Below are 54,513 nucleotides of genomic sequence, written 5' to 3'. Positions count from 1 at the left end.
TTTTCTAACAGCCGACCGTATCTGCTCAACGGACCGAGGGCCGATCCCCGAGAGTTTGAGAAGTTCGGCGTTCTTCATGTCTGCCAATTGGCTCATTCGGTGAATTCCGCTTCTGGCGAGCGAACGGGCAATCCATCCTGGGAGACAGGTGGTCAACAAGAGATCTTTGGTATCTCCCCGTCCAATCCTCGTCCGCTTTTGAGATACCTGCGGCATGTTCAGCTATAGCCGGCTTCGTCAGATTGTGATCGAACCCCCTTGATGGTTTTCGGTTCCCGCTGAAGAAGAAAAATCCGACGATCGTGCGCGAGTTTCTCGATGTCTCAGCCGACACGAAACGACTGGGAGCCAACACACTCAAGGAGAAGGGTTTGTTCTCTATTGACGGAGGGGGAGCGGCGTTTTCACCTGAAATCGCGACGGCGCCAAGAACTGCGTGCCGAACATAGGGCGGAAGCTCTGGCCTTTATCGTTGCGCGCCCACCACGAGCCAGCGGGTCGGCTTGCCGTCATAGCCGCCGCCGTCGCTTTCGCTGATGGCGATATTCCGCCAGCCGCCCTTCGTCAAAAGCTCCGACAGCCATTCGGCTGAGGGGTAGTTGTAATAACGACCGAAGCCGTCATGGCCTTCCGCATCGCCTGCCTTGAATGTCGCGTGAATGATGCCGCCAGTCCTCAGGGCACGCCGGATGCGGGCGAAGACGGCGGGCAGCTCGGGCCTCGGGACGTGGAGAAGGCTTGCCTGTGCCCAGACTCCGTCGAAGGCGCTATCGGCGTCGAGCTCTTGGAACAACATGACCCTGATCGGCCTGCCGATCAGCACTTCGGCCTTTCTTGCAAGCTCGGCCGAGCCATCCGTCGGCGTCACGTCGAAACCGTGCGCCAGCATGTAGGCGCTGTCCTGCCCGCCGCCGCAGCCGAGTTCGAGGATGGCCGCACCCGGCGCAAGCCCAGCGAGAAAGGCATCGAGCTGCTGCTTTGGCAGGCCGCGCGCCCGGTTGGCGTAGGTCTCGGCATTTTCCTCATAGAAGTAAAAGGTGCGCTCAAGAGGCATGCTGTTCGGCCGATCGCGGGCGTTGGTTGGATTGAAGATGTCTTTCGGGAAGCCGGTCCGCGTCGATGATGTCAATGACGACCATCCCTGCCGATGTCACCCGGTAGAAGGCGACGTGGCGCATGTGGAGGAGGCGGCGAAGGCCGACGCCGAGTTCGTCGCACTCTTCTCCCATGGAGGGAGCATGGGAAAGAAGCACGAAAATCCTGTCCCAGTCGAGAAGATAGGCGTCTGCCTGCGCCTCGCCGAAGTTGAGGCAAGCATATTCGTCGATGCCTGATAGCACCGCGTCCGCCTTTCGGGTCAGCCTATAGGCTATTGTCACGCAGCTTCGCCTTCGTTTCCGACAGGATGTCGGGAATGCGTCGATCGCTCGGGCCGCTTTCCTCAGCCTGTCTCAGGATGTTGCGCAGTTCGTCGTCGTCAAGCTTGTGATGGAGCTGGTCCTTCAGAATGAGCTCTGTCAGGAATGCGTCAGCACTGCTGTATCTGCCGCTTGCGACACGGTTTTCGACGTATTCCGCCAGATTATCCGGAAGCGAGATCGTCATTTTCGCCATTGGATTCGGTGCCGCCTGCACATGCCGGTTTTCAGCCATTCCAGATGCCAGATTATCATTTCCCGGTTTGTGATAGAAGCGTTGTGCCCAGCCGTCGAGGGCTTGGGTCACATGCGGATCAGTCTTTTTTATCGATATAGATGACGCGTTCGAGATCCTTGAAATGGGCATCGCAGGTCAGGATATCGGCATCGTGGCGCTCCGAGGTTGCATAAATGATCGCATCGGCGGTGGCGAGTTTATGGGCTGCCGATATTTCGGCAGCACGGCGAGCAAGCGTCGTGTCGAGAGAAACAACCATGCATGTTGCGGTATAAGCGATGAAGCTGTCGACGGCTTCCTCGTCCTTTTCGCGTGCCAGCCATTTGGAAAGCTCGAGCTGCACGATCGTCGGAACGATGCATTGATCGCGTTCCGGGATTTCGGCCTGCAGCTGGATTCCAGCAGCACTTTTCGTCAGCCATTCTATCCATGCGGAGCTGTCGATCACGCGCATCAGAAACGGTCGTTCCGGTCGCGGTAGTTTGTCTTGTCTGCACCTTCGGCGATGCCGCGAAGATCGGCAAGCGTCGGGACCGGCATTAGCAATACGCCTTTGCCTTTGGGAATGAACACGAATTCCTGTCCCGCCGACCAGTGTTGTTGTTCGCGCACTTCCTTGGGAATGGAGATCTGGAATTTTGTAGAGAGGGTTGCGGTTGCCATTCTTACCTTTCCTCTATCGATTAATAGATAGTAAGAAATCACTTGGCGTCGGTCAATGGCGAACCGTTTTGGCGTCGGTACTATTTCTGTCGCCAAATGGGAAGTTGACGATGGTTTTTCCCGGCTGACTTGGCCCCAAAAAACCGGGCGGCGTCCGTTTCGAAAGCGATCCGCGGATTGCTTAATGGCTGTCGGCTCGAAGAACATACGTAATGTATCGTGCAGATCGAAACGAACTCCGACGAGGGCGGAATAGATCGCCAGCCCGACGGCTTTTCCGGGCGAGGCGGAAAGCGGCGTCCACCATGTCGGTGCTGACGCCGCCGTTGGTGTGGAACGTCCGGATTTCAGGCCGGGATGAGGCGCGTCCAGCCGTGCTCATCGTTCGTTACGCCCTTCTGCAGACTGACGAGCTGCTGGCGCAGTTCGCTGGTCAACTTGCCGGTGTGTCCGTCTCCGACTGGAAATTCGCCGCCGGCATGTCGAACCAGGCCGATGCCCGCCAGGACCGCGGCAGTGCCGCAAGCGAAGGCTTCGGCGAGCCTGCCACTGGCAGCGTCGTCTTGCCATTCCGCGAACGAGTAGGGGCGCTGCTCGACGCGCAAGCCCCTTTCTTCGGCGAGTACGATCACGGAGGCCCGGGTGATGCCCGGCAGAATCGTGCCGCCAAGGGGCGGGGTCACTACTGATCCATCGTTCATCACGAAGAAGATGTTCATGCCGCCGAGTTCTTCGACCCAGCGGTGCTCTGCGGCGTCCAGGAAGACGACCTGATCGCAACCCTTCTTCGACGCCTCGGCTTGCGCCACGAGGCTGGCTGCGTAGTTTCCGCCGCATTTTGCCGCACCCGTGCCGCCGCTGGCTGCACGGGTGTATTCGGTCTCGACCCAAAGGGAGACGGCCTTCGCGCCGCCCTTGAAGTAGGCGCCGACCGGAGAGGCGATGATGCAGAAGATATATTCCTGAGCCGGACGAACGCCGAGAAACGCCTCGTTGGCGAACATGAAGGGGCGAATGTACAGGCTGGCGTCGCCGGACGGAATCCAGGCCTTGTCGACGCGGACCAGTTCTTCGACCGCCTTCAGGAAGAGTTCTTCCGGCACGGGAGGCATCGCCATGCGGTTTGCCGACTGCATGAAGCGGCGGGCGTTCTCTTCAGGCCGAAAGAGCAGGATCCGGCCATCATCTGCCTTGTAGGCTTTCATGCCTTCAAAAATTTCCTGAGCATAGTGCAGCACGGCGCTTGCAGGATCGAGCTCCAGAGGACGCCTCGGCGTAACCTTCGCATCATGCCAGCCCTTGTCGGCAGTCCATCGTGCCAGGACCATATGATCCGTGAAGACCTTGCCGAAGCCGGGCGTCGCCAGTGCCTTTATGCGGTCGGCGTCGGAGACGGGAGACTTGTGGAGTTCGATTTTGATTTCAGGAGGGGTCGTCGCGGTCATTGCTGGCACCTTGATAGTACATTGAATAGTGGCGGCGACACTACTGCCGCCGGGCTGGTCTTGGAAAGGTCTGAATCGGCCGGTTTCGGCTTTGATCAGCGGAATAATCGCTTGATGGGGCTGACATCGAGCAGCAAATTCTGGATCGAGCGCCTTGATATCGGATGGCGTCTACACTTGTCACCGTGACAAGAAAATAGGTCAGTATTATTGACATAATTTCCGCGGCATGATTTGTCGGCGGTATAGAAAATACGAGGAAACTCCATGCTGAACTGGGACACCATGTTTGCGTCGCGCTCGTCGCGCATGCGCGCATCCGAAATCCGCGAGCTCTTAAAGCTTCTCGACCGGCCCGACATCATCTCCTTTGCCGGCGGCATTCCTGATCCGGCGCTGTTTCCGGATCGGGAATTCAAGCAGGCCTATGCCGATATCTTCGACGGCGCCGCCGTCAATTCGGCGCTGCAATATTCGGTCAGCGAGGGCTACAAGCCGCTGCGCGAATGGCTGGTCGGGCAGATGGCGGCTCTCGGCATCCCTTGCGAGCTCGACAATGTCTTCATCGTGTCCGGTTCGCAGCAGGGTCTCGATTATCTCGGCAAGCTCTTCCTGTCGCCTGATGACACCGCACTCGTGACATGGCCGACCTATCTCGGCGCGCTGCAGGCCTTCAACGCCTATGAACCAGCCTACGACCAGCTGACGCCGAACGGTAATCGGACGCCCGAGTCCTACCGCGCGGCCGCTTCCGCTGCCGGCGGCAAGGTGAAGTTCGCCTATCTTTCCGCCGACTTCTCCAACCCGACCGGCGAGACCGTCGATCTCGACGGCCGCAAAAAGGTCTTGGCACTGGCAGAAGATCTCGACATCGCCCTCATCGAGGATGCGGCCTACCAGTCGCTGCGTTACGACGGCGATCCGATCCCGCCGATCCTGGCGCTCGAGATCGCCGAGAAGGGCCATATCAACGATACGCGCACGATCTATTGCGGCAGCTTCTCGAAGACGCTGGCACCCGGTCTTCGCGTCGGCTTCATCGTCGCAAACGCGCCCGTCATCCGCAAGCTGGTGCTGATGAAGCAGGCGGCCGACCTGCATTCTTCGACGATCAACCAGATGGCGATATCAGATGTCGCCGAGCGCGGCTTCGATGCGCAGGTCGCCAAGATCAAGGCCGCCTACAGCAAGCGCCGCGACTGCATGCTGGCCGCACTTGACAAATACATGCCGGAAGGCACCAGTTGGACGAAGCCGGAGGGCGGCATGTTCATCTGGATCACGCTGCCCGAGGGCATGGACGGCGCCAAGCTGCTGGCGAAATCACTCGAAACCGCCAAGGTCGCCTTCGTGCCCGGCAAGGCGTTCTTCGCCGATGGTTCAGGCGCCAACACCTTCCGAGTCAGCTTCTCCTGCGCCAACGAGCAGATGATCGAAGACGGCATCGGCCGCCTGAGCGCGCTGATCTCGGCCGAAATCGGCGGCTGACGTGAGAGGTTGAGGAGAGGGCGTGCCGTGCGGCCCCCTTCCGACCCTTCGGGCCCCCTTCTCCGCTGGGGAGAAGAGGAAGCAAGCCGTAAGCTTTCGCTTCCATAACGAACGCTTTCGAGGAGGCGAGGCGTTGCCGCGAATCTCTTCTCCCCAGCGGGGAGAAGGTGGCGGCAGCCGGTTGAGGGGGTGAGCGGCAGAGAGCCGCGAATGCACTGAGCGCAGGCGAAGAGCAACATGTGGCACAAGCCATACAGCTCCATAGGCTCCCCGTTTTGCAAACCAGGCAGCCAGGGCGCCGATCAGAAGATCGTCGTCCAACCTTCGTTCGCCGTCTCGCTCTTGCCGTAGCCGACCCGGTCGGCCACGGCGCCGTCGGCATTGCGCAGGATGATGTCGCCGCCCCTGTTGGCAAGCTGCGGGCCGCCGGCTGCGGCATCGAGCGCTATGGTGCGCAACTCGCCGGCGCTAAGCGATCCCGACAGCGTCTGGCTCCTGCCGTTTTCGTCCTCCAGCTTCCAGCCGTCGAGCGATGCCTCCATGTCGGAGCGGTTGATGATCGTTACCGTTTCGGCCTCGGTGCCGCCTTCGCCGTTCACCGGGTTGATCAGCGCGGCGGCGATGCGCAGCGACGAGGCGACGATCGGCTGCGGCCGGCGTGTGCCTTCGCCGCGGCCCTGGCCGCCGCGGCTGTCGGAAAGCGGATGACCGGTCATCGCATCGGTGTTCCAGTTCTGCGACTGGAAGCAGAGGAAGATCGCCGCCCATTCGTCGGTATCGTTGAAATGGACGAGCAGGGCGCCATCCTGGTTCGGCCCGTTGGTGGCCTTGAAGCTGCCGCCGTCGCCCTGGTTCATGTGGATGTCGTGGATGCCGTTGCCCGGTTCGAAGTCGAAATATTGGTCCGGCTTGTTGTTCTCAGGCCCCCAGGCCTCGCCGAAGGCGTAGAAGTGTACGTCGGAATCGACAATGCCCTCCTGGACGATCGGCTCGATGAAGTCACGCAGGTCGTTCTTCGGGCCGGTGAGCTGAAAGGGCGCGACATTCATGTCCTCGCGCTCGATCAGCCCGCCGCGGACATAGTCGATGGCAAGCTCCGGACGGTCCTTGCGGATGTCGGTCAGGCCCATCGGCAGGGCTTCGAGCGCCTCGGTCAGCGCCGGGTGCTTGAAATCGACGATATTGGCGTAGAGCAAGTCGTGTGGCGATTCCTTGGAGCGGACGTTGAGCGCGATGCGGTAGCTGACGCCGTTCGCCTCAATGCGGATCTCGATGTGCGGATCGTTGTCGTCGTCAAGAGCGAGTGCGCTCGCCGTACCCTTCAGGACGTTGTAATTCTTCAGCATGGAGAACCTCGCGGGAGTGGCGGGGTCTTACGATAACACGGCGAAAGCGCATCTTTTGTGACGGCTAAAGTATGGCGCGATCTTTCAGATTCGCCTGCCACACTTTAGGTCTTTGATTGAGCATGTCGCGGTCGCAAAACCGCTGCATACTTTTGCGCGACATGCTTTGTCTTCCGCCGTGCAACGCCGGATCCGCTATCGCCTGTTACTGGAGATGCGGGCCGAAAAGCTCCAGGTCGGCTTCACCAAGCCTGTCGCTAACCGTGTTCAGCTGATGCCAATAGGGATAGATCACCGGCGGCAAGCTGACCGCGTCGAGGCGCTTGCGTTCGTCGTCCGTGAGTTTCAGCTCGGCAGCGGCGATGTTGTCGCGGAACTGGGCTTCGGTGCGGCCGCCCATGATGACCGAGGTCACGGCCTTGCGGCCGATCAGCCAGGCGAGCGCCACCTGTGCCGCCGAAACGCCGCGCTCTTCGCCGATCGCGACCAACGTCTCGACGATATTCCAGAGCCGGTTCTCGTCGCGGATCGGCGGTTCGGTCCAGCCGGCGAACTGGCGCGTGCCTTCGGGCGCTGCCTGGTTGCGGCGATGCTTGCCGGAGAGCAGGCCGCCGGCGAGCGGGCTCCAGACCAGCACGCCGAGTCCCTGATCGATCGAGATCGGCAGCAGCTCGTATTCGGCGTCGCGCGCCTCCAGCGTATAGTGGATCTGCTGGCTGACGAAGCGCTGGTACCGGTGCTCGTTGGCGATGCCGAGCGCCTTCATGATGTGCCAGCCGGAATAATTCGAGCAACCGACGTAACGCACCTTGCCCTGCCTGATCAGGGTGTCGAGCGCTTCCATCGTCTCTTCCAGCGGCGTCTGGCCGTCCCATTCATGCACTTGGTAAAGGTCGATGACATCGGTTTTCAGGCGCTTGAGGCTCGCCTCGCATTCGCGGATCAGGTGGTAGCGCGACAGGCCCTGGTCGTTCGGGCCGTCGCCCATGCTGAAGCGGGCCTTGGTGGCGAGCAACACGCCCTGCGGTCGCTTGCCGCCGAGCACATCGCCGATGATGTTTTCGCATTCGCCCGATGAATAGGCATTGGCAGTGTCGATCAGGTTGATGCCGGCATCGATGCATATGTCGATCATCTTGCGCGCCTCGGCGACGCCGAGGTCGCCGACGGTCTTTGCCCAGCCGACGCCACCGAAGGTCATCGTGCCCATGGTCAAAGTCGAGATCTTCAGGCCGGAACGGCCGAGCAGACGATATTCCATTGAAATTCCTCCCTCATCGAAATGTGAGTGACGTAGCGCAAAGCACGGCAATGGCAAATTGCCGCGCGTTCACGCCTGCGTGAACTCTCACACGCGGGTTCACTGGCGGGCGAGGATGATCAGGCGATCGGCCTCGGCAAAGGCCAGAAGATCCGATTTCCCGGGATTGACGACGACGCCGGAAAGATTGCGGGCGTCGGCTTCTCCCTGCCGCTGCCGTTGATAGCCGATCGCGACCTCGCCGCGGCGTAGCGCCGCAAGGCAGATCGTATAGAAGGTCAGCGGCTTGTCGATCGAAACGTAGTCGGTGACCGGGCGCATGTAGATTTCCGAGCCGTCCTCGTCGAGCAGTTCGTCGAAGATCGCCGCCATCTGGCCGTTCTCGGAGGCCTGCGCCAGCATCAGGCTGACGAGCTTGTTGCTGACGACGAAATCGTCGGCGCGGGTTACGGCGGCAAGCTCACGGTTGCGCACGTCGATCATCTCGCTGACGATGCCGATGTGGCGGCCGGTCTTCTCGGCGATCCGGCGTAGCTGCAAAAGGGTGACGAGCGTGCGGGTGTCGGCGGGTTGTGCGGCCATGTGGTCGGAGTAGCCAAGCACAAGCACGTGGTCGTAGCCGGGAATATCGAGGTCGTCGAGTTCGGCGCGGCTGCTGGTGTCGGTGACGCGGCAGGTGACCGCCATGTTGTCGCTTGCAAACGTCAGGCCACGAACCTCCTCCTCGATATCGGGCGTATCGGCGGCGATGGTGAGTTGCGAACCCGGGGCGACATAACGCGACAGCTCGCGGGCGATGATCGGGCCGCGGCGGTTCCAGCCGAGCATCAGCGTGCGCTCCGCCTTTGCCTCGCGTGTCACTGGAGCCCGGATCGCCTCCTTGTCGACACGCATCTCGGCGGCGGCGCTTTTGATCGCGGCATCGTCTTCGGCGATGATGATGGCGCGCTCGCCGGGCAGGAAGTTGCGGTTTGCCGGCGGGTTGAGATGGACCGCGCCCTCGTTGTCGCAGAAGCCGATCGGCGTCGAGGTCTCGTACATCATCACCGCGGCGCCGAAGCTTTTACCGGAGAGTTCGGGCTGCTCGAGCGTATAGATCTCACAGCCTTCGAAATCGAGCAGTTCGGAATAGACGCCTGACAGGCCCGACTGGCGGCTGGAATGGGCGACAATGCGCGAGATCAGGTCGTCGGCAAGCACCAGTTGCAATTCCTTGCCGCCGACGATGCGCGCCACCTCGGCATTCCTGGTGTCGCGGATTTCGGCGGCGATCTGGTAGGGCTCCTTGCGGCGGCCGGGATCGTTGACGAGGGCGAGCACCGTCTTGATGACTTCGGAATCGGCATGGTCGCCTTCCGGCGACAGCACGATGATCGAGCGCGAGGTGTGCGGATTGACGATGCTGATGTCGTAAAGATCAGTCGGATCGCCGCTGCGGCAGATGATACGGGTGTTCCTGAGATTTTCGATCTTGTCGGCAAGCTCGTCCTCCATCTCCACCTTGTCCTTGGCGGCCATGATGACAATGCGCGGGCGGCGCCGGCTGGTGTTGGCAATGACGAGTTCGGAGATGACGTCGAAGATTGAGGGCGACCAGTTGAAGATGATCGTATGGTCGTTTTCGAGCACCTGCGAGCGGCCCTTGCGCAGGTCATCCAGCTTTTCCTCGATGCCGGAACTCAGCACGCCGATCAGGGCCGAGAAGACGAAGATGCCCGATATGGTGACGACAAGGGAGACGCCGCGGAAGGGCCAGCCGATATCACCGCCCATCGTGCCGGCGTCCATAGTGCGCATCAGCGATTCCCAGGCACCCTCGACGAAGCTCATATGCTCGCCGCCGTCGGGCGCAATACCGGTCAGCGCAAGCAGCAGACCTGCAGCGATGATGACAACCAGCGATATCACCGCCAGCCAGCCGATCAGGGCGATCGGGCCGGCGGCCATGCTCTTGTCGAACTGGTAGCGCAGGCGCGCGCGCCAGGGTGTCCGTCTCATTCTTGCCATCCCCTCGAATCGGCCCGGATCGGGCCGCGTCCATAGGCGATTCCAGAAATCGAGGGGGCGATCAACTGTATTGTCGGCAGGGCAGGCGAACCACCAAGGAAGGTTGTGGGAATGGGCCGCGTCGGCTGCGGCGCGCTGTCACATGTCTGTCAACGACCCCTAATAAGGGAGGGGTATCGAAATCGAGGATCTTCCCCATGAAAACCATCGTTTCCGCCGCAGCGCTTCTCGCCGCGAGCCTGTTTGCCATTCCGGCGTCCGCCGCAAACCTCGTTCTCTATACCAGCCAGCCGAACGAAGACGCACAGGCGACGGTCGACGGCTTCATGGCTGCCAATCCCGATATCAAGGTCGACTGGGTTCGCGACGGCACGCCGAAGATCATGGCCAAGCTGCAGGCCGAGATCCAGGCCGGCAACCCGGTTGCCGATGTTCTGCTGATTGCCGACGTGGTGACGCTGGAGCGCCTCAAGCAAGATGGAAAGCTCATGGCCTACAAGTCGCCGGAAGCCGCAGGGTACGACGCCGCCCTCTACGACGCCGACGGTTACTACTACTCGACCAAGCTGATCACGACAGGCATCATCTACAATACCTCGGCCGCGATGAAGCCGGCGAGCTGGAAGGACTTGACCAAGCCGGAAGCCAAGGGCCTCGTCACCATGCCGAGCCCGCTTGCCTCGGGTGCGGCCCTCATCCACGCCCAGACGCTCGCCGCCGTTCCCGGCCTTGGCTGGGACTTCTACAAGTCGCTCGCGGAAAACGGCGCAATCGCGGCCGGCGGCAACGGCGCCGTGCTGAAGTCCGTCGCCTCGGGTGAGAAGGCTTACGGCATGGTCGTCGATTACCTGCCGATCCGCGAGAAGGCCAAGGGCGCTCCGGTCGAGTTCGTCTTCCCGAGCGAAGGCGTTTCGGCCGTCACCGAGCCGGTCGGCATCCTTGCCAGCACCAAGAACGCCGATGCCGCCAAGACGTTCGTCGATTACGTGCTCTCCGAAAAGGGCCAGGAAGGCTTCCTGAAGCTCGGCTACATCCCGGCCCGCAACGGCATGAAGCTGCCGGAAGGCTTTCCGGCGCGAGACACCATCAAGATCCTGCCGATCAAGGCGCCCGAAGCGTTGAAGAATACCGATCAGGATCTCAAGACCTTCTCGGGCATCTACCGCTCGAACTGATCCTTTCATGCACGGATACATCAAAACCGGAAACAGCCAGCCCGCCTGGCTGTTTCCTTTTGTCGTCATCATCGTCCTGATGCTCAGCGTGCTGCCGCTCGCCCGTCTTGCCATGGTCGGGATCGCGGCTTTCGCCAATGGCGGCGTGATGACGGTTCTGAGCGAAGCCTCGCTCTGGTCGGCAACCTATTACACGATCGTCACTGCCATTTTGGGCACGATCATCTCGCTTGTCATCGGCTGCCTCTTTGCTTTCCTGCTGACGCTGACCGATATCCGCGGCAAGGGGCTGCTCAGCTTCTTCTTCGTGCTGCCGATGATGATCCCGCCGCAGGTGACGGCGCTGGCCTGGGTGCAGATGTCAGGCCCCTCCAGCCCGCTGTTGAAGGCGCTGCACATCGCTCCGCCGCTCGGCTCGCCGCAGCCGCTCTATTCGGTGGGCGGCATCGCGCTGCTTTATGGCGTGCAGCATGCGCCGCTGGTCTATCTGGCGCTCCGAGCCGGGCTGATGACGCTGCCGCGCGACGGGGTCGAAGCCGCGCGGCTTTCCGGCGCTTCCAGCCTGCGGGTGTTCCGCGACATCATTCTGCCCCTGTCGCTGCCCGGCATCATCGCGGGTGCGGCGATCTCCTTCGTCTCCTGCACCGGCAATTTCGGCATTCCCGCCATTCTCGGCATTCCGGCCTCGATCTTCACGCTGCCGACGTTGATCTTCACCAAGTTTTCCGCCTTCACCAGCCGTACCTTCGGCGACGTCGCCGTGCTCTCGGCAATCATCGCCAGCATCTCGGCCGTCGGGTTGATGATCCAGGACCGGGCGCTGCGCGACCGCGACTACCGCGTCATCGGGTTATCCGGGGCGAGTGCGGCCTTCGAACTCGGCGCCTGGCGCCTTGTTTTCACACCGCTCGTATGGGCGATCCTGTTCTTCATGCTGGCAGCACCCTTCTTCGCGCTTGTCGCCGGCGCGCTGGTGCCGGCCTATGGCGTGCCGCTCACCTTTAAAACCATGTCGCTGCATGCTTTTGAGGAGATCCTGTTTCGGCAGGCGGTGACGCGCACCGCCTTCATCAACTCGCTGTCACTTGCCGGCGCGACCGCGCTTTGTCTCCTCGTGGTGACGATGCTTGCGGCCTATGCGCTGGCACGACGCAGGGATCTGGCTTCCCGCATCGTCTCGAGCCTGATCGAGATACCTTATTCATTGCCCGGTATCGTCATCGCGGTCTGCTTCATCCTGGTGTTCGCAGCACCGATTCCAATCCTGCACGTCTCGCTCTACGGCACGATCTGGATCATCCTGATCGCCTATTTCTCCTCCTTCTTTGCCGTCAGCCTGAAGCCGGTGGTCAGCGCCTTCCACCAGCTCGATCCGGCGCTGGAAGAGGCGGCGCGGCTTTCCGGGGCCGGCTTCTTCCGCCGGCTTTTCCATATCATCGTGCCGCTGATTGCGCCCGCCGCCGGCGCATCGGTCATCCTCGTCTTCCTGATCGCCTGCAACGAGCTGACGATCTCGGCGCTGCTCTGGTCTGCCGGCACCCAGACGCTCGGCGTCGCCATCTACAATCTCGACGACAGCGGCAGTTCCGATCTCGCCTCGGCGCTTTCGGTGCTCGTCGTCCTCATGGTCGTCGTGCTGATGTTGCTGCTCGAACTTCTGGCGAAACGGCTGCCGAAAGGAGTGGTCCCATGGCGAGGCTGACCCTCAACCAGCTCGGCAAGGATTTTGGTACAGGCCGGGCCGCCGTCAGCGGTTTTTCGCTCGAGGTGCGCGATGGCGGCTTCCTGGCGCTGCTCGGGCCTTCCGGCTGCGGCAAGACGACGGTACTGCGCATGATCGCCGGTTTCGAGACGCCGAGCGACGGCTCCATCCATCTCGGCGAGCGATTGCTTGCCGATGCCGCGCGGTCGCTGCCGCCGGAAAAGCGCAACATGGCGATGGTCTTCCAGTCTTATGCGCTTTGGCCGCACATGAGTGTCGCCGACAATGTCGGCTATCCCCTCAAGGTGCGCGGCATTTCGGGCGAGGCCTACCGGACGAAGGTGCGCGACGCGCTCGGCACCGTGCGGCTTGCCGATTATGCCGAACGGCCTCCAGCCGATCTCTCCGGCGGCCAGCGCCAGCGCGTGGCGCTCGCCCGCTGCCTGGTGACATCACCCGACGTGGTGCTGCTCGACGAGCCGCTCGCCAATCTCGACCGGCATCTGAAACAGGAGATGGAGGAGACTTTTCGCGAGTTCCACCAGCGCTCGGGCGCAACGATGATCTACGTCACCCATGACCAGAGCGAGGCGATGGCGCTCGCGACCGACGTCGCCGTCATGTCGGAAGGGCGGCTGCTGCAGGTGGCGGCTCCCGTCGAGATCTACGCGCGGCCGGAAGGACGCATCGTCGGCGGGCTGATCGGGCGAGGCGCGATCGTGTCGCTGCCGCGTGCTGCTGGTGACAACAGGGCGCTGGATTGGCAGGCGCTGGAGCCGATGTTTGCTGGCACTGTTACCAGGGCAGCCAACGGCGACAGGGTCGATGTCCTCGTCCGGCCGGAAGATGTTATGGTCTCCGGCGAGAATACCGCCGGCGAGGGGATCGCGGCGATGGTCGAGTCCGTGCTCTTCGAGGGCGAGCGTTATGCGCTGAAGCTCGTCCTCACCGACAATCAGGTGCTGCGGGCCTATGCCCGTTTTCCCGTCCGGACGGGTGACAGCCTCAGGCTATCGGTACGCGCGGCGTGGCGGCTTTGAGACGCCGTGCCCCGCCAAAATCATTCGCTGCCGGAACATTGCCAGCGGATGACGCGGCAGCCGCCGGTTTGCCGGTTGCAGCTGCCGATCGCCTGGCGCTGGGCCTCGCGGCCATCATAACCCCAGCCGGAGCCCCAGCCGCCGCGACGGCCGACGGCTACCGCGCCGCAGCCGTTTCGGAACCAGATAGCGATGCGACAATCGTTGGCGCTGCTGTCGCAATTGCGTCGGGCAACGGTTTCTGCGTCGCCGCGAGTGTCATAAGCATAGGACCAGCCGGTGGCGCTCGTCGAGGGCGAGTAGGCGATGGCGCCGTAGGTATCGGCAAGGGCCGCGCCGGCGAGGGACGTCAGAACCGCAAACGATGCAAGAACCCGCCTCATGAAATGCCCCGCGCCGGAATGATGATTGCCCTCTGCAGAGACTATGTCAGCAGCCTAAGTCACAGGCAATCGCCTTCGGGGCTGTAAGCGGGGTGGTTGTCCGCATATTTCTTGGCTCCGCCATCTTTTCCTGCGGCTTCTGCTGGTTAAGTTACTCCCCGCAACCGGATCCTTCCCATGTCGCTTCGCCTGGCCACCTTCAATGTCGAAAATCTGCTGACCCGTTTCGATTTCACCGGCTTCCGCAACCAGCTGCGCCAACCGTGTCATCAAGCTTTTCCAGGTGTCGAGCGAGGGCGTCTATCAGCAGCTCGAGCAGGCCCGGGTGATTGCCGCCGCCGACGATACCCGGCAGATGACGGCGCTCGCGATCGCCGATGCTGACGCCGATATCCTCTGCCTGCAGGAAATCGACAACATGGCTGCCCTTCAGGCCTTCGAATACGGCTATCTCTTCCGCATGGTCGGAAACGGCTACCGCCAAAAATACCTGGTCGAGGGCAATGACAGCCGCGGCATCGATGTTGCCGTCTTGATGCGCGAGGAAACGCGCGACGGCCAGAAGATCGAGCTCAGGGATATCAGAAGCCATGCGATGACGACCTATCGCGACTTTGATCTCTTCGACGGGGACGTGGCGCTCACCAACCGTATCGACGACAAGATCTTCAAACGCGATTGCCTGGAGCTCGATCTTCTGATCGGCGGCCGGCCGTTTTCGCTCTACGTCGTGCATTTCAAGTCGATGGGCAATCCGCGCGACGGGCTGGACGGGCGGCAATCGACCATGCCGATCCGCCGCGCCGAGGCGCGCGCCGTGCGCCGCATCATCGAGGATCGCTTCGGTGCGGAGCAAGCCGGCACGAAGAGCTTCGCCATCTGCGGAGACATGAATGACTATCAGGAGCGTGTCGACGTCATCGGCCGCCGGGGCACGGGCTATCGCTTCCAACATCAGAACGAGACCGAAAGCGCGCTCGACATCTTCAGCCGCGACGGCTTTGCCGAAAATGTCGTGCGCCGCCGCGAACCTCTCGACCGCTGGACGCTCTATCACGCTCGCGGGCCACAGGAGCAGTGGCTTTGCCAACTCGACTATCTCTGGCTTTCGCCAGCACTTGCCGCCCATAATGCCGGCCGCCTGCCCGAAATCATCCGCAGCGGCCAGCCCTACCGCACCATCTTCCCGCCGGGGCAGGAGGTGGAGCGTTATCCGCGCACCGGCTGGGACAGGCCGAAGGCGTCCGATCACTGCCCTGTCGTCATGACACTGGATCTCCCATGAAAACGAATTTGAACATGAATTTTCCGAATACCGATTTTTCCGATTTCGCCGGCTGGCCCCCGGAAGCCACGGTCTTCCCGATCGCCGGCGTGGATCTGCGCATCCTGCCCGGTCCCCATCCCTTCGCCGTCGCCGAACAAGCGGCGATCCGGGAGAACTGGGCCAGGGAGACGGCCGCCAATCCGGCGCTGTTCGATGGGCGCATGGTGTTTCAGCAGCGGCTCTCGCTCAGTGAAAACGGGATTGCGGGCGAGGGCCACGTCATTCCCTTTTCCGCCTTCATGTGGTGGCGCCGGCAGCCGCAGCGTCAGGGCGGCATTCACATCTTCGCCTATCCGGTGCTGGAAACCTCGGACGGTGCGCTTGTGGCGATCCGTATGGGCGCCCATACAGCCAATCCCGGCCAGGTCTATTTCGCCGCCGGCTCGCTGGAGCCCGAGGATATCGTCGACGGGCGCTGCGACATCGAGGCAAACATGCGCCGCGAGGTCCATGAAGAAACCGGATTGGATCTTAGCCGTTCGGTGGCGGGGCAGGGGCTCTTCGCTAGCCATTCCAACCGGACGGTGACGCTGTTGCGGCTCTTCCGCTTCGATATGACGGCGGACGAGATGATCGAACGGATCGAGAGTCACATGCTCGTGGCCGAGGACAAGGAGATCGCGGGTGTGGCGGCGATCCGCTCGGCCGATCACTCGGCGCACCCCTATAATATCGCCATGCTGCCCGTGATCGACTGGTATTTCGGCAAGGCCGAGCGGAGTTGATGTATCCGCCCAAAGCCATGTAGCGTTTCGGGATAACGACATGCATCACCTAAAGATCGAAAGCGCGTCATGTGATTCCGGTTGGCGTGACGCGTTTTAGCGCCTTGCACTCGTTCGCCCGGTCGGGCAGGTTGGCGGCGCGATGACGATTCAAGGAGGCCGATGTGGCGCGAAGCTACAGCGTCTATGACGTGTTCACCGATCGAAAGCTTGCGGGCAACCCGCTGGCGGTGATCTTCGACGGAGACAATCTCAGCGACGAGGCGATGCAGGCAATCACCCGGGAGATCAATCTCTCGGAGACGGTCTTCGTTCAGCCTTCGACCAACCCCGCCTATGCGGCGCGTCTGAGGATATTCACGCCTGGGCGCGAGCTGCCCTTTGCCGGCCATCCGACGGTCGGCACGGCGGTCGCGCTGGCCGAACGGGTGCACGGTGCTGCGACGCGCGATCTCGTCACGGTGCTTGAGGAAAATGTCGGGCCGGTGCGTTGCGCGGTGCGGCTGAGAGAGGGTGAGGCGAGCTTTGCCGAATTCGACCTGCCGCGGAAATCGCAGCCCGCCATCATGCCGCTCGACAAGCTCGGGATCGCCGATGCGCTATCGCTGAAGGTGACTGAGATCGGCTTCGAAAATCACGTCCCGTCGGTCTGGAGCGCCGGCGTTCCCTTCCTGCTCATTCCGGTGCACGATGTCGGCGCCACGCAGCGAGTGGAATTCGATCCGCAACTCTGGGAAAAGATCGTGCCCTTCGTCGATGGCGCGCTTGCCTCGGCCTATGCCTATTGCCGCGGCGGTGTCAACCACGTGGCGAAGTTCCATGCGCGCATGTTCGCCAGCGGTATGGGTATCGTCGAAGACCCGGCCACCGGTTCGGCGGCGGCCGCACTCTCCGGCGCCATCCACCATTTCGACCGACTGACGGACGGGCATCACCCGATCATGATCGAGCAGGGCGTCGAGATGGGCCGGCCGTCCTTCATCCACCTGCATATCGATGTCGACGCGGGAGCGATCTCCAACGCGCGGATCGGCGGCCAGGCGGTACGGCTGGCCAGCGGCACGCTCGACCTTTGATTTCACTGGCGCTGAGGACGCTCTATCACTTTGAATCGGCGCATAATCCTTCCCAAAAATCGATTCCGATTTTCGGGCTTCTGCGCTGTATTTCAGCCATGCCGAAAAATCTTCGCGATTAACCAAAGAAATTTCGCCTATGCGCTGGACAAGCCTGCCGATCCTGTTTATACGCCCCGTCACACCGCGCAGCCAAGCGCGAACGGGTGATTAGCTCAGTTGGTAGAGCAGCTGACTCTTAATCAGCGGGTCGTAGGTTCGAGCCCTACATCACCCACCAAATCTCTTGAAAAGATTGATGTATTTGAAATCAGGCCGGATTTTCCGGCCTGCTGGAAGCGGGCGACATTGCTAGCCTTGCCCAAATGACTGGTCGCAGTGATCTGTGCGCGCTAGTTTCCCTCACACACTGGGAGGGTCCCATGAGAAGCGTCATTCTAGTCGTTGCCTTGTCTCTGCCGTTACCGGCCTTTGGCGCAGGCGTCATGAACGTCAAAGCGAGCGAGCATAGCTGCAGCGAGCTTGCTCAGATCATTCGCCAGAACAAAAAGGTCTTTGTTCGCATCGGTTTCGGCGGCCGCAGTTTCCGTTATCCGCCCGCCCAGTGCAGTATGGGTGACAAGCGCACCACGACCAGTTTGCGCGATGGCGAGGGAAAGCAATGCATCCTTGATTATTCCTGCGTCTTCGACCCCGCGTCGCCCTATAACTTTCCCTAGAACGGGATGATTTTAGGCCGGGTCGGCCTGAAATCCGAATCCTCTTCTAGATTAAAGAGTTAAAGCAGGATGTCGTCCGAAAACTGCTCACCCTTTTCGGCATCATGCTCTGGACGCTTCCGTTGCGAGAGGGAGCGAGCGGGAAGTGCGGGCGGCGGTCAACTTCAGACGGCGCCAACCGAGGTTACGTCAATCGCTGCCGCTCAGTTTCATGCCGGCGAGCCAGAGAGCGGCGACGATGAAAAACGACAGTACCGCCATCATTGCTATGGGCGGTGCGTATTCCTGGAAGGAATGCGAGGTGTTTAGTCTGGTGACGTAAATAATCACAACCACAAGTTTGATCGCGATCAGCAGGGCCAAGGTCGCGTTTTTGGCGTAACGCCTGATTTTCGGCCAATCGAAGCTTCTGGCGGGTGGCGCATCGACCTTCTGTGCTGGAACGGTCCTTGTCCGCTCCGGCTCTGCAAGGTGTCTACGCCCAAACGTCGGTTTCATGGCCGGCAGCATAGACCAAACATCTTGATGGATGGGGATGCGGCAACATCCTTGCGGAGTAGCGAAGGAGTGTCCCGTACACCTGGATTCGCTGTCTCAAAGAGCCCGCGCGGTTGGTCGCTCATCCGACAATTTCTGTTTCGACACACGCCGTTATCGAGCGTGCCGGGAGCCAAAGGGGCAGGGCTGCTCAGATGTATAATTCGGAAGGTTTGCGGACTGGCGGCATCGGGTGCGATGCCTTAACTTCGCTCTATCACATTCAGGAGTTTCCATGAAAAGCGTTGTTCTGGCCGTCGCACTGCTGTTTCCGTCCGTCGCTCTTGCCGTCGAGGCGGTGGAGGTCAATGCCAGGGATCACAGTTGCGAAGAGCTTGCGCAGATCATCCGCAAGGACAAGGCGGTTTTTGTGCGGATGGGCTTTGGCGGTCGCAGCTTCCGCTATCCGCCGGCCAGGTGCAATCTCGGCGACAAGTATGACACCGCAAGGGTGAGGGATGCCAATGGCAAGCTTTGCCTCCTCGACTACGAGTGCGTGTACGATCCGCAGTCTTTCTATAACAGGATTCCCAGATAATCCCGATCAGGCGTTGCCAGTACGGCTGTTCGTATGGATGACGAGGTCAAGAAAAAAGGCCGGGCGAAATTCGCACCGACCTTCCTCGATCAGTCTCGATAACGGCTGCCAGTACCTCCGTGGTCAGCGGTCAGAGACAGATTCAGCATCCCTTAAATAGGGTTCGCTTAAATATCTTCAAGCGCTCGCGGCAGAAAAGAAGCCGGCACTGGGCCGGCTTCTGCTGGCCGGGCAGCGATTACTGCTGTGCCGGGGCAGCCGGCGGCGGAGTGGCCGGTGCTGGTGCCGGCGTTGCTGGTGCCGGTGCGGGCGTTGCGCTGTTATTGGTCGGAGCGATCGGCTTGGCCGGCGCCGGCTCGGATTGGGTCGTGGAGGCTGTCGTGTCCGGCGATGTGCCGGGGGTGCCCCACTGCGAATAGGCGAATGCAGCGACAGCGATCACGGCCAATGCAGCGACCCAGACAATCCACGTATTACTGCTGCGCGCGCTCGGCGTGGTGCGCAGATCCAAATTTGGGTTCAGCGGGCGGTTCGGGTCGTTGGCATTATTGGGGTCGTACGTCATGGTACTTTCTCCTCTTTCGGTCAGAGAAGAATGCCGAAGCGGGCTTTTTGTTCCGTTCTGGGCCGAAGCGCTTGTACTGATTGGGTTTTCGTACCTTCATTCGCGCTCTTCACTGGCACTCCGTGTATTCGCGGCTTTGCCACTCACCTCTCATCTGCCCGCCGGCTTGCCTGGAGGCGACCGGCAGAGACCGGGTGGAAGACCTGCCGGCTGATCGGGTGCCGTGGCGGATGGCAGGCCGCTGCCGCGGACGGCAAGCCGCCATGGCGCAATGCGCTTGACACGATGGGGTCTGTTTGCGCATGGTTTAGACATGGGGTCGCGATCACCCCACGAGGCGTCATGCTGAAGAATCGCGTCCAGTAAAACCGATCAACGGAGGGACGCGTCATGCCGTCATTTCTAGAAATCTCACCTGAAAAGCTCAGCCGCCTCATCGGGACGCCTGGGGCTCCCGTCATTATCGACGTGCGCACGGAGGAGGACTTCGCGCTCGATCCACGCCTGGTGCCGGGCTCGATCCAGCGCGCCTATGCCGATGTCGCGTCCTGGGTTGGCGGCGTCGATGCCGAAGCCGTCGTCGTGGTATGCCAGAGAGGCGGCAAGCTCAGTCATGGTGTTGCCGCCTATCTCCGCCATGTCGGGATCGATGCGGAAAGCCTCGAAGGTGGCTTCGAGGCGTGGATCGCGGGCGGACCGGCCGTCCCCGATACAAAGCTGCCGCAACGCGACGCTGAGGGGCGCACCGTCTGGGTGACGCGGGCGCGGCCGAAGATCGATCGCATCGCCTGTCCCTGGCTGATCCGGCGCTTCATAGATCCGAATGCCGTGTTCCTGTTCGTGCCGGCGCCCGAGGTTTTGGCCGTCGGCGAGCGTTTCGCGGCGACGCCCTTCGATATCGAGGATGTGTTCTGGAGCCATCGCGGCGAATTCTGCACTTTTGACGTCATGATCGAGGAGTTCGGGCTGGCTTCGGAACCACTTCTGCGCCTGGCGCGTATCGTCAGGGCGGCGGATACCGCAAGGCTCGACCTCGCCCCAGAGGCGGCGGGACTGCTTGCGGCATCGCTCGGCCTCTCGAGGATGTATTCAGACGATCTGGAGCAACTCGAGGCCGGGATGCTTCTCTACGACGCTTTTTTCCGCTGGTGCCGCGATGCGACCGAGGAAACCCACAATTGGCCGGCGCCAAAGAAGAGGGTATGAGATGGTTGAGATGACGGATAGTGCGCCCGGCGGCAAAATGGCGGAGGACGACGCGCGAGAGGAGCATCATCACGGCGTCTCGTTTGGCGAGGCCTTCAGGGTGTGGCTGCGCGTCGCCGCCCTGAGTTTTGGCGGCCCCGCCGGCCAGATCGCCGTCATGCACCGGATCATCGTCGACGAGAAGCGATGGATCGGTGAGCACCGTTTTCTGCATGCGCTGAACTATTGCATGCTGCTTCCCGGACCCGAGGCGCAGCAGCTCGCCATCTATATCGGCTGGCTGATGCATCGGACAGTGGGCGGTCTCGTCGCCGGCCTGCTGTTCGTACTGCCTGGGTTCCTGTCGATCCTCTGTCTCAGCTATATCTACGCGGCTTACGGCAACGTCGGCATCGTCGCCGGCCTGTTCTTTGGGCTGAAGGCAGCGGTGCTCGCCGTCGTCGTGCAGGCCGTGATCCGCATCGGCGGCCGGGCGCTCAAAAATCGCGTCATGGTCGGTATCGCGGCCGCGGCCTTCATCGCCATCTTCTTTCTCCATGTCCCGTTCCCGCTGATCGTGCTCGCCGCCGGCATTGCCGGCTTCCTCGGCGGCAGGTTCGGGCTTGCCGCCTTCCGGACGGGCGGCGGCCACAAGGCGGGAAGCGGCCCGACACTGTCGGACGCGGAGTCGGCGCTTGGCGAGGGCATACCGGCGCATGCGCGCCCGAATCTTGCATGGTCGCTGCGCATCTCGGCCGTGTTGCTTGCCCTCTGGCTCGCACCGCTCGCAGCACTTTACGCAACCTTCGGCGCCGATAGCGTCTTTACCGAGATTGGCCTGTTCTTCAGCAAGATGGCGGTCGTCACCTTTGGCGGGGCCTATGCCGTGCTTGCCTATGTCGCGCAGGAGGCCGTGCAGCATTTCGGCTGGCTGAAACCCGGCGAGATGCTGGATGGTCTCGGCATGGCCGAGACGACGCCGGGGCCGTTGATCATGGTCGTCCAGTTCGTCGGTTTCATGGGCGCCTACCGCGATCCGGGAGCTTTGAATCCGATGCTTGCTGCAACGCTTGCGGCGGTCCTGACGAGCTGGGTCACCTTCGTGCCGTGTTTCCTCTGGATCTTCCTCGGCGCGCCATTCATCGAAAAACTGCGCGGCAACATCGCGCTCGCCGGCGCGATGTCGGCCATAACAGCCGCGGTGGTCGGGGTCATCCTCAACCTCGCTATCTGGTTTGCCTTGCACACGCTGTTTGCTGAGGTTGCGACCGTTCACCTTGGCGGCTTACGGCTCGATATCCCCGTACTGCAATCGGCCGTGCCAGCGGCAATGGCGCTGTCTGCCGCCGCCGCCATCGCGATCTTCCGTTTCAAGGCTTCCGTGATCGCGACGCTGCTAGCCTGCGCGGCCGCAGGGATGCTCTGGACGCTGGCGGTGAATTAGAGCGCCGTGCGTCCTTTCGGACGCACAAAGGACGCTCTAACACTTTGAATCTACGCATCGTGCTTTCCGAAAATCGATTCCGATTTTCGGGCCGATGCGCTAGGCCTCCACCCCATCCGCGGAAATGCGCGTCGCGAGCATCTTGTCGATACGCATGCCGTCCATGTCGAGAACCTCGAAGCGCCAGTTGTCGAAGACGAAGGTCTCGCCGGCTTCGGGGATGTGCTGGAGCTGATGCAGGGCGAAACCCGCCAGCGTATGGAAATCGGCGTCCGGACGATCGCGCAGGCCGAGCCGTTCGAAGGCGTCGAAGGCCGGCATCATCGCGTCGATCAAGAGCGACCCGTCTTCCCTGACGACGATGTCGGGCTCTTCGTTGGATCCCGGCAGGTCGCCGGCGATGGCTTCGAGCAGGTCGGTCTGGGTGACGATGCCTTCGAGGCTGCCATATTCGTCGATGACGATGGCGAGGCGAACGGGTGAGGCCTTGAAACTGTCGAGCACGCGGACGACCGAGGTGCCCTCATGCAGCACCAGCGGCTGCTTGATCACCTCCATTGGCCGGATCTTGCCGCCGTCGAGAACCTGGTCGAGAAGGTCCTTCTTCAACACCATGCCGATCGGCTCGTCGATCGAGCCGCGGGCGACCAGCAATTGTTCGTGACTGCATTCGCGGATGGTCTTCAGGATCTCGGCCTCGCTGTCGTCGGCGTCGAACCATTCGATATCGAGGCGCGGCGTCATGATGTCGGAGATCGGCCTGTCGCCGATGTTGAACACCCGCTCGACGAGCTGCTGCTGCACCTGGTTGAGAAGGCCGGCCTCCTGGCTCTCGGCAACCAAAAGCTTGAGCTCCTGCGGCGAATGGAACGACGATTCGCCGGTTCCGGCGCGAAGACCCACACCCCGCAGCACGAGGTTGCCCATGCCGTTCAGAACAAAGATCGCCGGCTTGAATAGCACCAGGAACAGACCGAGCGGACGCACAACGGTAAGCGAAGTGGCTTCGCTGCGTTGAAGCGCCAGGCTCTTCGGTGCGAGCTCGCCGAGCACGATATGAAGTGCTGTGATGATGACGAAGGCGACGACGACGGCAACAGTATGCGCGCCCGCCGTCGCCCATTGCCCAGGCAGCCATGATAGCAGCGGCTCGATCAGGTGGGCAAGCGCCGGTTCGCCAACCCAGCCGAGGGCAAGCGACGAGATAGTGATGCCGAGCTGGGTGGCCGCAAGATTCGAGTCGAGATTATCGACGGCGCGCTGAAGTGCCGAGGCGTTCATGCGGCCTGCCGCAGCGAGTTCGGCGACGCGGCTACGCCTGACCGACACCAGGGCGAATTCGGCGGCAACGAAGAAGCCATTGGCGGCGACGAGAAGAAACACGGCTAGTATCCCGATATAGTCGGAGAGCCCGCCGGCGGAATCGGACATGTTTTCCCTGCCTTCGAGTTGATGGGAGTCCGAAACTACACGCTCGCACACTGGTGGCAAGGCGTTCCAGCCAGCCTCGCGGCGAGAGACCGTGATCGAAATACTGCGTCGGTTTGCGGATGACCGCAAATGCGTGGCAACCCGCATGACCGGCGTCGCGCCATTCACCGCTTGGGTGGTTCGAAGAGCTCGATCGGGTTTCCGGCCGGATCATCGACCAGGATCTGCTTGCCGCCTATGCCCTGCACGATCTCGTTGCGGAAACGCGCGCCGGCCTGACGCAGCGCGGCGACTTCTGCTTCCAGGTCCTTGACCTCGATCTGGATGCGATTCCAACCGCCGGGCTCCGGCTTTCGCCCATCTGGCATTGCTTGAGATGCTCCGCCAGGTCCCGTCATGCCGCTGACGAACAGACGAAAACCGTCTCTGGTCAGGATGGCGAAACTCGGCGCGGGGCGAAGTGCGACGGAGAAGCCGAGATGTCTCGTGTAGAATTCCACCGCGGCGTCGACGTCGTCGACGATGTAGCGCATGCTGATACCAGGCATGTTTTCCTCCATTGGGGTCTTCGTTGTCTTGATCTGATCGTCCCCTCGCGGGAACATCCAGAACTCTCCTGTTCCTAGGATGCGTCGGTTCGAAACTCGATTATGCGCCCGTTTCAAGTTTTTTTATGCATCTCGTTATGCCAAATCGCCGAGCGCCTTTGGGCGAGACCAGATCGAATCGAGAGCATGCCGCCCGCCGCCAGCAGCGGGACAACCCTCCACGGCCGCGCCTTCCAGGCGATGAGCAGCAAAAGCCGAAGGGCCTCATTGGACGAAGCCAGCCTGCCGCGCCAGATCATCGTGTATAAGTCTAATCTAAAGTATAAGCTTCGACATGTAGCTACTGGATTCCATTACAAAAGTTTAATTTCTATTTCAGTTTCGGTTCATCTTCTCGGCCCTAGTTTGCCCCGGTGTCCAACACGAGGAACCCCACATGAAAAAGATTTTTGCAGCCCTTCTTTCCGCCTCCTTCCTTCTTTCCCCGATGATTGTTTCCCAGGCTAGCGCCGACGATCATCGCCGTCCCCCCGTCGCCGTGCAGAAGAAGGTAGTCGTCCGGTCGCACTGGAAAAAGGGATACCGCGTCAATACCAGCGAGCGTCGACGGTTCTCCGATGTCAACGACTATCGCCGCTACCGGCTGGCGCCACCGCCACGCGGTTATCGCTGGGTCAGGGCCGATCACGACTACCTGCTGATCGGCGTCACCAGCGGTATTATCTCCAGCGTTATTGCCAGTCGCTGATCGGCAGATGAACGGGAAGAGGGCGGCTTCGACCGCCCTTTTCCTCTGCCGGCAGGCAAATCTCTCGTCAGAAGGGCTTCCTGAAGGGAACGATGTGCTCGGCGAGGCTTCGGAACAGGCTGCCGGATCGTCGTTGCCGATCGGGCCGTTCGCCTGCTGCCTCGACGGTGTCGGGATGAAGCCCTTCGATCGGCGGTAGCGGCTCGCATTCGGTGCAGACGCAGAGAGTGCGTTTGATTGCCTTCGCCTTCATGTCGCCTGCCTGTTCCAGTTGGCGAAAGGATCGGGCAGGTCGCGCCAGCGCTCGGGCACGAAGGCATCTGTCCTGATAAGACAGGCGTCGAGTTCCTTCCTGATCCAGGCTTCGTCCATGGGATCGGCACCGATGAAGACGATTTCCTGGCGGCGGTCGCCCCAGACGGGGTCGAGATAGGGGCCGATGGCGTTCATGAAGGTCGGCCCCTCGGGCCACTGCTCGGACGGTACGGAGGCCCACCAGAGGCCCATCTTGCCGGTGCGGACGATCGCGCCCGCCTGGCTGATCTCGCCGACGTGATGCGGGCGGGTCGCCAGCCAGAAGAAGCCTTTGGCGCGCACCACGCCCGGCCATGCCGTGTCGAGAAAGGCCTGCAGCTTGGCCGGATGGAAAGGGCGTTTTTCGCGGTAGACGAAGGAGCGGATGCCGTATTCCTCTGTCTCGGGCATATGATCCTTGAAACCGTGCAGTTCCTTGTACCAGAGCGGATGGGTTTCGGCCCTGTCGATGTCGAAGCGGCCGGTGCCGAGCACCTCCCGCAACGCCACTTGGCCGAAGTCCGCCTCGATCAGCCGCGCATCGGGATTGAGGCCGATGATGATCTTGCGGGCGGCGTCGCGCTCCTTTTCGCTTGCCGTGCCGATCTTGTTCAGCACCACGACGTCGGCGAATTCGATCTGCTCGACCAGCAGGTCGACGATGTTTCTGTTGTCGCCGTCACCGGCCGTTTCTCCGCGGTCGGCGAGGAAATCGGCCGAGGCATAATCGGCAAGCAGATTGACGGCGTCGACGACGGTCACCATGGTGTCGAGCCTTGCGACGTCGGAAAGGCTTTGGCCATTCTCGTCGCGAAATTCGAAGGTGGTGGCGACGGGCAGGGGCTCGGCGATGCCGGTCGATTCGATCAAGAGGTAATCGAAGCGGCCCTGATCGGCGAGCTGGCGCACCTCTTTCAGCAGATCGTCGCGCAGCGTGCAGCAGATGCAGCCATTGGTCATCTCGACCAGCTCTTCCTCGGTGCGGGAGAGATTGGCGCCGCCGTCGCGCACCAGGGCAGCATCGATATTCACCTCGCTCATATCGTTGACGATGACGGCGACGCGTAAGCCCTCGCGATTACTCAGCACGTGGTTGAGCAGCGTCGTCTTGCCGGCGCCGAGGAAGCCTGAAAGCACCGTGACGGGAAGTCTGTTGTCCATGAGAGCCTCACAAGGTTTGTCTTAATGTTATATCATTACATTCGATGCGTCGAAAAAGGCGGAACGGGGTTGTCCGCCTTTTCCGCCTCAGCTCTCTCCGGAGCGTCGCGTGTCCGATAGGACGCGCGGAGCGGCGCATGAAAGTTATGCGCTGGAGAGGCAGTCCTTCATGCTGTTGGCGATGCTGCGCATGAGGGTGAAGTAGAGATCGGGGCCGGCCTTCAGTGTTGCCGCTTCGGGATCGAGCACGCCTGATTTGGCGCGCGTGCCTTCGATGACGACATTGACGAGGCGCGGCTCGAACTGTGGTTCGGCAAAGACGCAGGTGGCGCCGAGTTCACCGACCTTGCGGTGGATTTCCGAAACACGCTCGGCGCCGGGAATAGTTTCCGGGCTGACGGTGATCGAGCCGGCGACGCGGATGCCATAGCGGTGCTCGAAATACTGGTAGGCGTCGTGGAAGACGATGAAGGGCTTGCCCTTGACCGGGGCGACGGTGGCGGTGATTTCCTTGTCCAGCGCCGTCAGCCTGTCGTCCAGCGCCTTGGCGTTTGCCTGATAGGTCAGCGCATTGGCGGGATCGGCGGCAACCAGCGTCGTGGTGATCTCGCTGGCCATCGCCTTGGCGTTCATCGGATCGAGCCAGAGATGCGTGTCGAATCTGCCATGCTCGTGATCGTCGTGGTCAGCGTCGGGGCTATGCGCGGCGTCGGCTTCATGATGCTCGTCACCATCATCATGCGCTTCGAAGGCGCCGCCCTCACGGAAAGGCAGCGTGACGAGGCCGGGGGCGTTGTCGAGTTCGGCGATGCTGGCATCCCGGCCCAGCGCCTGCAGCGGCTTTTCGAGAAAGCCCTCGAGGCCGGGGCCGACCCAGAAGATCACCTTGGCATCCTGCAAAGCGCGAGCATTCGACGGCTTCAGATTGTAGGTATGCGGGGAGGCGGCGCCATCGACGATCAGCTCCGGTTCGCCGACACCCTGCATGATCGCCGACACCAGCGAATGGATCGGTTTGATCGAGGTGACGACGACAGGCGCGTCTGCTGCTCGCATAGTGCCGGTGAAGAGAAGGGCGGGGATCGCCAGGACCGGGATTGCGAGGGCCGGCATTCTGAGGGCCAGGATTTTAAGGGCAGGCCTCAGGGCGCGTTTCATCAATATGCTCCGCTTGAATTGCAGTTGTTATGTTATTACATCAATTGCGTTATGCTATAACGTGTGCAATAGCAGGACGCAACAGCACTTTCGGAAAATTTGATGCTCTCTCCCGCAAAGACCCCCGCTGGTATCCGGGCCGAACCGCTGGTTTCGCTTGAAAATGTCGGCATCCTGCGTAATGGCCGCTGGCTGGTGCGTGGCGTCGATTTTTCCGTCTCGCGCGGCGAGATCGTCACGCTGATCGGGCCAAACGGCTCGGGCAAGTCGACCAGCGCCAAGGCAGCGATCGGCGTGTTGAAACCCAACGAGGGCAGGGTGGAGCGCAACGCCGGCCTCAAGGTCGGTTATGTCCCGCAGAAGCTCACGATCGACTGGACGCTGCCGCTTTCGGTGCGCCGGCTGATGACGCTGACCGGGCCGCTGCCGGAGCGCGACATTCTTTCGGCACTCGAATCCGCCGGCATCGCCCATATGCTCGATGCCGAGGTGCAGCATCTCTCCGGCGGCGAATTCCAGCGGGCGCTGATGGCGCGCGCTATTGCCCGCAAACCCGATCTGCTGGTGCTCGATGAGCCGGTGCAGGGGGTCGATTTTTCCGGCGAGATCGCTCTCTACGACCTGATCAAGTCGATCCGTAACGCCACCGACTGCGGTATCCTCTTGATCTCGCACGATCTCCACGTCGTCATGGCCGAGACCGACACCGTCATCTGTCTCAACGGCCATGTCTGCTGCCGCGGCACGCCTGAATCCGTCAGTCGCAGCCCGGAATATGTGCGCCTGTTCGGCAGCCGGGCGGCGCAGACGCTTGCCGTCTACAGCCATCACCACGATCATACGCATCTGCCTGATGGGCGCGTGCAGCATGCCGACGGCACGGTGACGGATCATTGCTTCCCCGATGACGGTCATCACCATGAACATGGCCATGCCGGTCATGAGCACGATCACGGCCATCCCGGGCATGACCATAGCCATGACCCCGGGCATGACCATAGCCATGACCCCGGGCATGCCGAACATGACCACGCCCATCCGCACACGCATGCGGAGGGAGAGCGCCATGCTTGACGATTTCTTCGTGCGCGCCATCCTTGCCGGCGTGGGCCTGGCGCTGACGACAGGGCCGCTCGGCTGCTTCATCATCTGGCGGCGTATGGCTTATTTCGGCGATACAATCGCCCATTCGGCGCTGCTCGGCGTCGCACTGTCGCTGCTCTTCGAACTCAACCTGACACTGGCCGTCTTTGCCGTTGCCGCGCTCGTGTCGGTGCTGCTGCTCTTCCTGCAGAAACGCCAGGCGCTGTCGGCCGATGCGCTGCTCGGCATTCTCTCGCATGCCACACTGGCGATCGGCCTCGTCATGGTCGCCTTCATGAGCTGGGTGCGGATCGATCTCATCGCCTTCCTGTTCGGCGATATCCTTGCCGTTTCCACCACCGACATCGCGCTGATCTGGGGCGGCGGGCTGTTTGTGCTCGTGGCAATGGCCTGGCTCTGGCGGCCACTCTTGGCGGCAACCGTCAATGCCGAGCTCGCCGAGGCCGAGGGGCTGAAGCCGGAGCGGGCTCGGCTGTTTTTCATGCTGCTGATGGCCGTCGTCATCGCCATTGCCATGAAGATCGTCGGCATCATGCTGATTACCTCGCTGCTGATCATTCCGGCGGCTGCGGCGCGGCGCTTCTCGGCGACGCCGGAGATCATGGCGGTATTCGCCTCATTGATCGGGGCCGCCGCCGTCGTCGGCGGGCTGTTCGGCTCGCTCACCTACGACACACCTTCCGGCCCCTCGATCGTGGTCGCGGCGCTGATCCTCTTCATGCTCAGCCTGCTTCCCGTCAGGCGCCACCGCGCGGTCATGCAAGGACAAGGCTCATGACGACACCGCAATTGACCAAGAACCAGTCGCTGGTCTTCGACGTGCTTGAAAAGGCCGAAGGGCCGCTCAGCGCCTACACCATCCTCGACAAGCTGCGCGACCACGGTTTTCGTGCACCCCTGCAGGTCTACCGGGCGCTGGAGAAGCTGCTCGAATACGGCGTCGTGCACCGGCTCGAAAGCATCAACTCCTTCGTTGCCTGCGCCCATCCGGGCGACGACTGCCACAGCCACGGCATAGTCGCCTTCGCCATCTGCGAAAGCTGCGGTCAGGTGATGGAGTTCCACGATCACGAGGTCGACCACCGGCTGATGGGCTGGGTGCGGGGGCAGAAGTTCAAACCAGCGAAGACGACGATCGAGATTCGCGGTTTGTGCAAGGCTTGTGCGGCGTAAGCGGCCGCTCTATCCGTCGGCGCCCTACCCTAACTCACCGACGGGACTTTGACGGGGCGCCATCATCTCCACCCTCATTGCTGTGACATCCCTCGGGTCGAAGCCCGAGGACAGGAATGAGCGAGGGCGGGGAGGCGGCGTGCCCGAAGGTGACCATCCACGCGTTGGTTTCCTCGCTTTCTTTGCTGCCGATCGATACACAAATCAATGATTCAAAAAGGTGAGGCCGCGAGAACGGCCTCACCTTTTGCATTTCTGTGCGGATAAGCTTAATCCGGCTTGGATTCAGAGCCGCTCTTGCCGGAGCCACCATTGTCGCTCTTGCCGGAGCCACCGTTGTCGCTCTTGCCGGAGCCGCCATTGTCGCTCTTGCCGGAGCCGCCGTTATCGCTCTTGCCGGAGCCGCCATTATCGCTCTTGCCGGAGCCGCCGTTGTCGCTCTTTCCGGAGCCGCCATTATCGCTCTTGCCGGAGCCGCCATTGTCGCTCTTGCCGGAGCTATCATTATCGCTTTTGCCGGAGCCGCCGTTGTCGCTCTTGCCGGAGCCGCCGTTATCGCCCTTGCCGGAGCCGCCGTTATCGCTCTTGCCGGAGCCGCCATTATCGCTCTTTCCGGAGCTATCATTATCGCTTTTGCCGGAGCCGCCGTTGTCGCTCGTTCCGGAGCCGCCATTGTCGCTCTTGCCGGAGCCGTCGTTGTCGCTCTTGCCGGAGCCGCCATTGTCGCCCTTGCCGGAGCCGCCATTGTCGCCCTTGCCGGAGCCGCCGTTGTCGCTCTTGCCAGCGCCGTCAGTGTCGCCCTTGCCGGGGCCGTCATTGCCGCCCTTGCCGGGACCGTCGTTGCCACCCTTGCCCGGGCCGTCATTGCCACCCTTGCCATGACCGTGATCTTTTCCGCCCCCGTCGTGGCCGTGATGATCGCGGTCCTTGCCGTCGTGATCGTCTTTCCCACTGTGGCCATGGCCGTCCTTGCCGTGCCCGTGATCTTTCCCGCCCTTGCCGCCGCCGTGATGATCATGGCCCTTGCCGTGATCGTCCTTTCCGCCATTGTCGCCGCTGCCGCTGCCGCTGCCGCTGCCGCTGCCGCTGCCGCTGCCGCTGCCGCTGCCGCTGCCGCTGCCGCTGCCGCTGCCGCTGCCGCTGCCGTCGCCATTGCCGCTGCCGCTGCCGTCGCCATTGCCGCTGCCGTCGCCATTGCCGCTGCCGTCGCCATTGCCGCTGCCGGCATCGTCGCCGTTCCCGTTCCCGTTGCCGTTGCCATCGCCATTGTCATTATCGCCAGCATTCCCATTGCTGGCGAGTGAACCGCTGCTGGATGTCTTCTTGCCGCCGCCAATGTTTTGGTTGCCGCGATCGTTATCGTTCGGATTGAACCTGCTATCGGACCGAATTGCACTGGTCGGCATGCACAGCCTGTATTCGAGTGTACCGCGAACTGCGGCCTTGCAATTAACGACTGCCGGGGCTGCCGTTGCCAAGCTGCTGCTTGCCAGAAGGGAAGCAACGGCGATGCTGAATTTCGCTGCTCTGCTGATCATTTCAATCCATCTCCGAAGGTTAACCGAATGTTAATGGGGAGAACTCCTACACTAACAATCAATTAACACGAAGAATAGATGATGGTTAATCTGTCTCAATCGTTTAATACAGTTAAATTTGCAAGTATAAAATTTTACTAAATTTTTATTCTGCCTATGTTATCGTCTCACGACAAATAAAAGGAATCGGCTATGAAGCGCCTCTTTTCGCTCGCTGGCTTTTTATTCATTCTTCTGCATTTTCAAGCTGTTGCGGGATCATCGCTTCCTGTAACGCGAAGCATCGGCGCACCCGTGGGATTCGCCGCAGCCTGCGCCAAGTACAAGTGGCTGTGCGGCAGGATGGCGACGCAACAGCTGAACGATCAGGCAGGCATGGCGCTTCTGCAAAAGGTCAATCGCGCCGTAAATGGACGTATCATTCCCGCGGAAGATCGCCCGTCTTCCCGAAATAGGGATGTCTGGTCTCTGCCGGTTGCCGGCCATGGCGATTGTGAGGACTACGCTCTCCAGAAGATGAAGGACCTGATCGAAGCTGGTTTTCCATCGAACAGGTTGGCGCTTTCCGTGGTGATTGGACCGCAGGATCAAAACCATGTCGTTCTCATTGCCCGGACGGACGGCGGCGATTATGTGCTCGACAATCTGACCGGCGCCGTGAGGCTCTGGCGCACGACAGGCTATACGTTTCTGGCCACTCAGGATTTCCAATCGCGAACGGGCTGGCGCGTGACGCTTGCTGGTCCCCGTGCAGGCGAGTTCTCTTGAACTGAAAGTCTCGAGGCGACGCGTTCGCCGCTGGCCGGCGCAGATCCCGGCGCTATCTTTGCCGGAGTAACCAAGCCAGGGACGACCGCGTGACGAAGACCGAACTCGCGGAGATATACCGCGGCTACATCGCCTGCCTGAACAGGCAGGACTGGCCCAATCTCGGGCAGTTCGTCGGCGACGATGCAGTTCATAACGGCCTGCGCCTCGGGCTGCCGGGTTACGCCGCCATGCTCGAGCGGGACTTCGATGAGATTCCCGATCTCTATTTCAAGGTGCTGATGCTCCTTTGCGATCCGCCATACATCGCCTGCCGGCTCGGCTTCGATTGCAGGCCGAAGGCAAAATTCCTCGGCCTCGATGTAAACGGCAGGCGCCTTTCCTTCACCGAAAATGTCATCTACGAATTTCGCGGCGGCAAGATCGTCGAAGTCTGGTCGGTCATCGATAAGACGGCGATCGAGTCCCAGCTTGCGAGCTCGAATTGATCGCGCGGGCGGCTTCCGGTCTGTGTTTCGATCAGATGATGGCGACGCGTTCGCCGAAGGGCGTGTCGTCGTCGAAATTGCGGGTGCCGATCCGATCGCTTTCGCCTGACAACACCGGCTGTTCCGCCTGTTCGCCGGCCTCTTCCCTTTCGTCCGATGCCGCATGCCCGTCCCGCTTTTGCGGATGCTGCTCATAATCGACGATCAGATCCGCGTGCGGGATGAGACCGCTTGCGGCTTCCTTTTCTGTGGACTTCTTCGCTGCCAGCTGATCGGCCGTGATCTGCGACTGGCGGGCAGCGACCCAGGCATTGTCGGGTTCGGAGCCGATCGAGGTGCTGGTGCCGACCTTGGTAGGTTCGGACGGGGCGGTGGCGGAGATGGGGTTGATCGCGTCGACCATGATGCTCTCCTGCTGGAACAGGATGATTTAGGCTTGCTCGGCCCAAAAATCTGAATCCTATTCTAAATTAAATAGTTAGAGGATGATGTTGTCCGAAGATGGCTTACGCTTTTCGGCATCATGCTCCATGGCGAACCGGCGAAACAGCCAGCCGTTTCCCCGAATGAAAACGGCGCAGTCTTCGGGCCTGTCAGAGAGACATATCGGGGCCGCGCCGAAAAACACAAGGGGACATCGACGTGACTGCCATTTCGGACAATGACGAAATCGGTAGCAGAGTACGAGAAATTCGACAAAGAATTGTGCGCGCAGGGGGTGCGCGGTGCGTGGTTAATGTAAGAATCGGAAACACTTTGTGACTAAGTGTCTCCAAAAGCTGCGTTTTTTGACTTGCTGCGCGCGAAGACATGACGGATATTGTTTAAACGTTGAGGAAGCCGTCATGATTAGAATGATTGAAAACCCCGCCGAACTGGCTGGCGAAGATATCACCGGCAAATATATTCTCCGGAGGCTGAACTACCACTGGTTCGCTTACGGCAAGGCGGCTATCGTGACCGCCTGCAAGGGAACGATCCTGCAGCTCGAGCGGGAAGAGACGGTCTATTCCGAGCGTTGGGGCCGCCGCGCCTATATCGGCACCGGCAGACGTTATCCCGGCGGCATCTGTCCCATTTCTGCGGTCGCCTGCGTTTGCGATACGCCTGATGACGTCAATGCCGTCATTCAACTGGATGTCGAAGCACAGGACGAATTCTATCAACTGATCGCCAAGGCCGAAGCCAGGGTTCAGGCGCTTGCCTCTTCCTCACGAAACAGCCAGTTTCTCGAAGCTGCCGAGTAGGCGGCTCTTTACCGAAATCCGCCTTCAACCATCATTGCGGCGACGGCAGAATTTTTCCGACATCTCCGAATGCTGGATGCAAAAGCGTCGCTACGATCAAGCGCGGCTTTCGTTCGCTACGCTGCCATCGGGTGCTTTCCGTCTCCTCAATCCGGTGCGGTTGTGTTAGACTTAAGCGGCATCCGTTGGGATGCAGACAGCTCGTTCCCGGTTGAACGGAAGCGGTCATGACAGAGCAGAACACTCGGCCCAATCACGCATTTGCAGCGACGGCGCCATCGCTCGGCTCGCTCGCCATCACCATTGCCGTGATGTTTGCCGCGCTATTCTGGCCGGCCGGCACGCTCGACTGGCCGCGTGGCTGGATCTTTCTCGGTCTCTTCCTTGCACTGACATGTGTCGCGATCATCTGGATCTGGCGGACAAATCCGGAGCTGTTTGCGGCGCGCAGCCGATATCAGAAAGGCACCAAGCCCTGGGACGCGGTGGTGGCGACGCTGACAATCATTCTCTTTGTCGCCATACTTCCGGTCGGCGCGTTCGACGACGGGCGTTTCCACTGGGCGCCGCAGCCAGATTGGGTGGTCCTCATCGGCTATCTGCTGATGACAGTAGGCTATCTCGGCCTGACCTGGGCGCAATCGGTCAACCGGCATTTCGAGCCGACGGTGCGCATTCAGACCGACCGCGACCACAAGGTAATCGATACCGGACCCTATGCCGCCATCCGCCATCCCGGATACGCAACCGCTGTCGTGCTCAGCGTCGGCATCGCACTGTCGCTTGGATCGCTCTACGCGCTGATCCCCGCCGGCCTGCTCATCATTGTACTCTTCGGCCGCACGCTGGGAGAGGAGGCAGAATTGCGCAAGGGGCTCGAAGGCTATGCTGAGTACATGGAGCGTGTGCGCTGGCGGTGGATTCCGGGAATTTGGTAAGCGGCTCGCGTGTCCGGAGTACGTCCAGTTATTTGCCCTTTCGCTTGCGCTCAGTGCATTCGCGGCTTCGCCGCTCATCCCCCTCATCTGCCTGCCGGCATCTTCTCCCCGCCGGGGAGAAGCGGAATCGTGGCGGCGTCTTGCCCTTCCTGACTGCGCCGTTTGCGGAAACGAGCGAAAGCGACTTGCTCTCCCTCTTCTCCCCAGCGGGGAGAAGGTGGCCCGAAGGGTCGGATGAGGGGGATGAGCGGCAAAGCCGCGAATGCAGTGAGCGCAAGCGAGGGGCAAAATATAGGGCATACCACTCTCGTCAACCCTTGCCCGCGTCAGAGAACAAGCCACCGGTCGCGTTGCCTGGTTCACCCGATCTGCCTGAGATCCCGCGCAAACCGCTGCCAATTCGCCACGTAGTTTTCCGCCGAGCGACGGATGCTCTCGACAGCCTGCTCATCCAGCACCCGCACGACCCGGGCGGGTGCTCCGACGATCAGCGAATTGTCGGGGAATTCCTTGCCTTCGGTCACCAGCGTATTAGCGCCGACGAGGCAGTTGTTGCCGATCTTCGCACCATTCAGGATGGTTGCGCCCATGCCGATCAGCGTGTTGTTGCCGATGGTGCAGCCGTGAAGGATGGCATGGTGGCCGATGGTGCAGCCTTTGCCTATTGTCAGCGGGAAGCCCATGTCGGTATGGGCCATCACACCTTCCTGGATGTTGGTGCCTTCGCCGACGGTGATCTTCTCGTTGTCACCGCGCAGCACGGCGCCGAACCAGATGCCGACATTCTCGCCGAGCTCGATCTGGCCGATGATATTGGCATCCGGTGCGATCCAATAGAGGCCGGCAGCGGGCAGTTTCGGCGTCGATCCGCCAAGCGCATAGACGGGCATGGCTCTCTCCTCAGATGACTTCGACCGATAGGGTGGCGACGCCGTCGATGCCGCAATTGATGCGATCGCCCCTGGCCACTGCGCCGACGCCGGCGGGCGTGCCGGTCATGATGATATCGCCAGGTGCGAGAGTGAAGAGCTTCGACAGTTCGGCGATGATCTCCGGCACCTTCCAGATCATCTGGTTGAGATCGCCGTCCTGCACGCGCTTGCCGTTCTGTTCCAGCCAGATCTTACCTTCAGCGGGGTGGCCGAGACGGCCCGCCGGAACGATCGACGAGACGGGGGCGGAATGTTCGAAAGCCTTGCCGACTTCCCAGGGACGACCGAGCTTTTTTGCCTCGCCCTGTAGATCGCGGCGGGTGAAATCGATGCCGACGGCATAGCCGTAGATGCAGTCGAGCGCGTCCGCGGCCCCGATGTTCGCGCCACCCGATTTCAGCGCCAGCACGCACTCGACCTCATAATGCACGTCTGATGACAGCGGCGGATAGGGAAAAGCCTTACCCGACGGCAGCAGGTTGTCGGCATTCTTCTGGAAGAAGAAGGGCGGCTCGCGGCTGGGATCGTGGCCCATCTCAATCGCATGGTCTGCATAGTTCCGCCCGACGCAATAGACGCGGCGCACCGGAAAACACTCGGCGCTGCCCTCGACCGGCAGCAGCACCGGTTGCGGAAGCGGGATGACGGTGACGGGATCGGACATTGGCGGGCTCTTCCTGTTTACGAGTCTTTGCGCCATCTTAGACGGAAAACATCGCGCCGGGGAAGCGTCCTTGGGGTCCGACTTCGGTGCATTGACGCTGTCACTATCCAGCGGTATCGTTACTGCCATGCACAGGACTTTTGCAGTTCCGACGACGTCTACGACCACCGCGCCGCGGTGGGAGGTAGACGCGTGAACTGAAATCTGTTCATTGCTGCTGAAACCAACCCGCCGGAAAAAACGAGCGGGTTTTTTGTTCCCGCTCGTTTCCCGTATTCGAGGACGAGATCGTGGACGATATCCAGAAACATGTTCTTGCGGAGCGGGCGCTGGCCGTCGCCCGCCACTGCATCGCCAGCCGCTATCCCAGGGCCGCATTCGCCTATGTCGCCGGCTCCATCATGCGCGGCGAAGGCACCACCTTTTCGGATATCGATCTGGTCGTCGTGTTCCCGTCGCTCGAAAGAGCCTGGCGGGAATCGTTCACTGAGGACGGCTTCCCGGTTGAGGCCTTCGTTCACGATCCGCAGACGCTGGCGCATTATCTCCATCAGGATGCAGACAGCGGTTATCCCATCATGGTCAACATGGTTGTCACGGGCAGCATACTGGGCTCGGATATCGACAACGCCCGCGTCGTGCAGGCATGGGCGGCAAGGATGCTGGCGGCGGGGCCGAAGCCTCTTGCCGGGGCAGACTACGACTTGCTGCGCTATCAGGTCACCGATCTGGCCGACGATCTGCGCGGAACGCGCCCACCCGAAGAGATCGCCGCCATCGCGGCGCTGCTCTATCAGAAGCTCGCCGACCTGATGCTTCTCGGACGTGGCGCGTGGGCTGCCGGGGAAAGTGGGCGCCACGTCTGATCAGGGAGCTCGACGCGCAATTGGCGGCCGAATTCGACGCGGCGTTCAGTCTGGCGGCTGCGGGTGACGGCGCCCGATTCCTGGCTTTGGCCGACCGGGAGCTTGCCTTGCATGGCGGCCGCTATTTCGACGGATACAGGCAGGAGGCGCCGCTGGAAGCGCGCCGCCTGGAAACGAGCGGCTCATAAAGGAACATCCGTGCGCCATTATCAGGCGTGAGAAGACGTCGTCGCCGGTTATTCCTCGCCGGATTCGGTCAGCGCATCGCGGACGATCGCGTAGTAGGGGGTAAGCTCGGGGATATCGGCGGCCAGCCTGTCGAAGGTGGGGTCGGATGGCGCAAGTGTGCCGGCGTATTTCGCTTGCGTGAAGGCCCGATGGGCGGCAAGGGCTTCGGCATCGGCCTTGTGCACGACGGTATAGACAGGCGAGGGCACGGTGCGGCCCTTGACGATGATGCGGTCGAGCTCGACGACGGTATAGGTGCCGGCGACAAGTCTTGCAGTCTCCTCGCCGAGCAGCAGCGCCACGCCATAATTCTTCGAGGCGCCTTCGAGGCGGGAGGCGAGATTGACGCTGTCGCCGAGGCAGGAATAGTCGAAGCGGCGGGTCGAGCCCATATTGCCGACGATGCATTCGCCGGTGTTGATGCCGACACCCATCTTCAACACGTGCGGCCTGCCGCCGCGCGCTGCCGCCTCCCGCTCCAGCTCATGGTTCAGGCTCGATATCGCCGCCTGCATGGCGAGCGAGGCTCTGACTGCATGGAGTGCATGATCGGGATCGTCGAGCGGCGCGTTCCAGAAGGCCATGATGCAGTCGCCCATATATTTGTCGATCGTGCCGCCGTGATCCATCACCACGTCGGAGAGCGGCGTCAGCAGCCGATTGATCAGGCCGGTCAGTTGCTCCGGATCATCTTTCAACGTCTCGGCGATGGTGGTGAACCCACGCACATCGGAAAACAGCACGGAGAGCGTGCGCCGCTCGCCGCCGAGCTTCAACTGCGAGGGGTCGTTCGACAGGCGTTTGACCAGATCGGGCGAGATATATTGGGCGAAGGCGCGGATGATCTGGCGCTTGTTGCGACGTTCTTCGGCATAATCGAAGGCGGCTTGGCCGAAGGCGACCGAGACATAGGCAACGACTGGCCCGAGCGGCGGGACGAAGATATGGGCAAAGCGGATGCCGGCAAAACTCGCAGCAGCGAAGGCGAATACGGCCACGACGCTGGCGACGATCGTCAGCCATCCAGTCGAACGCCAGACGGTGGCAGCGGCGAGCAGCACGGAGATCAGGATGCAGGCGGCGACCAGCGGAAGGCTGGCTTCCGCGATCGACAGGCCACGGCGGATATTGTCGTAGATCGTAGCCTGGATCTCGACGCCGGAGGTCAGCGTGCCGGTGTGGACGGTATAAGGTGTCGCGAAGGCATCGATGCCGCCCTTGTCGATGGCAGGGGCATTCTGCAGGCTGAGACCGACGAGCACGACGCGGCCCTTGAAATAATCCGGCGGCAGCAGGTTCTCAGGGTCGAGCGCCTGGTAGTAGGAGACTGTGGGATAGCTGCGGGCCGCGCCGAAGGATTGGATGAGCCGGCCAGCAGGCAAGGCTTTGGGTGCTGCTCCCGACGCCTTCATCAGCATGGCGGCAAAGCCGTCCTCATAACCTGGAATGCGCCGGAACGCACCGTCGCCGCTGAGATCGACGGAGGCGATGCCGGTCACAGCACCCGCTTCAGTCAGTTGCGGCAGCGGCGTGGCGCGGATCAGTTGCGAGGACTGGGGCGTCTCGATCAGCGTTTCGTCGCCGGCGAGCACGACATCCGGGCCGACAGCCCTAGTGATCGCGTCGTCGTTGTCGGGGTTCGAAGGTTCGGCCATGATGATATCGAGGCCGATGACACGGGCACCGGCCGTGCGTAGCTGCCTGACAAGCCGGGCATGCAGGCTGCGCGGCCAGGGCCACTGCGCATTGATATCGGCAAGCGAAGGCTCGTCGATCGCGACGATGACGGGTCCGCCGGGTGGCGGACGGGGATCGTCGACGGTCGAGAGATAGTCGAAGCTTCTCAGCTCCAGCAGCGACCAGGCGGGCAGGCGCGACAAGAGCGAGATTGCGACCAGCGTCGCAAGCGCCAGTATCAGCAGCCTGAGATGGCGGCTCTCGGCTTGCCGGCTGGCTGACCTGACCTGCCGAGGCTTGCCTCGCACCCGCATCAGAAGCGAACTTTGAGCGTGCCCCTGAAGGCGCGGCCCCAGCCGGGCACGCCGGGCGTGAGCTCGAAATCCTCGTCGAGCAGGTTATAGGCGGCCGCTTCCAGCGCGATGCGCTTGTCCAGCGGTTCCCAGATCAGGTGGGCGTCGAGGCTCCAATAGTCGTCGAGCTTGGTGCCGAGATCGTCGCCGTCGCGCTCGCCGACATAATTGGCGGCCACCGTCGCCTTGACCTTGGCCTCGCTGACCCAGGTCAGGGCGATCTGCCCGGAATTCTTCGGAATGTAGGGCAGCGAGCCGCCGTAGTTCGGCTCCAGCGGATCCTTGTTCTCCGATTCCATATAGGCATAGGTGGCGGAGAGGCCCAAACCATGGCCGAGCGCGACGTTGGCGGTCACGGCGGCGCGGTCGATGCTGCCGCGTGATAGCGGCAGGCTGTCGGCTGCCGGAAGCGAGATCAGCGGAAAGTCGATCGAGAAATCATGCAATTCCTGGTGCTGGTATTCGACCGAGGTGAAGAAACGATCGGTCCACTCGGCATCCCATTGCAGCGCGACCGTATCCGTATAGCCCTGCGGATTGGCGGAAAACTGGTTGGCCTGCAGCCCTAATATGCCGATCGGTGCAAGCGTCGGCACTCCGCTATCGAAGCTCTGACGCATGAAGGCGGCACGCAGCCAGTGGTTTTGAACCGGTGCCCAGGCGAGGCCGAAGCGCGGCTCCAGCCGGCTGATATCGATGCCGTCGCCCTCCAGGCGCGTGGCGAACAAGGCGTATTCGCCCTTGAGATCCGGCGTGATCTCATGCAGCACATCGACATAGGCCCGGCCTATATTGACGGTGTTCTCGTTGTGCTCGAGGGGCGCCGTCAAGCCCAGAAGTGTCGTATCGACGGTGCTGCTGACGTCCATCCAGCCGCCTTCGATACCGTAGCGCAATGTCAAAGGTCCGGCACCTATGGAATGGCTCAAGGCACCGATATAGGTTTTTGATTCCGCCTCCTGCGTGACGTTGGTAAAGGGAATGATAAAGGGAACCCCTGCGCCGATAAACAGCGGGTCCACATCAACATCAAGGACGTTGCTCGTCTTCGACTTGCTGCCTGAATAAAGCAGCGCTCCATTCAACACGTTTTCATAGGCAAACGTGTGGCTCCAGCCAATGCCGGCACTCGTGCTTTGGCTGTCAGTGTCTTGCGCTGTATAAAGAGGCAACGGGAGAGGAACGCGGAAGAGGAGTTCCATGAACCCGGTGTTTGATGACAGCGCGTTCAGCGTCCCATCGTTCTTCGCATGGTTGACATAGGCCACTACGCGATCGTCCGGCGTCACTGTTGCCGTCAGGTAGCCATTGCCGCCGACGAGCTTGTTATCGGTCGAGAAGCCACCGAAGTCGCGATAGTCCCCGTCGAGCGCCAGTTCTTCCCATGTCAGGTTGCCGTAGAAGCTGAGAGGGATCGTCTCGTTGGAGAAGCCCTGGATCTCAGCCTCGCCGATGCCTCTGGTATGGCCGTCGACGCTGTTGATGCCGCCGCCGAGCGAGCCTTCTATGAAGGGTGTGCGCAGCAGCGTTGCCGAGCGCGAGCGACCGGAGAGCATGTGCGGATCAAGCAGCAAGCCCTGGATAAAGGATGAATAGCTCGATGCATTGTTGCGATACTGGATGACATTGTCATCGCTGAAGCTCATCGCGTTGACGAAGGGGAAGATGCTGCCCTTGATCGACTGATCGATATAGCCGCTGCCTTCGAAGGGACTGAAGACGGCATCGCCATAATAGCGGCCCCAGGCATCCAGGCCCTGTAGGCGGAAGGCATTGTTCAGCGTCGAGCCGGCATCCTGGTTGGCGCCGAGCGCGCTGTAGTCGCCGCCGCGCGCCCTGGAGCGGCGGAGAAACTCCTGGGCGTTGCGGATCGCGCCGTCGGCGTCGTAGTCATCGATGTCGACAGCGGTTCGGAAGGAGGAGATGACGGGATCGTTCTTGTCGAGCCTGTCGGCATTGTCGACCGCCTGCGCGGAGGGGATGCGGTCACCCTTTTCGTAATGGGCGGCGGCGAGCATCAGTTGTGACTGCGAATGCGCCGGATTAGCGGTGCTGGCCGCCAGCAGATCCGCCAGCGCCTTGTCGCGTTCGCCAGTCTGCAGATAGTAGCGGCCGCGGGCGAGAAGCGCGATGTCGAAGGACGGATCGACGGTAAGCGCCGTATCGATTTCGCGCTTGGCTTCCTTCATGCGCGACTGATCGAGATAGAGGATGGCGAGATTGGCGTGCGGCACGGGATCCTGCGGATCGAGCGCGATTGCCTTCAGGAAGGCGGCCTCGGCCTCGCCATTGGCGTCGCGGGCGCTCTGCAGCAGGCCCATCGAGTTCAACGATCCCGACGCCCCCGGCGCAAGCTCGATGGCGCGGTTCAGATCGGCTAAAGCGCCGTCGATGTCGCTTTCGTAGCTCGCTTTGTAGGAGGCGCGCGCGGCAAGGGCGATCGGATGGTTGGGATCAAGCGAGAGGGCACGGTTCACCGCCTCCTGCATCTGGGCGCGGTCGTCGATCAGCTGCGCCAGCTGCGCGCGGATCGCGGGCAGGGTGGGATCGTCCGGAAAACGCTTTTCGGCTTGGCTGATCACATCGAGGGCAGCGCGCGGGTTTTGCAAAAAGCCGGCGGTATAGGCCTGCATGATCGCACCATAGGGGCCGACAGCAGCCGAAGGCGGCTTTTCGACATGGGCGGGATCAGCAAGCGAACGGGCGAAATAGCCGCCATATTGCGCCATGTTCCGGCGGCTGGCGTCGAGATGCGGCAGCGCTGCCGCAAACAATCTTGCCGCTTCGTCGTAGCGTTTTTCGGAGCCGGCGATCGTGGCATCGATCAGGTCGAGGCGGGCCTTCTGGGTGGTCGTCAGCTTGCGACGGCGAATCTCCTGAAGCGTGGCGGCCGTAACCTGCCGGCCATCGAAGGCGCTCTGCACTTCGGCAAGCTCCAGCCAGTCCTCAGTGGTGCGCCGTTCCGGCGGCAAAGCCAGCAGCCGGCGGCGCTCGTCGGCCATGCGGCCTGCCGGCAGCGGCGAGGTCGGCATCAGCCCGAAGCCGTCGCGCAGGTTCAGGTAGAACAGCATCTGCTCGCGATCGTCGGGTGTGACGATGACGAGCTTGCGCGGCGCCTGGCCGATCGTGGCGACCGCTCCTTCGCCCTCGTTTACCTCGACGCTGCCCTGCGGGTTGGTGAGCGCGACACGGCCTTCGAGCACGATCATCGAGGTCTTGGCGCCCTCAACCGTCATGGTCCAGTCGGTGCCGCGGATGGCGGCTGCGGCCGCCGGCGTTTCCACAGTCAGGCCCTGGCCACCGCGCTCGGCGCGCGCCCAGATCGTTCCCGATTGCAGCTCCAGCGTCGTGTCGCCGCTCGCGGCCATCTTCTTGACCTGCAGCGAGGAATTGCGGCCAAGGCGAACCTGCGTGTGATCGGAAAAGACAATGGCGAGCTGGCCGTTGGCGTTGGTGCGCAGCACGTCGCCGGTCAGAAGGTCTTGATTGATGTCGACGACGCGCCATTTCGACACGTCGATGAAGCGGACCTCCTCGCCGGTCTTGCGGGCGATGACGGAACCGGCGACCGGTGTTGCACGCTGCACGGGGTCAGCCGCCGCCGGCGAAAAGCCCGGTACGACAAGCGCAAGCGCCACCCCGGCGCGACAGATGTTTTTCCAGCGACCCAGCATGACCCCAACCCCCGCTTCCCCTTTGTCCAAGTAGAAAAGAAAAGTCAAGCATATTGCACACGTGTTCTTGAATTCCGTGTGAAGTGTAATATCAGGGAAACACTTATGGGATGGAGTATTCGGGTGAGCGAATTCGAGAGCGCGACTGAACTTATGCCAAGCGAACCGTCGACGGGTGACATCGGCGCCGGGTATTTTGATCATATCAAGAAAGTCAATGACATATTTTATGATCAGATCAAGATCTCTGACCAGAAAGCCGCTTATATTTTCACATTCATGCTGGCATTCCTGGTGAGTTCCAGCGATGTCAGGGCAGTCTTCAGCCTGGCGCGCTACGTGAGCGGGACGCCCGGCAGTATGCTGTTCTCCGGCTTGCTTGCCGCAGCTTCGGTCTTTTCGATGCTGTCGGCGATTCTCGTCGTACTGCCGCGCCATTTGAACAACTCGACGTCATTGTTCTGGGGCGCCTGGCACGGTCATCGCGACCGGTTCTTCGATGCGGCGCTGCGGCGCGACGAGCGCTACCTTTTCGAGCAGTATCTCGAAAACGCCGACATCCTCTCCACCATCGCCCGCAACAAATACCGCTGCGTTACTTTTGCGTTCCGCGGGCTGATGGTGAGTGTGATCGCCTATGTGCTGCTGTTGGTGGCTGTGTGAGGGTGATAATGCTTTGTGCTTATCAGTCCGCCGGTGCTCACGAGAGCCTCATCCTTGTTGAGGCGCCCCGCAGGGGCCCCGAAGGGCGAGGCGGGTGCGCCGGCGGTCAGTAGATGCAAGGAGCAGTGCCGGAGCGTGTCCTTCGAGGCTTCGCCATGCGGGCTACAAGGATGAGGGACCTCGGACAATGCCGCGCCAGTACCGCCCCCATTCACTCCTCGACCTCAAGAACAAGTTCGAGTTCGATCGGCACGCCTAAAGGCAGGCTGGCGACGCCGAGCACGACGCGGCCTGAGAGTTTCTCCTCGCCGAAGACCGCAAGCAGCATTTCGGATGCTCCGTCCGCAACCTTCGGATGGTCGCGGAAATCGCCTTCGGTCGCGATATAGACGCCAAGCTTGACGACCCTGACGACCCTGTCCAGCGAACCGAGATAGTCCCTGGCGGCTGCGAGCGCGCTTAGCGTTGCGGTTTCGGCCGCCTTCCTGCCGTCTTCGGCGGTCAGCACACCGCCGACGCGGCCGATATAGCGCGGCTCATGACCGACGACCGGCAGCATCCCACTGAAGAAGACCAGATTGCCGGTCCTTATCGCTTCGACATAGGCCCCGAAGGGTGTCGGCGGCGGGGGAAGCGTGATGCCGAGTTCCCGCAGCCGTCGTTCCGCGCCGGCTGCCTCAGTTTTCGCATGGTCTACCATCTGCCCAGATGTGCGCCGCCGTCGACGTGCAGCACCTCCCCGGTTACGCGCGGCGCTTCGGTGAGGAAGACGACGGCGTCAACGATCTCCTCGACGTTCGAGATGCCTGCCATCGGCGACAGCGTCTTCAGGAAATCTTTCGGATTGTCCTTGTGCAACGGCGTGTCCACCACGCCAGGAGCGACAATGTTGAAGCGAATGGCCTCGTTCGCATATTCCATCGCCAGGTTCTTGGAGATGGCGTTGATACCGCCCTTTGTCATCATCGACACCGAAGCGGAGAAACCGGCGATCGGATGATCAGTCAATGGCGTCGTGATGCTGACGACGCTGCCGCCGGTTTTCTGCGTGAGCATCTGTCTGACGACCAGTTGTGTCACGTGGATGAAGCCCTCAAGGTTGGTCGAGGACAATTTTTTGAAGTCGTCCATGGTGAAATCGACGAACGGCTTGGCCAAGAAAATGCCGGCATTGTTGACGAGTCCGTCGATCGAGCCGAAGCGATCGATTGCTGTCCTTGCCACCCGCGCTGCGGTTTCGACGTCGCCGATGTCGCCGTCGACGAGCGCCAGTCTGTCCGCGGCTTGGAAGGCGTTCGAAGCGCTGACTTGGCGCGAGGTGGCGACGACATTATAGCCGCGCTGGATGAAGGCGTTGACGAGGCCGGCTCCGATACCCTGGGAGGCGCCGGTGACGATGACTGTTTTTCTCGTAGTCATGCTGATCTCCATAATTTGGTTCGGGCAACGCGGGCCTTGCGGCTGCAAAGGCGGGGTCGCTCGAGATGGGGCTGCTGCGAACGCGCCTCCATTCGGTTGTCTTGTTTTCGCAGGGTGAATATGGCGAAAACTCCATTACTCGATTAGATGGAAATATCTGTATTCTCTTTTGCATCCATGCAAAAATCAGAACATGGCTGATCTGAACGATATCGCCGTTTTCGTGAAGGTGGCGCAGTACGGCAGCTTCAGCCGCGCTGCCCATTCCCTCGGCATGCCGGTATCGACCGTCAGCCGGAAGGTGACGTCGCTGGAGGAGCAGCTCGGCGTGACGCTGCTGCAGCGGACGACCCGCAAGCTGAGCCTGACCGCGCAAGGCCGGGCCTACTACAACAGGTGCAGCGAACCTCTCGCCCATCTGCTTGATGCCGAGCAGGCGCTTACCGAGACGCAGAAAAAGCCGGAAGGTCTGCTGAAGATCTCCGTGCCAGTCATCTTCGGACAGGAAGTCTTCTACGAATTCGTCTCGGCTTTCCTGAAGACCTATCCGAAGATCCAGGTCGATCTCTTCGTGACCAACCAGTTTCTCGATCTGATCGCCGAGAATGTCGATCTCAGCATCCGCTTCGGCGAGCTCAAGGATTCGACCATCGTCGCGCAGCGGCTCGGCAAGAGCGTGCGCTATCTGGTCGCCGCACCGGACTATCTGAAGGGCAGGGCGCCTCCCACCAAGCCCGAAGACCTGAAGGAGCATCAATGCGTGCTCTTGAACGGCCGCAACGGCGAGGCGGAATGGCATCTCGTGAGCGGTCGCAAATCGGTTCGCCTGCATGTGTCGGGGCCGGTATCGAGCCGGGATTTCGATGCGGTGAGCGCCTTTACCTATCGCGGACTCGGTATCGGCTTGCTGCCTTCGACCTATTGCGACGAACAGATCAGAAAAGGTGAACTCGTCCGCCTGCTGCCGGACTGGTCGTCCGAGGAAATTTTCGTGCACGCCGTCTATCCCACGCGCCGCTTCCTGCCCTCCCGATTGCAGGTCTTTCTCGAGGCGCTGAAGGCATGGAAGACCCCCTTGTGGCTTCCCTTGCATTGAAGGCTTCCGATTCCATCACCGAAAATTGAAGCCATGCGCGGGGCCGAGCGATCTGCGTCGGCCAAGCTGTGTTAGAGTTCGCCGGCTTGGATGGCGCAGGGATTGGATTGCCAATGCTGACGACACTTGCGGTGCTTATGGGTCTTTCCGGCCTCGTCCCCATCGCGCAGGCGGAGGGAAGCGAGGTCGATGTGGCCCTCGTGCTTGCCGTCGACACCTCGCGGTCGATGGATTTCGAGGAGATCGGCATCCAGCGCGAAGGTTATGTCGAGGCGCTGAAGCACAAGGAGTTCATCGACGCGGTGAAGGGCGGGCTGACCGGCCGCATCGCCATCAGCTATTTCGAATGGGCTGGCTATGTCGTCCAGGATTCCGTGATCGACTGGCAGGTGATCGAGACGGAAGAGGATGCGATCGCTTTTGCCGGCAAACTCGAAGCCCGGCCGATTGCCACGCAACGGCGCACATCGATCTCTACCGCGATCGCCCAGGGCGCCAGCATGATCGTTTCCAGTCCCTTTCAGTCCAGGCGACAGGTGATCGATGTCTCCGGCGACGGTCCCAACAATTCCGGCGATCCCGTCACCCCCACTCGGGACAAGGCGGTGGAAGCCGGCATGGTCATCAACGGCCTTGCCATCATGCTGCGGCCCTCCGATGCGCCCAACGGGCTCGACAAATATTATGCGGATTGCGTGATCGGCGGCCCCGGCGCCTTCGTGCTGCCGGTCCGCAAGATCGAGGATTTCGCCGTTGCCGTGCGCCGCAAGCTGGTGCTGGAGATCAGCGACCTATCCCCGCCGGCGATGGTGCAGAAAATCGCCGGCGCTGAGGCGGGCACTGACTGCCTGATTGGTGAGAAGCAATGGCGGGATATCTTCGACCGCTGATGCCCGGGATTAACGCGCCGTAGTTATATCAGTCAGTATCTGGTATGCGGCAGAGACACGGTCCTCGTTGGGATAGTTTTTGTTGGCCAGAATGACGATACCAACTCGCTCTTTCGGGATGAACGCCACATATGCGCCGAAACCATTCGTGGAGCCGGTTTTGTTGATCCACACATCGTCGCGCGGTTCCATCGCCGGCTTCAGCTGCTTGACGGGAATAGTCTTGAGCATCGCGCTGGAATTGTTGTCCATTAAGGTCGTCAACGTCGCGGGATAGGAATACTGCTCCCAAATAAGGTCTTGCGTCATCGCGCCGACATGGAAGTATCCAGTGTGCGTATTGGTGATCGCCTGCTGGAGTTTTCCGTCCAACTTGACCAGTCCCATGTTTGCGTCGATGAACCGGATCATGTCGCTTGCTGTGGATTTCACTCCATAGGCCTCGGACGAAAGAGTGGCGGGTGTCATCCGAGCCGGCTCACCGCTTCGCTTGTAGCCTTGGGCATAGTCGGCCATTCTCGATTTCGGCACATTGATATACGTGCTCGTCAACCCGAGAGAAGGAAACAATCGGTCTTCCATAAGAGCTGTGAAATCTTTGCCCATGCTTTTCGCCGTTATGTATCCGAGCACGCCGATGCTCGGATTGGCGTATGTTCGGTGCGTTCCGGCGGCGTATGAAGGTTTCCAACTTGCGAAATACTCCATCAGCTGTTTTTCGGTTTTGACTTCATCGGGAACTTGCAGCGGAAATCCGCCAGCCGTGTGCGTGCCAAAATTCATCAACTCGACATTGCCGAAGGGTCTTCCGTTCATCGACGGAAGATATTTTCCTGCCTTGTCCGACAGCGAAAGTCGGCCGGTCACGTCCGCGTGGGAGGCGAGGGTGACTGTAAAGGTTTTGCTGATCGATCCCAGTTCGAACATGGTCGCCGGAGTGACGGGCCTGTTAGTGTCCTTCGACACGACGCCGTAGTTGAAGATGTGGTTCTGCCCGTCAACGGCGATGGCAACGGCCATGCCCGGAATGCCGTATTTATCCATAATTGGTCTTATCGCGGCGTCCGAGATGGCTTTCAGTTTCATTTCGTCGGCCGCAAAGCCACTCGTGGAAATACATGTCGAGACCAACGTAGCCGATAGAGTTTTTATCCAATTGCGATTCATTTTCATCCTCCGCAGGCAGCTTTCAATCAACGCAAAGGCGCATGAGGACGGCATTTAACGGCACTGTTTTGCGGCAGCAAACGATGATATCTCGGAGGAGATCCAAGAAAATCTAGGGCTAAGATGGTTCGGCAATTCCTCCCTTTAAATGGCTTGAGGGCCTTCGAAGCATCGGCAAGACATCTCAGCTTTACCCGTGCCGCGATTGAGCTTTGCGTTACCCAGGCCGCTGTAAGCCAACAGGTCAAAAGCCTGGAGAGGCGATTGGGGGCTGCGCTTTTTCAGCGCCTCCCAAGAGGCTTGAAAATCACCGCAGAAGGCGAAGCTCTTTTGCCGACCTTGACCAATTCCTTCGATCAGATGGCGATCACGTTGGACCGGATTGAAGCCGGGCAGGTGCGGGAATTGCTGTTCCTTGGCGTGGTCGGGACGTTTGCCGTCGGCTGGTTGTTGCCAAGGCTTTCGGATTTTCAACGGCAGCACCCGTTCATCGATGTGCGCATTTCGACAAACAATAATCGCATCGATATGGCGGCCGAGGGACTGGACTTTGCCATTCGCTTCGGCAGCGGTTCCTGGCATGGCACAGAAGCGCTGCGTCTGTTCGACGCTCCGCTCTCTCCTCTGTGCACGCCCAAATTGGCCGAGCGTTTGAGGCGGCCTGCAGACCTGGTCGAGGCGACGCTTTTGCGGAGCTATAGGGCGGACGAATGGAGCACCTGGTTTGTCGCAGCGAACGTTCCTCCGGCGCCCCAGATAAACGCAGGCATCGTCTTCGACTCTTCCCTGGCGATGATGGAGGCGGCCCTGCAAGGACTGGGGATCGCTCTGGCCCCGCCTTCGATGTTTTCCAGACACCTATCCTCGGGGGCTATCAGACAACCTTTTGCTACCACCATATCGTTGGGGAGCTAATGGCTAACCCGACTTCAATCGAGGCCGCCAACAGCGGCCATGCTCGCATTTTCCGGTTGGGTAACGTCGCAGATGTCTCCCGCGTCCCAATGACGGCTTCTGGCGGATCCCGGTACTCGATCTGACGCCGGCAAGGAGATCGGTAATGTTAGGCTAAGACACGATAGAGCATTTCGGCATGGGCGCGCCATACCGAAATGCCGTTGCTTCTCAGAGGATGTCGCCGCCATTGCCTATAAGGGCAGTTGCTTGCCGGCTTGTTCGCTGACCATGTATTCGGCGTACCAGTCCGGCCAGTTCTCGTCGTGTTTGCCGCCGTTCCGTTTCTCGTGTTCACCGTGAGCGGTCGCCGCGCGGCGCAGCGCAGACGCAAGGTCTGTCGACGTCGTGAATTTCGTCTCGTCGGCATCGATGCGTCCCGGCAACCGCGTGGTGACCTCCTGGAACAGCCAGCCGTTGCCGTCGGGATCCTTGAAAGATGCAAAGGAGCGATAGCTGCGGTGATCGGGATCGCGGCCGGCGATCCGCAGCCGCCCGAACAGATAGGGCTCGTCCTTGCCGGCATAGATGCCGGCCGCGTCATGGAACACTTGGCTCACCTCGACGCCGCGGGCGATGAGATCGCGGCGGGCGGCCTCGATGTCGGAGACGATAAGATAAAGCCCCTGGGCTGAGCCGGGGGCTGCGGCGGTGACGTTCTTGCCGAAGATGATCGCGCAGCCGGAGCCGGGCGGGGTAAACTGGATCACCCGGAAATCGGCATCATTGGCGAAGTCGGCGTCGAGCCGCCAACCCAGCCCGTCGTAAAAACGTTTGGCGCGGTCGACGTCGGAAACGGGGATGACGACCACCTCGAGCTTGGTGTCGACGGGCTGAGTTCTCGGGGTCTCGATGGGGGTTTCGCTGCGCAGTGCATTGCTCATCTTAAGCTCCTTGGGTTCTGGATGTCTTGAGAATTGCGGACACGTGACGGGCCAAGTTGACCACGGCGCGGTGGGGTCGTCGAATCAATTATTCTGTCTGATTTGGCCGGTATTAGCGGATTCCGCTGCGACACACGGCGCGTCGCTTTCATTCCTGCGGTTGGTGAGGTCATGTCGATCCGATGAGGCGGCGGGGTCGGTCCCCCGCCACTTCGTCTGTCGTCCTGCGGCTCGTCGAGCCGGCGTGCAGGAAGTTCCTACGCAGCAAGGGCGGCGCGGGTTTTGCCGATCGTCAGAGCCGCCTTTGCTGCCTCGCGCCCTTTCTCGACGAAATGTGCGCGGTAGATCTGCTTGTGATGCTCGGTTTCCTGATACTGATGCGGCGTCAGCGACACCGACAGCACCGGCACGCCGGTATCCATGCCGGCGCGCATCAGCCCATCGACGACGGCCTGGGCGACGAATTCGTGGCGGTAGATTCCGCCATCGACGACGAAGGCGGCGGCAACGACAGCGGCATAGCGTCCAGTTGCCGCAAGATCGCGCGACAGCAGCGGCATCTCGAATGCGCCGGGAACATCGAACACATCGATCTGCTCGGGCGGAATAAGCTGATGAAAGCCATCAAGGGCGCGGTCGACGATGTCGGCGTGCCAGCTGGCTTTGATGAAGGCATAGCGGGTGGGTGCCATGGTAATCTCCTTTGGCGAAAAGACACATCACCCAAGGCGATCACGAACGTCCCCGACAGCCGCAAGGGCGGCAGGAACGCACGTTCTCTTTCATCCGGACTATGACCGTCGGCTCAGGCATCTCACCTGATCTGCTGACCCTTCCTGAGAAGGCGCTCGCGGGCTCGCAATCTGATTACATACCGCCGGTAGGGACTTGCACCCCGCCCTGAGAACGGCGCGAACAATAGGGGGAAGGCGACGGGCTGGCAATAGGTCGAAATGCTTCGCGGCCAATGTAGGATCAGGGCTCCGAAGCGGCGATTTCGCTTGTTGGTTGATCGCGACGGGCAAGCCCTCTTGCTGAGGATGCGCTTGCGCCTACATGCATCCAGTGAGGACATTCACGTCAGAATAGCACGGCAAGACAGGATGCGCCGTCTCCACCGGAGGCGGGCAGGGCCGTGGCAACCACGGGAGAGAGAGATGCAAGACCCCTTCGTCGTCCACCGCGAGGCGCATATCGCGGCGCCGCCGGCCGCGGTGTTCGCGCTGATGACCGACCCGGAAAAGATCCTGCGCTGGATGGGAACGGAGGCGCAGGTCGAGCCGCAGCCTGGCGGGCTCTATCTTGTCAACGTCACCGGCGCCCGCTTTGCGCGCGGCTCGTTTCGAGAAGTGGTTCCGGTTCATCGCCTTGCCTATAGCTTTGGCTGGGATGGCAGCGAAGTGGTGCCGCCAGGGTCGAGCCTGGTCGAGATCGACCTGATCGAGCAGGGGGGCGGAACGCTGCTGCGGCTCACCCATAGCGGCCTGCCGAGCGCCGAGCAATGTGCCGGCCATGCGGAAGGCTGGGCGCATTACCTGGGGCGGCTGACCGAGGTCGCCGCCGGGCGTGATCCGGGTCCCGACGCTTTTTACGGCAGAACTTGAGCGGTTTCCTCGCGGGCCAACCACGCTCTCTGCGCGCGTCAAACATGAACGCGCAATTCATCTCCAGTTCAATTTAGCGGCCATAAGCTCGGGGTGGCTGGATTGAAAATGGAGTTCTCGATGAAGGCACTTTCTATCGCGGCTGCCTTGCTTGCCGGCAGCCTCTCGTTCGGCACCGCGGAGGCGATGCCGCTTGGGACAATCAATGTGCAAAGCAATGTCACAAAGGTCGACTACGCCTGCGGTCGCGGCTGGCATCTGACGCGCTGGGGCGAATGCCGGCCAAACTGGAGACGCCCGCCGCCGGTAGCTTTCTACGGTGGTCCGCCCCGCTGGGGCTGGGAGCGGCGTCACCGGGATTGGGATAGTCCGCGCTGGCGCCATGAGCGGCGCTGGGATCGCGATCGGCGTTGGCGGGATGATGATGATTAAGGGTCTCGCTTAGGTGAAAATGGACGAAGGCCGGAGCGATTTCGCCCGGCCTTTTCTGATGAGATAGGTTCGTCGACGCTGACCGGCAGCGTCCTCCCGATTTGTCTACGGTCAGATCCTGCTGACGAGCCAGTGCTTGTCGTCGATCAATTCCTCGAGCTCGACGGGATCCTTGACGCCGAATTCGAACCATTCGACAAGTTCCTTCGCCTTGCGGCTGCTCTCCTCCGCCGTCAGTTCGACCTGATATCTTTCGCACCATCGCCGAAGGATCGACGTCAGCAGCGTCATGTCGTTCCCATCCAGCGGATCTTTCGGCCAGAATGTCGTACCCATCGCACCCCTCAATCACACGATGATGAACGACCTTATAATGGAATCAAAGTCGCGCAAGTTTAAAGTGTTTATTTTTTGTTTTCCACCGCGGTGGTTTTCGACAGGGGATGCGGTCGTCCTTTTGGGGGCCACAGGTTGAGTCGATGGGAACGTCCTCATGGACATTCGGAGTGGCTGCCTGCGCTCACCCGGGGGACATCCTTGCGGCCGCCCCGGTCAGCGTGCGATGTTAAGCCATGGATCTGCCGTCTCCCCTTGCCTGGCTGGTTGACGAGGCCGGTGCCTCACCCAGTCCCGAATGGTTTCTGGCCGAACTCGGACGCCGGCTGCTGGCCGATGGCTTGCAGCTTTTGGGCGGCGCGCTGACGCTGTCGGTGCCGCATCCGATCATCGCGCGGCGCACCTGGCTGTGGCGGGCGGAGACCGGCGCTGTCATTGAGGCTTTGGCCTTTGCCGCGGCTCCGCGGAGCGAAGCCGGGCGCGAGTGGCTGGCCGGGCTCGGGCCGGTATGGGAGGACCGGATCGGGCCTGCGCAGGATAATCGGTCGGACAGCCCGCTGCTCGGCTGGGCGAGGGTTTCCAGCGGGGAAGGGGCAGGTGCATTCGGCCCGGCCGAGGCTGGCCTGCTGCGCGAGGTCGCGCGTTTTGCCGCAGCGCCGCTCGCCGCTTTGGCGGCGCGCGAGGCGCGGGCAGCGCTGCTTGAAGCCTATCTCGGCCGCCGTAGCGCCGCGCGAGTGCAGGCCGGCGCGCTTGCCCGCGGATCCGGCGAGACCATCCGCGCCGCCCTTCTTTGCGCCGATCTGCGCGACTTCACCGCCCTCTCCGAGGTGACCGAACCTCACGTGATGATATCAGCACTGGACGCCTGGTTTGACCGCGTCGCCGGCGCAGTGCATGCCTTCGGCGGCGAGGTGCTGAAATTCATCGGCGACGGCGTGCTGGCGATCTTTCCGGTCACGGCTACGTCAGGCGAGCGCGACGCAGGCCGAGCGGATCGCGAGGCCTGCGAGGCCGCACTTCGGGCGGTCGCCGCCAGCCGTGCCGGCATGGCCCATCTCGATCAGCTGCGCCAGGCGCAGGGGCTGGCGCCGCTGCCCTTCGGCGCAGCACTGCATTTCGGCGAGATCCTGTGGGGCAATATCGGCGCGGCCGACCGGCTGGATTTTACCGCCATCGGTCCCGCCGTCAATCTGGTCAGCCGGCTGGAGGGGCTCTGCAAGCCGCTCGGCCGAAGCGTGCTGATCTCGGGCACGGTGGCAGCGAATACGGCGACGGCGCTGACGCCGCTCGGAGAGCACACCTTGCGCGGCATCGCCGACCCTTGCGCTGTCTTTGCCCTGCCGACGGATTGAGCTGCGGCAGCCAAGACAGTTTTGCAAAGAAAGATTTGCAAAAATATGTTTGTAATACTAGGCTGGCGGCATGAAAACACCGCGCCCGCAGCCTGCTCAATCAGTCACCGCACCCCGCACTATCAGCCGCGTCGTGCCCGATCCGACCGCGCTGAAGGCGCTGGCGCATCCAGTCCGATTGCGCATGCTCGGCATGCTCAGGGTCGATGGACCTGCGACGGCGACGCAGCTGGCAGTGCGGCTCGGGTTGAACAGCGGCGCCACCAGCTATCACCTGCGTCAGCTTGCCCAATACGGCTTCATCGAGGAAGCGCCGCATGCTTCGCGGCGCGATCGCTGGTGGCGCGCCAGCCACGAGCTCACCTCGGTGCCGGCAAGCGAGATTGAGGGCGAAACGCTGGATCTCGATCTCGCCTTCAACCAGGCCGCACTCTCGCTGCAGGT

At 61.4% G+C, this 54,513-nt stretch carries 55 protein-coding genes, 1 tRNA gene, 3 pseudogenes and 1 riboswitch (2 of these 60 running past the window's edge); of the genes and pseudogenes, 29 read left to right on the top strand and 30 right to left on the bottom strand.

All coding sequences use genetic code 11. The features are described 5' to 3' along the window. From N2600_RS34615 to N2600_RS14045, 7 genes are all read right to left on the bottom strand, one after another. Positions 1 to 78 carry the 5' portion of a hypothetical protein gene (locus tag N2600_RS34615; RefSeq protein WP_445944939.1) on the bottom strand. It extends 48 nt beyond the left edge of the window, so only the first 78 of its 126 coding nucleotides appear in the window; its start codon is at positions 76 to 78; its stop codon lies off the left edge, out of view. A gap of 388 nt (positions 79 to 466) precedes the next feature. Further along, the gene (locus tag N2600_RS14070; RefSeq protein ID WP_260109014.1) at positions 467 to 1,054 is read right to left on the bottom strand and encodes a class I SAM-dependent methyltransferase; all 588 of its coding nucleotides are present in this window, start codon (positions 1,052 to 1,054) and stop codon (positions 467 to 469) included. Beyond that, entirely contained in the window at positions 1,044 to 1,379 is a 336-nt protein-coding gene (locus tag N2600_RS14065; protein ID WP_260109013.1) for a type II toxin-antitoxin system RelE/ParE family toxin, read from the bottom strand. Before N2600_RS14065 ends, N2600_RS14070 begins: the two co-directional genes overlap by 11 nt. Then, entirely contained in the window at positions 1,363 to 1,614 is a 252-nt protein-coding gene (locus N2600_RS14060) for a ribbon-helix-helix domain-containing protein (protein ID WP_260109012.1), read from the bottom strand. The genes N2600_RS14065 and N2600_RS14060 overlap by 17 nt, the downstream gene beginning before the upstream one ends. 118 nt (positions 1,615 to 1,732) lie before the next feature. Continuing rightward, entirely contained in the window at positions 1,733 to 2,110 is a 378-nt protein-coding gene (locus tag N2600_RS14055) for a type II toxin-antitoxin system VapC family toxin (protein ID WP_017964989.1), read from the bottom strand. Further along, positions 2,110 to 2,319 (bottom strand): AbrB/MazE/SpoVT family DNA-binding domain-containing protein, encoded by a 210-nt coding sequence (locus tag N2600_RS14050; protein WP_017964988.1) that lies wholly within the window; start codon positions 2,317 to 2,319, stop codon positions 2,110 to 2,112. Before N2600_RS14050 ends, N2600_RS14055 begins: the two co-directional genes overlap by 1 nt. A gap of 347 nt (positions 2,320 to 2,666) precedes the next feature. Further along, the gene (locus N2600_RS14045) at positions 2,667 to 3,764 is read right to left on the bottom strand and encodes a branched-chain amino acid aminotransferase (protein ID WP_260109011.1); all 1,098 of its coding nucleotides are present in this window, start codon (positions 3,762 to 3,764) and stop codon (positions 2,667 to 2,669) included. Positions 3,765 to 4,031: 267 nt separating this feature from the next. On the opposite strand from N2600_RS14045, the gene N2600_RS14040 reads away from it, so the two are divergent. Beyond that, positions 4,032 to 5,252, top strand: coding sequence for an aminotransferase-like domain-containing protein (locus tag N2600_RS14040; protein ID WP_170260736.1), 1,221 nt, complete (start codon positions 4,032 to 4,034; stop codon positions 5,250 to 5,252). Positions 5,253 to 5,554: 302 nt separating this feature from the next. On the opposite strand, the gene N2600_RS14035 is transcribed toward N2600_RS14040, so the two are convergent. The 3 genes from N2600_RS14035 to N2600_RS14025 form a co-directional block, all read right to left on the bottom strand. Continuing rightward, positions 5,555 to 6,598 carry a DUF2278 family protein gene (locus N2600_RS14035; RefSeq protein WP_260296548.1) on the bottom strand — a complete coding sequence of 348 codons (1,044 nt, stop codon included), beginning with the start codon at positions 6,596 to 6,598 and terminating at the stop codon, positions 5,555 to 5,557. 205 nt (positions 6,599 to 6,803) lie between these two features. Next, complete coding sequence (locus tag N2600_RS14030; protein WP_260296547.1) at positions 6,804 to 7,859, bottom strand: aldo/keto reductase; 1,056 nt, start codon at positions 7,857 to 7,859, stop codon at positions 6,804 to 6,806. A gap of 99 nt (positions 7,860 to 7,958) precedes the next feature. Beyond that, the gene (locus N2600_RS14025; RefSeq protein WP_260296546.1) at positions 7,959 to 9,857 is read right to left on the bottom strand and encodes a CASTOR/POLLUX-related putative ion channel; all 1,899 of its coding nucleotides are present in this window, start codon (positions 9,855 to 9,857) and stop codon (positions 7,959 to 7,961) included. Positions 9,858 to 10,063: 206 nt separating this feature from the next. Between N2600_RS14025 and N2600_RS14020 the strand changes: the two genes are divergently transcribed. From N2600_RS14020 to N2600_RS14010, 3 genes are read left to right on the top strand one after another with little or no spacing between them, the layout of a single operon-like run. Further along, entirely contained in the window at positions 10,064 to 11,041 is a 978-nt protein-coding gene (locus N2600_RS14020) for an ABC transporter substrate-binding protein (RefSeq protein WP_260296545.1), read from the top strand. A 7-nt stretch (positions 11,042 to 11,048) separates the two neighbouring features. Continuing rightward, positions 11,049 to 12,743 carry an ABC transporter permease gene (locus tag N2600_RS14015; RefSeq protein WP_260296544.1) on the top strand — a complete coding sequence of 565 codons (1,695 nt, stop codon included), beginning with the start codon at positions 11,049 to 11,051 and terminating at the stop codon, positions 12,741 to 12,743. Next, entirely contained in the window at positions 12,731 to 13,783 is a 1,053-nt protein-coding gene (locus N2600_RS14010; protein ID WP_260296543.1) for an ABC transporter ATP-binding protein, read from the top strand. The genes N2600_RS14015 and N2600_RS14010 overlap by 13 nt, the downstream gene beginning before the upstream one ends. A 20-nt stretch (positions 13,784 to 13,803) precedes the next feature. On the opposite strand, the gene N2600_RS14005 is transcribed toward N2600_RS14010, so the two are convergent. Continuing rightward, positions 13,804 to 14,166: a DUF4189 domain-containing protein gene (locus tag N2600_RS14005; protein WP_260296542.1), complete on the bottom strand. Its 363-nt coding sequence runs from the start codon at positions 14,164 to 14,166 to the stop codon at positions 13,804 to 13,806. Between the two features lie 177 nt (positions 14,167 to 14,343). On the opposite strand from N2600_RS14005, the pseudogene N2600_RS14000 reads away from it, so the two are divergent. From N2600_RS14000 to N2600_RS13980, 5 genes and pseudogenes are all read left to right on the top strand, one after another. After that, positions 14,344 to 15,451, top strand: a pseudogene (locus N2600_RS14000) (endonuclease/exonuclease/phosphatase family protein). Next, on the top strand, positions 15,448 to 16,218 hold the full coding sequence (locus N2600_RS13995) for an NUDIX hydrolase (protein WP_222291465.1): 771 nt from the start codon (positions 15,448 to 15,450) through the stop codon (positions 16,216 to 16,218). Before N2600_RS14000 ends, N2600_RS13995 begins: the two are co-directional and overlap by 4 nt. Positions 16,219 to 16,382: 164 nt before the next feature. Then, positions 16,383 to 17,294: a PhzF family phenazine biosynthesis protein gene (locus tag N2600_RS13990; RefSeq protein WP_017964976.1), complete on the top strand. Its 912-nt coding sequence runs from the start codon at positions 16,383 to 16,385 to the stop codon at positions 17,292 to 17,294. Positions 17,295 to 17,498: 204 nt separating this feature from the next. Then, a tRNA-Lys gene (locus N2600_RS13985) sits at positions 17,499 to 17,574 on the top strand. A gap of 142 nt (positions 17,575 to 17,716) precedes the next feature. Further along, positions 17,717 to 18,013: a hypothetical protein gene (locus tag N2600_RS13980; protein WP_162116057.1), complete on the top strand. Its 297-nt coding sequence runs from the start codon at positions 17,717 to 17,719 to the stop codon at positions 18,011 to 18,013. Positions 18,014 to 18,202: 189 nt separating this feature from the next. On the opposite strand, the gene N2600_RS13975 is transcribed toward N2600_RS13980, so the two are convergent. Further along, positions 18,203 to 18,523: a hypothetical protein gene (locus N2600_RS13975; RefSeq protein ID WP_260296541.1), complete on the bottom strand. Its 321-nt coding sequence runs from the start codon at positions 18,521 to 18,523 to the stop codon at positions 18,203 to 18,205. A 262-nt stretch (positions 18,524 to 18,785) separates the two neighbouring features. Here N2600_RS13975 and N2600_RS13970 point away from each other — a divergent pair, with 262 nt between their 5' ends. Further along, entirely contained in the window at positions 18,786 to 19,088 is a 303-nt protein-coding gene (locus N2600_RS13970; RefSeq protein ID WP_162116059.1) for a hypothetical protein, read from the top strand. Between the two features lie 238 nt (positions 19,089 to 19,326). On the opposite strand, the gene N2600_RS13965 is transcribed toward N2600_RS13970, so the two are convergent. Beyond that, entirely contained in the window at positions 19,327 to 19,653 is a 327-nt protein-coding gene (locus N2600_RS13965) for a hypothetical protein (RefSeq protein ID WP_260296539.1), read from the bottom strand. Positions 19,654 to 20,043: 390 nt separating this feature from the next. Here N2600_RS13965 and N2600_RS13960 point away from each other — a divergent pair, with 390 nt between their 5' ends. After that, complete coding sequence (locus N2600_RS13960) at positions 20,044 to 20,859, top strand: sulfurtransferase/chromate resistance protein (RefSeq protein ID WP_260296538.1); 816 nt, start codon at positions 20,044 to 20,046, stop codon at positions 20,857 to 20,859. Position 20,860: 1 nt separating this feature from the next. Beyond that, the gene (gene chrA, locus N2600_RS13955) at positions 20,861 to 22,282 is read left to right on the top strand and encodes a chromate efflux transporter (protein ID WP_260296537.1); all 1,422 of its coding nucleotides are present in this window, start codon (positions 20,861 to 20,863) and stop codon (positions 22,280 to 22,282) included. 99 nt (positions 22,283 to 22,381) lie between these two features. Here the strand turns inward: chrA and N2600_RS13950 are convergent, their stop codons facing one another. After that, entirely contained in the window at positions 22,382 to 23,713 is a 1,332-nt protein-coding gene (locus N2600_RS13950; RefSeq protein ID WP_260296536.1) for a hemolysin family protein, read from the bottom strand. Between the two features lie 164 nt (positions 23,714 to 23,877). Next, entirely contained in the window at positions 23,878 to 24,261 is a 384-nt protein-coding gene (locus N2600_RS13945) for a VOC family protein (RefSeq protein WP_162116162.1), read from the bottom strand. 436 nt (positions 24,262 to 24,697) lie between these two features. Here N2600_RS13945 and N2600_RS13940 point away from each other — a divergent pair, with 436 nt between their 5' ends. Further along, positions 24,698 to 25,009, top strand: coding sequence for an RcnB family protein (locus N2600_RS13940; RefSeq protein ID WP_222291459.1), 312 nt, complete (start codon positions 24,698 to 24,700; stop codon positions 25,007 to 25,009). A gap of 67 nt (positions 25,010 to 25,076) precedes the next feature. Here the strand turns inward: N2600_RS13940 and N2600_RS13935 are convergent, their stop codons facing one another. The 3 genes from N2600_RS13935 to znuA all read right to left on the bottom strand — a co-directional run bounded on the left by N2600_RS13935 (position 25,077) and on the right by znuA (position 27,622). Next, positions 25,077 to 25,262: a hypothetical protein gene (locus N2600_RS13935; protein WP_170255063.1), complete on the bottom strand. Its 186-nt coding sequence runs from the start codon at positions 25,260 to 25,262 to the stop codon at positions 25,077 to 25,079. Further along, complete coding sequence (gene zigA / locus N2600_RS13930; protein ID WP_260296535.1) at positions 25,259 to 26,464, bottom strand: zinc metallochaperone GTPase ZigA; 1,206 nt, start codon at positions 26,462 to 26,464, stop codon at positions 25,259 to 25,261. Before zigA ends, N2600_RS13935 begins: the two co-directional genes overlap by 4 nt. Positions 26,465 to 26,608: 144 nt before the next feature. After that, positions 26,609 to 27,622, bottom strand: coding sequence for a zinc ABC transporter substrate-binding protein ZnuA (gene znuA, locus N2600_RS13925; protein ID WP_311319290.1), 1,014 nt, complete (start codon positions 27,620 to 27,622; stop codon positions 26,609 to 26,611). Between the two features lie 102 nt (positions 27,623 to 27,724). Between znuA and znuC the strand changes: the two genes are divergently transcribed. The 3 genes from znuC to N2600_RS13910 are packed head-to-tail and all read left to right on the top strand — an operon-like array spanning position 27,725 to position 29,899. After that, positions 27,725 to 28,696 (top strand): zinc ABC transporter ATP-binding protein ZnuC, encoded by a 972-nt coding sequence (znuC, locus tag N2600_RS13920; protein ID WP_222291454.1) that lies wholly within the window; start codon positions 27,725 to 27,727, stop codon positions 28,694 to 28,696. Continuing rightward, the gene (gene znuB / locus N2600_RS13915) at positions 28,689 to 29,504 is read left to right on the top strand and encodes a zinc ABC transporter permease subunit ZnuB (RefSeq protein ID WP_170260719.1); all 816 of its coding nucleotides are present in this window, start codon (positions 28,689 to 28,691) and stop codon (positions 29,502 to 29,504) included. The genes znuC and znuB overlap by 8 nt, the downstream gene beginning before the upstream one ends. Beyond that, positions 29,501 to 29,899 carry a Fur family transcriptional regulator gene (locus N2600_RS13910; protein ID WP_017964964.1) on the top strand — a complete coding sequence of 133 codons (399 nt, stop codon included), beginning with the start codon at positions 29,501 to 29,503 and terminating at the stop codon, positions 29,897 to 29,899. The genes znuB and N2600_RS13910 overlap by 4 nt, the downstream gene beginning before the upstream one ends. A 269-nt stretch (positions 29,900 to 30,168) precedes the next feature. Here N2600_RS13910 and N2600_RS13905 read toward each other — a convergent pair whose 3' ends face one another. After that, on the bottom strand, positions 30,169 to 31,437 hold the full coding sequence (locus tag N2600_RS13905; RefSeq protein ID WP_260296534.1) for a hypothetical protein: 1,269 nt from the start codon (positions 31,435 to 31,437) through the stop codon (positions 30,169 to 30,171). A gap of 192 nt (positions 31,438 to 31,629) precedes the next feature. Between N2600_RS13905 and N2600_RS13900 the strand changes: the two genes are divergently transcribed. Together N2600_RS13900 and N2600_RS13895 are read left to right on the top strand one after the other, a co-directional pair. Next, a complete protein-coding gene (locus tag N2600_RS13900; protein ID WP_017964962.1) occupies positions 31,630 to 32,205 on the top strand; it encodes a transglutaminase-like cysteine peptidase in 576 nt (191 codons plus the stop codon). An 89-nt stretch (positions 32,206 to 32,294) separates the two neighbouring features. Then, positions 32,295 to 32,693, top strand: coding sequence for an ester cyclase (locus tag N2600_RS13895; RefSeq protein ID WP_222291445.1), 399 nt, complete (start codon positions 32,295 to 32,297; stop codon positions 32,691 to 32,693). Positions 32,694 to 32,724: 31 nt separating this feature from the next. On the opposite strand, the gene N2600_RS13890 is transcribed toward N2600_RS13895, so the two are convergent. Further along, entirely contained in the window at positions 32,725 to 33,096 is a 372-nt protein-coding gene (locus N2600_RS13890; RefSeq protein ID WP_017964960.1) for a hypothetical protein, read from the bottom strand. Between the two features lie 442 nt (positions 33,097 to 33,538). Between N2600_RS13890 and N2600_RS13885 the strand changes: the two genes are divergently transcribed. Continuing rightward, positions 33,539 to 33,940 (top strand): hypothetical protein, encoded by a 402-nt coding sequence (locus N2600_RS13885; protein ID WP_032985118.1) that lies wholly within the window; start codon positions 33,539 to 33,541, stop codon positions 33,938 to 33,940. A gap of 227 nt (positions 33,941 to 34,167) precedes the next feature. Next, positions 34,168 to 34,878 (top strand): methyltransferase family protein, encoded by a 711-nt coding sequence (locus tag N2600_RS13880; protein ID WP_222291443.1) that lies wholly within the window; start codon positions 34,168 to 34,170, stop codon positions 34,876 to 34,878. A gap of 359 nt (positions 34,879 to 35,237) precedes the next feature. Here the strand turns inward: N2600_RS13880 and N2600_RS13875 are convergent, their stop codons facing one another. Both N2600_RS13875 and N2600_RS13870 read right to left on the bottom strand, forming a co-directional pair. After that, positions 35,238 to 35,768 carry a gamma carbonic anhydrase family protein gene (locus N2600_RS13875; RefSeq protein ID WP_260296533.1) on the bottom strand — a complete coding sequence of 177 codons (531 nt, stop codon included), beginning with the start codon at positions 35,766 to 35,768 and terminating at the stop codon, positions 35,238 to 35,240. Between the two features lie 10 nt (positions 35,769 to 35,778). Continuing rightward, positions 35,779 to 36,474 carry a fumarylacetoacetate hydrolase family protein gene (locus tag N2600_RS13870; protein ID WP_017964955.1) on the bottom strand — a complete coding sequence of 232 codons (696 nt, stop codon included), beginning with the start codon at positions 36,472 to 36,474 and terminating at the stop codon, positions 35,779 to 35,781. 290 nt (positions 36,475 to 36,764) lie between these two features. On the opposite strand from N2600_RS13870, the pseudogene N2600_RS13865 reads away from it, so the two are divergent. Continuing rightward, positions 36,765 to 37,528 (top strand): annotated as a pseudogene (locus N2600_RS13865) (nucleotidyltransferase domain-containing protein). Between the two features lie 48 nt (positions 37,529 to 37,576). Here the strand turns inward: N2600_RS13865 and N2600_RS13860 are convergent. Then, positions 37,577 to 39,559, bottom strand: coding sequence for a CHASE2 domain-containing protein (locus tag N2600_RS13860; protein WP_260296532.1), 1,983 nt, complete (start codon positions 39,557 to 39,559; stop codon positions 37,577 to 37,579). Further along, entirely contained in the window at positions 39,559 to 43,272 is a 3,714-nt protein-coding gene (locus N2600_RS13855; RefSeq protein WP_260296530.1) for a FecR domain-containing protein, read from the bottom strand. Before N2600_RS13855 ends, N2600_RS13860 begins: the two co-directional genes overlap by 1 nt. 123 nt (positions 43,273 to 43,395) lie before the next feature. Here N2600_RS13855 and N2600_RS13850 point away from each other — a divergent pair, with 123 nt between their 5' ends. Further along, positions 43,396 to 43,935, top strand: coding sequence for a Pycsar system effector family protein (locus tag N2600_RS13850; RefSeq protein WP_260296528.1), 540 nt, complete (start codon positions 43,396 to 43,398; stop codon positions 43,933 to 43,935). Positions 43,936 to 44,146: 211 nt separating this feature from the next. On the opposite strand, the gene N2600_RS13845 is transcribed toward N2600_RS13850, so the two are convergent. Further along, positions 44,147 to 44,635, bottom strand: coding sequence for a RidA family protein (locus N2600_RS13845; RefSeq protein ID WP_170255077.1), 489 nt, complete (start codon positions 44,633 to 44,635; stop codon positions 44,147 to 44,149). Next, complete coding sequence (locus N2600_RS13840) at positions 44,629 to 45,354, bottom strand: SDR family NAD(P)-dependent oxidoreductase (RefSeq protein ID WP_260296527.1); 726 nt, start codon at positions 45,352 to 45,354, stop codon at positions 44,629 to 44,631. Before N2600_RS13840 ends, N2600_RS13845 begins: the two co-directional genes overlap by 7 nt. Positions 45,355 to 45,547: 193 nt before the next feature. On the opposite strand from N2600_RS13840, the gene N2600_RS13835 reads away from it, so the two are divergent. Beyond that, entirely contained in the window at positions 45,548 to 46,450 is a 903-nt protein-coding gene (locus N2600_RS13835) for a LysR family transcriptional regulator (RefSeq protein ID WP_222291434.1), read from the top strand. 113 nt (positions 46,451 to 46,563) lie between these two features. Then, positions 46,564 to 47,340 carry a DUF1194 domain-containing protein gene (locus N2600_RS13830; RefSeq protein ID WP_170255080.1) on the top strand — a complete coding sequence of 259 codons (777 nt, stop codon included), beginning with the start codon at positions 46,564 to 46,566 and terminating at the stop codon, positions 47,338 to 47,340. A gap of 9 nt (positions 47,341 to 47,349) precedes the next feature. On the opposite strand, the gene ampC is transcribed toward N2600_RS13830, so the two are convergent. Continuing rightward, entirely contained in the window at positions 47,350 to 48,507 is a 1,158-nt protein-coding gene (ampC, locus tag N2600_RS13825; protein WP_260296526.1) for a class C beta-lactamase, read from the bottom strand. 123 nt (positions 48,508 to 48,630) lie between these two features. Between ampC and N2600_RS13820 the strand changes: the two are divergent. Next, positions 48,631 to 49,515, top strand: a pseudogene (locus tag N2600_RS13820) (LysR family transcriptional regulator). Between the two features lie 140 nt (positions 49,516 to 49,655). On the opposite strand, the gene N2600_RS13815 reads toward N2600_RS13820, so the two are convergent. Both N2600_RS13815 and N2600_RS13810 read right to left on the bottom strand, forming a co-directional pair. After that, a complete protein-coding gene (locus N2600_RS13815; protein ID WP_162116086.1) occupies positions 49,656 to 50,345 on the bottom strand; it encodes a VOC family protein in 690 nt (229 codons plus the stop codon). Between the two features lie 257 nt (positions 50,346 to 50,602). Beyond that, positions 50,603 to 51,037, bottom strand: a complete 435-nt coding sequence (locus N2600_RS13810; protein ID WP_222384036.1) for a 6,7-dimethyl-8-ribityllumazine synthase — start codon at positions 51,035 to 51,037, stop codon at positions 50,603 to 50,605. A 78-nt stretch (positions 51,038 to 51,115) separates the two neighbouring features. Beyond that, positions 51,116 to 51,257, bottom strand: a riboswitch (FMN riboswitch). Positions 51,258 to 51,502: 245 nt separating this feature from the next. Here N2600_RS13810 and N2600_RS13805 point away from each other — a divergent pair. Beyond that, positions 51,503 to 51,949 carry an SRPBCC family protein gene (locus N2600_RS13805; protein WP_017964945.1) on the top strand — a complete coding sequence of 149 codons (447 nt, stop codon included), beginning with the start codon at positions 51,503 to 51,505 and terminating at the stop codon, positions 51,947 to 51,949. 120 nt (positions 51,950 to 52,069) lie between these two features. Beyond that, positions 52,070 to 52,381 (top strand): GCG_CRPN prefix-to-repeats domain-containing protein, encoded by a 312-nt coding sequence (locus tag N2600_RS13800; protein WP_222384037.1) that lies wholly within the window; start codon positions 52,070 to 52,072, stop codon positions 52,379 to 52,381. Between the two features lie 111 nt (positions 52,382 to 52,492). On the opposite strand, the gene N2600_RS13795 is transcribed toward N2600_RS13800, so the two are convergent. Then, positions 52,493 to 52,717 carry a hypothetical protein gene (locus tag N2600_RS13795; RefSeq protein ID WP_162116089.1) on the bottom strand — a complete coding sequence of 75 codons (225 nt, stop codon included), beginning with the start codon at positions 52,715 to 52,717 and terminating at the stop codon, positions 52,493 to 52,495. A 236-nt stretch (positions 52,718 to 52,953) separates the two neighbouring features. On the opposite strand from N2600_RS13795, the gene N2600_RS13790 reads away from it, so the two are divergent. Next, the gene (locus N2600_RS13790; RefSeq protein ID WP_222384038.1) at positions 52,954 to 54,069 is read left to right on the top strand and encodes an adenylate/guanylate cyclase domain-containing protein; all 1,116 of its coding nucleotides are present in this window, start codon (positions 52,954 to 52,956) and stop codon (positions 54,067 to 54,069) included. Between the two features lie 70 nt (positions 54,070 to 54,139). After that, positions 54,140 to 54,513, top strand: partial view of an ArsR/SmtB family transcription factor gene (locus N2600_RS13785; protein ID WP_222384039.1) — the 5' portion only. The gene runs 271 nt beyond the window's last position; only the first 374 of its 645 coding nucleotides appear in the window; the start codon lies at positions 54,140 to 54,142; its stop codon lies beyond the right edge, outside the window.

The sequence above is a fragment of the Rhizobium sp. WSM1274 genome (assembly GCF_025200775.1).
Lineage (GTDB): Bacteria > Pseudomonadota > Alphaproteobacteria > Rhizobiales > Rhizobiaceae > Rhizobium > Rhizobium leguminosarum_I.
Note: the sequence above shows the minus strand (reverse complement) of the source record. Positions and strands in the feature narration are given on the sequence as shown.

What these genes read in the sequence shown, in the direction of transcription:
- chrA (WP_260296537.1), top strand. Translation starts at nt 20,861, where the DNA reads ATGGTTGAGATGACGGATAGTGCGCCCGGCGGCAAAATGGCGGAGGAC.
- N2600_RS13800 (WP_222384037.1), top strand. Translation starts at nt 52,070, where the DNA reads ATGAAGGCACTTTCTATCGCGGCTGCCTTGCTTGCCGGCAGCCTCTCG.
- N2600_RS13840 (WP_260296527.1), bottom strand. Translation starts at nt 45,354, where the DNA reads ATGACTACGAGAAAAACAGTCATCGTCACCGGCGCCTCCCAGGGTATC.
- N2600_RS13995 (WP_222291465.1), top strand. Translation starts at nt 15,448, where the DNA reads ATGAAAACGAATTTGAACATGAATTTTCCGAATACCGATTTTTCCGAT.
- N2600_RS13805 (WP_017964945.1), top strand. Translation starts at nt 51,503, where the DNA reads ATGCAAGACCCCTTCGTCGTCCACCGCGAGGCGCATATCGCGGCGCCG.
- N2600_RS13810 (WP_222384036.1), bottom strand. Translation starts at nt 51,037, where the DNA reads ATGGCACCCACCCGCTATGCCTTCATCAAAGCCAGCTGGCACGCCGAC.
- N2600_RS13910 (WP_017964964.1), top strand. Translation starts at nt 29,501, where the DNA reads ATGACGACACCGCAATTGACCAAGAACCAGTCGCTGGTCTTCGACGTG.
- N2600_RS13815 (WP_162116086.1), bottom strand. Translation starts at nt 50,345, where the DNA reads ATGAGCAATGCACTGCGCAGCGAAACCCCCATCGAGACCCCGAGAACT.
- N2600_RS14055 (WP_017964989.1), bottom strand. Translation starts at nt 2,110, where the DNA reads ATGCGCGTGATCGACAGCTCCGCATGGATAGAATGGCTGACGAAAAGT.
- N2600_RS13845 (WP_170255077.1), bottom strand. Translation starts at nt 44,635, where the DNA reads ATGGTAGACCATGCGAAAACTGAGGCAGCCGGCGCGGAACGACGGCTG.
- znuA (WP_311319290.1), bottom strand. Translation starts at nt 27,622, where the DNA reads ATGAAACGCGCCCTGAGGCCTGCCCTTAAAATCCTGGCCCTCAGAATG.
- zigA (WP_260296535.1), bottom strand. Translation starts at nt 26,464, where the DNA reads ATGGACAACAGACTTCCCGTCACGGTGCTTTCAGGCTTCCTCGGCGCC.
- N2600_RS13795 (WP_162116089.1), bottom strand. Translation starts at nt 52,717, where the DNA reads ATGGGTACGACATTCTGGCCGAAAGATCCGCTGGATGGGAACGACATG.
- N2600_RS13900 (WP_017964962.1), top strand. Translation starts at nt 31,630, where the DNA reads ATGAAGCGCCTCTTTTCGCTCGCTGGCTTTTTATTCATTCTTCTGCAT.
- N2600_RS13905 (WP_260296534.1), bottom strand. Translation starts at nt 31,437, where the DNA reads ATGATCAGCAGAGCAGCGAAATTCAGCATCGCCGTTGCTTCCCTTCTG.
- N2600_RS14030 (WP_260296547.1), bottom strand. Translation starts at nt 7,859, where the DNA reads ATGGAATATCGTCTGCTCGGCCGTTCCGGCCTGAAGATCTCGACTTTG.
- N2600_RS14045 (WP_260109011.1), bottom strand. Translation starts at nt 3,764, where the DNA reads ATGACCGCGACGACCCCTCCTGAAATCAAAATCGAACTCCACAAGTCT.
- N2600_RS14020 (WP_260296545.1), top strand. Translation starts at nt 10,064, where the DNA reads ATGAAAACCATCGTTTCCGCCGCAGCGCTTCTCGCCGCGAGCCTGTTT.
- N2600_RS13860 (WP_260296532.1), bottom strand. Translation starts at nt 39,559, where the DNA reads ATGCGGGTGCGAGGCAAGCCTCGGCAGGTCAGGTCAGCCAGCCGGCAA.
- N2600_RS13960 (WP_260296538.1), top strand. Translation starts at nt 20,044, where the DNA reads ATGCCGTCATTTCTAGAAATCTCACCTGAAAAGCTCAGCCGCCTCATC.
- N2600_RS13870 (WP_017964955.1), bottom strand. Translation starts at nt 36,474, where the DNA reads ATGTCCGATCCCGTCACCGTCATCCCGCTTCCGCAACCGGTGCTGCTG.
- N2600_RS13975 (WP_260296541.1), bottom strand. Translation starts at nt 18,523, where the DNA reads ATGCTGCCGGCCATGAAACCGACGTTTGGGCGTAGACACCTTGCAGAG.
- N2600_RS13880 (WP_222291443.1), top strand. Translation starts at nt 34,168, where the DNA reads ATGACAGAGCAGAACACTCGGCCCAATCACGCATTTGCAGCGACGGCG.
- N2600_RS13950 (WP_260296536.1), bottom strand. Translation starts at nt 23,713, where the DNA reads ATGTCCGATTCCGCCGGCGGGCTCTCCGACTATATCGGGATACTAGCC.
- znuC (WP_222291454.1), top strand. Translation starts at nt 27,725, where the DNA reads ATGCTCTCTCCCGCAAAGACCCCCGCTGGTATCCGGGCCGAACCGCTG.
- N2600_RS13855 (WP_260296530.1), bottom strand. Translation starts at nt 43,272, where the DNA reads ATGCTGGGTCGCTGGAAAAACATCTGTCGCGCCGGGGTGGCGCTTGCG.
- N2600_RS13835 (WP_222291434.1), top strand. Translation starts at nt 45,548, where the DNA reads ATGGCTGATCTGAACGATATCGCCGTTTTCGTGAAGGTGGCGCAGTAC.
- N2600_RS14015 (WP_260296544.1), top strand. Translation starts at nt 11,049, where the DNA reads ATGCACGGATACATCAAAACCGGAAACAGCCAGCCCGCCTGGCTGTTT.
- N2600_RS13935 (WP_170255063.1), bottom strand. Translation starts at nt 25,262, where the DNA reads ATGAAGGCGAAGGCAATCAAACGCACTCTCTGCGTCTGCACCGAATGC.
- ampC (WP_260296526.1), bottom strand. Translation starts at nt 48,507, where the DNA reads ATGAATCGCAATTGGATAAAAACTCTATCGGCTACGTTGGTCTCGACA.
- N2600_RS13980 (WP_162116057.1), top strand. Translation starts at nt 17,717, where the DNA reads ATGAGAAGCGTCATTCTAGTCGTTGCCTTGTCTCTGCCGTTACCGGCC.
- N2600_RS13885 (WP_032985118.1), top strand. Translation starts at nt 33,539, where the DNA reads ATGATTAGAATGATTGAAAACCCCGCCGAACTGGCTGGCGAAGATATC.
- N2600_RS13890 (WP_017964960.1), bottom strand. Translation starts at nt 33,096, where the DNA reads ATGGTCGACGCGATCAACCCCATCTCCGCCACCGCCCCGTCCGAACCT.
- N2600_RS14005 (WP_260296542.1), bottom strand. Translation starts at nt 14,166, where the DNA reads ATGAGGCGGGTTCTTGCATCGTTTGCGGTTCTGACGTCCCTCGCCGGC.
- N2600_RS14035 (WP_260296548.1), bottom strand. Translation starts at nt 6,598, where the DNA reads ATGCTGAAGAATTACAACGTCCTGAAGGGTACGGCGAGCGCACTCGCT.
- N2600_RS14060 (WP_260109012.1), bottom strand. Translation starts at nt 1,614, where the DNA reads ATGGCGAAAATGACGATCTCGCTTCCGGATAATCTGGCGGAATACGTC.
- N2600_RS14010 (WP_260296543.1), top strand. Translation starts at nt 12,731, where the DNA reads ATGGCGAGGCTGACCCTCAACCAGCTCGGCAAGGATTTTGGTACAGGC.
- N2600_RS14040 (WP_170260736.1), top strand. Translation starts at nt 4,032, where the DNA reads ATGCTGAACTGGGACACCATGTTTGCGTCGCGCTCGTCGCGCATGCGC.
- N2600_RS13830 (WP_170255080.1), top strand. Translation starts at nt 46,564, where the DNA reads ATGCTGACGACACTTGCGGTGCTTATGGGTCTTTCCGGCCTCGTCCCC.
- N2600_RS13875 (WP_260296533.1), bottom strand. Translation starts at nt 35,768, where the DNA reads ATGCCCGTCTATGCGCTTGGCGGATCGACGCCGAAACTGCCCGCTGCC.
- N2600_RS14050 (WP_017964988.1), bottom strand. Translation starts at nt 2,319, where the DNA reads ATGGCAACCGCAACCCTCTCTACAAAATTCCAGATCTCCATTCCCAAG.
- N2600_RS14070 (WP_260109014.1), bottom strand. Translation starts at nt 1,054, where the DNA reads ATGCCTCTTGAGCGCACCTTTTACTTCTATGAGGAAAATGCCGAGACC.
- N2600_RS13970 (WP_162116059.1), top strand. Translation starts at nt 18,786, where the DNA reads ATGAAAAGCGTTGTTCTGGCCGTCGCACTGCTGTTTCCGTCCGTCGCT.
- N2600_RS13965 (WP_260296539.1), bottom strand. Translation starts at nt 19,653, where the DNA reads ATGACGTACGACCCCAATAATGCCAACGACCCGAACCGCCCGCTGAAC.
- N2600_RS13945 (WP_162116162.1), bottom strand. Translation starts at nt 24,261, where the DNA reads ATGCCTGGTATCAGCATGCGCTACATCGTCGACGACGTCGACGCCGCG.
- N2600_RS14025 (WP_260296546.1), bottom strand. Translation starts at nt 9,857, where the DNA reads ATGAGACGGACACCCTGGCGCGCGCGCCTGCGCTACCAGTTCGACAAG.
- N2600_RS13790 (WP_222384038.1), top strand. Translation starts at nt 52,954, where the DNA reads ATGGATCTGCCGTCTCCCCTTGCCTGGCTGGTTGACGAGGCCGGTGCC.
- znuB (WP_170260719.1), top strand. Translation starts at nt 28,689, where the DNA reads ATGCTTGACGATTTCTTCGTGCGCGCCATCCTTGCCGGCGTGGGCCTG.
- N2600_RS13940 (WP_222291459.1), top strand. Translation starts at nt 24,698, where the DNA reads ATGAAAAAGATTTTTGCAGCCCTTCTTTCCGCCTCCTTCCTTCTTTCC.